The organism is Acinetobacter sp. MYb191 (genome assembly GCF_037572605.1).
Classification (GTDB): domain Bacteria; phylum Pseudomonadota; class Gammaproteobacteria; order Pseudomonadales; family Moraxellaceae; genus Acinetobacter; species Acinetobacter johnsonii.
This window is the reverse complement of sequence record NZ_JBBGZP010000008.1, coordinates 346,030-403,700: the sequence shown is the minus strand read 5'-3', so window position 1 is coordinate 403,700 and position 57,671 is coordinate 346,030. Positions and strand designations below refer to the sequence as shown.

At 40.9% G+C, this 57,671-nt stretch carries 49 protein-coding genes, 1 tRNA gene and 1 pseudogene (2 of these 51 only partly in view); 37 read left to right on the top strand and 14 right to left on the bottom strand.

The features are described from left to right. From WH214_RS05095 to WH214_RS05075, 5 genes are all read left to right on the top strand, one after another. Positions 1-1,805 carry part of the coding region annotated (locus WH214_RS05095; RefSeq protein WP_339992957.1) for a beta strand repeat-containing protein on the top strand (this coding region is incomplete at its 5' end). Its footprint begins 3,771 nt before the window's first position, so 1,805 of the 5,576 annotated nt are shown. Positions 1,806-1,896: 91 nt separating this feature from the next. Beyond that, entirely contained in the window at positions 1,897-2,982 is a 1,086-nt protein-coding gene (locus tag WH214_RS05090) for a tetratricopeptide repeat-containing glycosyltransferase (protein ID WP_339400739.1), read from the top strand. Further along, on the top strand, positions 2,979-4,583 hold the full coding sequence (locus WH214_RS05085; RefSeq protein WP_339400738.1) for a TolC family protein: 1,605 nt from the start codon (positions 2,979-2,981) through the stop codon (positions 4,581-4,583). The genes WH214_RS05090 and WH214_RS05085 overlap by 4 nt, the downstream gene beginning before the upstream one ends. Continuing rightward, a complete protein-coding gene (locus WH214_RS05080; protein ID WP_339400737.1) occupies positions 4,580-6,715 on the top strand; it encodes a type I secretion system permease/ATPase in 2,136 nt (711 codons plus the stop codon). Before WH214_RS05085 ends, WH214_RS05080 begins: the two co-directional genes overlap by 4 nt. Beyond that, positions 6,712-7,899, top strand: coding sequence for an HlyD family efflux transporter periplasmic adaptor subunit (locus tag WH214_RS05075; RefSeq protein ID WP_339400736.1), 1,188 nt, complete (start codon positions 6,712-6,714; stop codon positions 7,897-7,899). The genes WH214_RS05080 and WH214_RS05075 overlap by 4 nt, the downstream gene beginning before the upstream one ends. 135 nt (positions 7,900-8,034) lie before the next feature. Here the strand turns inward: WH214_RS05075 and yddG are convergent, their stop codons facing one another. Beyond that, positions 8,035-8,919, bottom strand: coding sequence for an aromatic amino acid DMT transporter YddG (gene yddG / locus WH214_RS05070; protein WP_339422921.1), 885 nt, complete (start codon positions 8,917-8,919; stop codon positions 8,035-8,037). Between the two features lie 173 nt (positions 8,920-9,092). Then, the gene (pdxR, locus tag WH214_RS05065; protein ID WP_339422920.1) at positions 9,093-10,595 is read right to left on the bottom strand and encodes a MocR-like pyridoxine biosynthesis transcription factor PdxR; all 1,503 of its coding nucleotides are present in this window, start codon (positions 10,593-10,595) and stop codon (positions 9,093-9,095) included. A gap of 109 nt (positions 10,596-10,704) precedes the next feature. Here pdxR and WH214_RS05060 point away from each other — a divergent pair, with 109 nt between their 5' ends. Together WH214_RS05060 and WH214_RS05055 are read left to right on the top strand one after the other, a co-directional pair. Continuing rightward, a complete protein-coding gene (locus WH214_RS05060; RefSeq protein ID WP_336957432.1) occupies positions 10,705-11,349 on the top strand; it encodes an FMN-binding negative transcriptional regulator in 645 nt (214 codons plus the stop codon). A gap of 45 nt (positions 11,350-11,394) precedes the next feature. Then, positions 11,395-11,982, top strand: coding sequence for a GNAT family N-acetyltransferase (locus tag WH214_RS05055; RefSeq protein ID WP_339422919.1), 588 nt, complete (start codon positions 11,395-11,397; stop codon positions 11,980-11,982). Between the two features lie 124 nt (positions 11,983-12,106). Here WH214_RS05055 and WH214_RS05050 read toward each other — a convergent pair whose 3' ends face one another. The 3 genes from WH214_RS05050 to WH214_RS05040 form a co-directional block, all read right to left on the bottom strand. After that, on the bottom strand, positions 12,107-14,635 hold the full coding sequence (locus tag WH214_RS05050) for a TonB-dependent siderophore receptor (protein WP_339422918.1): 2,529 nt from the start codon (positions 14,633-14,635) through the stop codon (positions 12,107-12,109). A gap of 66 nt (positions 14,636-14,701) precedes the next feature. Beyond that, positions 14,702-15,658 carry a FecR family protein gene (locus tag WH214_RS05045; RefSeq protein WP_336957429.1) on the bottom strand — a complete coding sequence of 319 codons (957 nt, stop codon included), beginning with the start codon at positions 15,656-15,658 and terminating at the stop codon, positions 14,702-14,704. Between the two features lie 20 nt (positions 15,659-15,678). Then, positions 15,679-16,194, bottom strand: a complete 516-nt coding sequence (locus tag WH214_RS05040) for a sigma-70 family RNA polymerase sigma factor (protein ID WP_336957427.1) — start codon at positions 16,192-16,194, stop codon at positions 15,679-15,681. A 296-nt stretch (positions 16,195-16,490) separates the two neighbouring features. Here WH214_RS05040 and WH214_RS05035 point away from each other — a divergent pair, with 296 nt between their 5' ends. From WH214_RS05035 to WH214_RS05020, 4 genes are read left to right on the top strand one after another with little or no spacing between them, the layout of a single operon-like run. Further along, on the top strand, positions 16,491-17,699 hold the full coding sequence (locus tag WH214_RS05035; RefSeq protein ID WP_339422917.1) for an efflux RND transporter periplasmic adaptor subunit: 1,209 nt from the start codon (positions 16,491-16,493) through the stop codon (positions 17,697-17,699). Positions 17,700-17,702: 3 nt separating this feature from the next. After that, complete coding sequence (locus WH214_RS05030) at positions 17,703-20,816, top strand: multidrug efflux RND transporter permease subunit (RefSeq protein WP_339422916.1); 3,114 nt, start codon at positions 17,703-17,705, stop codon at positions 20,814-20,816. After that, positions 20,813-23,920: an efflux RND transporter permease subunit gene (locus WH214_RS05025; RefSeq protein WP_339422915.1), complete on the top strand. Its 3,108-nt coding sequence runs from the start codon at positions 20,813-20,815 to the stop codon at positions 23,918-23,920. The genes WH214_RS05030 and WH214_RS05025 overlap by 4 nt, the downstream gene beginning before the upstream one ends. 21 nt (positions 23,921-23,941) lie before the next feature. Then, a complete protein-coding gene (locus WH214_RS05020) occupies positions 23,942-25,339 on the top strand; it encodes an efflux transporter outer membrane subunit (RefSeq protein ID WP_339422914.1) in 1,398 nt (465 codons plus the stop codon). Positions 25,340-25,487: 148 nt separating this feature from the next. Here WH214_RS05020 and WH214_RS05015 read toward each other — a convergent pair whose 3' ends face one another. Together WH214_RS05015 and WH214_RS05010 are read right to left on the bottom strand one after the other, a co-directional pair. Further along, the gene (locus WH214_RS05015; RefSeq protein WP_339422913.1) at positions 25,488-26,003 is read right to left on the bottom strand and encodes a chromate transporter; all 516 of its coding nucleotides are present in this window, start codon (positions 26,001-26,003) and stop codon (positions 25,488-25,490) included. Further along, on the bottom strand, positions 26,000-26,575 hold the full coding sequence (locus WH214_RS05010) for a chromate transporter (RefSeq protein WP_339422912.1): 576 nt from the start codon (positions 26,573-26,575) through the stop codon (positions 26,000-26,002). Before WH214_RS05010 ends, WH214_RS05015 begins: the two co-directional genes overlap by 4 nt. Before the next feature lie 108 nt (positions 26,576-26,683). Here WH214_RS05010 and WH214_RS05005 point away from each other — a divergent pair, with 108 nt between their 5' ends. Both WH214_RS05005 and WH214_RS05000 read left to right on the top strand, forming a co-directional pair. Beyond that, positions 26,684-27,568 (top strand): LysR family transcriptional regulator, encoded by an 885-nt coding sequence (locus WH214_RS05005; RefSeq protein WP_087527897.1) that lies wholly within the window; start codon positions 26,684-26,686, stop codon positions 27,566-27,568. 153 nt (positions 27,569-27,721) lie between these two features. Next, the gene (locus WH214_RS05000) at positions 27,722-29,476 is read left to right on the top strand and encodes an amidohydrolase (protein ID WP_339422911.1); all 1,755 of its coding nucleotides are present in this window, start codon (positions 27,722-27,724) and stop codon (positions 29,474-29,476) included. On the opposite strand, the gene WH214_RS04995 is transcribed toward WH214_RS05000, so the two are convergent. Beyond that, a complete protein-coding gene (locus tag WH214_RS04995) occupies positions 29,467-30,102 on the bottom strand; it encodes a CerR family C-terminal domain-containing protein (protein WP_339422910.1) in 636 nt (211 codons plus the stop codon). The two genes, WH214_RS05000 and WH214_RS04995, sit on opposite strands and share 10 nt — an antisense overlap. A gap of 110 nt (positions 30,103-30,212) precedes the next feature. Here WH214_RS04995 and WH214_RS04990 point away from each other — a divergent pair, with 110 nt between their 5' ends. The 8 genes and pseudogenes from WH214_RS04990 to WH214_RS04955 all read left to right on the top strand — a co-directional run bounded on the left by WH214_RS04990 (position 30,213) and on the right by WH214_RS04955 (position 40,513). Continuing rightward, complete coding sequence (locus WH214_RS04990; RefSeq protein WP_339422909.1) at positions 30,213-31,235, top strand: HlyD family efflux transporter periplasmic adaptor subunit; 1,023 nt, start codon at positions 30,213-30,215, stop codon at positions 31,233-31,235. Between the two features lie 17 nt (positions 31,236-31,252). Next, entirely contained in the window at positions 31,253-33,064 is a 1,812-nt protein-coding gene (locus WH214_RS04985; RefSeq protein ID WP_339422908.1) for an ATP-binding cassette domain-containing protein, read from the top strand. A gap of 10 nt (positions 33,065-33,074) precedes the next feature. Next, a pseudogene (locus WH214_RS04980) lies at positions 33,075-34,205 on the top strand (ABC transporter permease). 19 nt (positions 34,206-34,224) lie between these two features. Continuing rightward, positions 34,225-35,340: an ABC transporter permease gene (locus tag WH214_RS04975; protein WP_339422906.1), complete on the top strand. Its 1,116-nt coding sequence runs from the start codon at positions 34,225-34,227 to the stop codon at positions 35,338-35,340. Between the two features lie 174 nt (positions 35,341-35,514). After that, positions 35,515-36,159: an RluA family pseudouridine synthase gene (locus WH214_RS04970; protein WP_445206350.1), complete on the top strand. Its 645-nt coding sequence runs from the start codon at positions 35,515-35,517 to the stop codon at positions 36,157-36,159. Positions 36,160-36,304: 145 nt separating this feature from the next. Beyond that, entirely contained in the window at positions 36,305-39,133 is a 2,829-nt protein-coding gene (gene rapA / locus WH214_RS04965; protein ID WP_339992952.1) for an RNA polymerase-associated protein RapA, read from the top strand. Between the two features lie 160 nt (positions 39,134-39,293). Beyond that, positions 39,294-39,560, top strand: coding sequence for a PAAR domain-containing protein (locus WH214_RS04960; protein ID WP_005399638.1), 267 nt, complete (start codon positions 39,294-39,296; stop codon positions 39,558-39,560). 137 nt (positions 39,561-39,697) lie between these two features. Continuing rightward, positions 39,698-40,513, top strand: a complete 816-nt coding sequence (locus WH214_RS04955) for an alpha/beta fold hydrolase (RefSeq protein WP_339400717.1) — start codon at positions 39,698-39,700, stop codon at positions 40,511-40,513. 38 nt (positions 40,514-40,551) lie between these two features. Here the strand turns inward: WH214_RS04955 and fabR are convergent, their stop codons facing one another. Continuing rightward, positions 40,552-41,247, bottom strand: a complete 696-nt coding sequence (gene fabR, locus WH214_RS04950; protein WP_339400716.1) for an HTH-type transcriptional repressor FabR — start codon at positions 41,245-41,247, stop codon at positions 40,552-40,554. A gap of 140 nt (positions 41,248-41,387) precedes the next feature. On the opposite strand from fabR, the gene WH214_RS04945 reads away from it, so the two are divergent. Together WH214_RS04945 and WH214_RS04940 are read left to right on the top strand one after the other, a co-directional pair. Continuing rightward, positions 41,388-42,455, top strand: coding sequence for a ferredoxin reductase (locus WH214_RS04945; protein WP_339400715.1), 1,068 nt, complete (start codon positions 41,388-41,390; stop codon positions 42,453-42,455). Positions 42,456-42,469: 14 nt separating this feature from the next. Then, positions 42,470-43,564, top strand: coding sequence for a fatty acid desaturase family protein (locus tag WH214_RS04940; protein WP_078389684.1), 1,095 nt, complete (start codon positions 42,470-42,472; stop codon positions 43,562-43,564). A gap of 37 nt (positions 43,565-43,601) precedes the next feature. Here the strand turns inward: WH214_RS04940 and WH214_RS04935 are convergent, their stop codons facing one another. The 3 genes from WH214_RS04935 to WH214_RS04925 all read right to left on the bottom strand — a co-directional run bounded on the left by WH214_RS04935 (position 43,602) and on the right by WH214_RS04925 (position 45,791). Next, positions 43,602-43,802, bottom strand: a complete 201-nt coding sequence (locus WH214_RS04935; RefSeq protein WP_004693524.1) for a hypothetical protein — start codon at positions 43,800-43,802, stop codon at positions 43,602-43,604. Between the two features lie 160 nt (positions 43,803-43,962). Beyond that, on the bottom strand, positions 43,963-44,619 hold the full coding sequence (locus WH214_RS04930) for an HAD-IB family hydrolase (RefSeq protein WP_339400714.1): 657 nt from the start codon (positions 44,617-44,619) through the stop codon (positions 43,963-43,965). Then, positions 44,586-45,791, bottom strand: a complete 1,206-nt coding sequence (locus tag WH214_RS04925) for a DUF1615 family protein (RefSeq protein WP_339400713.1) — start codon at positions 45,789-45,791, stop codon at positions 44,586-44,588. The genes WH214_RS04930 and WH214_RS04925 overlap by 34 nt, the downstream gene beginning before the upstream one ends. 409 nt (positions 45,792-46,200) lie before the next feature. Here WH214_RS04925 and WH214_RS04920 point away from each other — a divergent pair, with 409 nt between their 5' ends. The 8 genes from WH214_RS04920 to WH214_RS04885 all read left to right on the top strand — a co-directional run bounded on the left by WH214_RS04920 (position 46,201) and on the right by WH214_RS04885 (position 50,263). Further along, a complete protein-coding gene (locus WH214_RS04920) occupies positions 46,201-47,370 on the top strand; it encodes a type I restriction endonuclease (protein ID WP_339400712.1) in 1,170 nt (389 codons plus the stop codon). 270 nt (positions 47,371-47,640) lie between these two features. Then, the gene (locus WH214_RS04915) at positions 47,641-47,856 is read left to right on the top strand and encodes a hypothetical protein (protein ID WP_004693517.1); all 216 of its coding nucleotides are present in this window, start codon (positions 47,641-47,643) and stop codon (positions 47,854-47,856) included. Positions 47,857-48,134: 278 nt separating this feature from the next. Next, a complete protein-coding gene (locus WH214_RS04910; protein ID WP_004693516.1) occupies positions 48,135-48,344 on the top strand; it encodes a cold-shock protein in 210 nt (69 codons plus the stop codon). Between the two features lie 339 nt (positions 48,345-48,683). After that, positions 48,684-48,971, top strand: a complete 288-nt coding sequence (locus WH214_RS04905; RefSeq protein WP_339422904.1) for a head-tail connector protein — start codon at positions 48,684-48,686, stop codon at positions 48,969-48,971. 255 nt (positions 48,972-49,226) lie between these two features. Further along, the gene (locus WH214_RS04900; RefSeq protein WP_087014309.1) at positions 49,227-49,496 is read left to right on the top strand and encodes a hypothetical protein; all 270 of its coding nucleotides are present in this window, start codon (positions 49,227-49,229) and stop codon (positions 49,494-49,496) included. 102 nt (positions 49,497-49,598) lie between these two features. Then, the gene (locus tag WH214_RS04895; RefSeq protein ID WP_017397253.1) at positions 49,599-49,724 is read left to right on the top strand and encodes a hypothetical protein; all 126 of its coding nucleotides are present in this window, start codon (positions 49,599-49,601) and stop codon (positions 49,722-49,724) included. 77 nt (positions 49,725-49,801) lie between these two features. Continuing rightward, positions 49,802-50,089: a hypothetical protein gene (locus WH214_RS04890; RefSeq protein ID WP_078426816.1), complete on the top strand. Its 288-nt coding sequence runs from the start codon at positions 49,802-49,804 to the stop codon at positions 50,087-50,089. Positions 50,090-50,186: 97 nt separating this feature from the next. Beyond that, positions 50,187-50,263, top strand: a tRNA-Met gene (locus WH214_RS04885). 189 nt (positions 50,264-50,452) lie between these two features. Here WH214_RS04885 and WH214_RS04880 read toward each other — a convergent pair. After that, positions 50,453-50,824: a winged helix-turn-helix transcriptional regulator gene (locus tag WH214_RS04880; RefSeq protein WP_004693511.1), complete on the bottom strand. Its 372-nt coding sequence runs from the start codon at positions 50,822-50,824 to the stop codon at positions 50,453-50,455. A 99-nt stretch (positions 50,825-50,923) separates the two neighbouring features. Here WH214_RS04880 and WH214_RS04875 point away from each other — a divergent pair, with 99 nt between their 5' ends. Next, complete coding sequence (locus WH214_RS04875) at positions 50,924-51,925, top strand: zinc-binding alcohol dehydrogenase family protein (protein ID WP_339422903.1); 1,002 nt, start codon at positions 50,924-50,926, stop codon at positions 51,923-51,925. Between the two features lie 233 nt (positions 51,926-52,158). Then, positions 52,159-54,519: a TonB-dependent receptor gene (locus tag WH214_RS04870; RefSeq protein WP_339422902.1), complete on the top strand. Its 2,361-nt coding sequence runs from the start codon at positions 52,159-52,161 to the stop codon at positions 54,517-54,519. Between the two features lie 145 nt (positions 54,520-54,664). Here WH214_RS04870 and WH214_RS04865 read toward each other — a convergent pair whose 3' ends face one another. Then, complete coding sequence (locus tag WH214_RS04865) at positions 54,665-55,246, bottom strand: hypothetical protein (protein WP_339422901.1); 582 nt, start codon at positions 55,244-55,246, stop codon at positions 54,665-54,667. A gap of 433 nt (positions 55,247-55,679) precedes the next feature. Here WH214_RS04865 and WH214_RS04860 point away from each other — a divergent pair, with 433 nt between their 5' ends. The 4 genes from WH214_RS04860 to WH214_RS04845 form a co-directional block, all read left to right on the top strand. Further along, positions 55,680-55,889: a cold-shock protein gene (locus WH214_RS04860; protein ID WP_004693506.1), complete on the top strand. Its 210-nt coding sequence runs from the start codon at positions 55,680-55,682 to the stop codon at positions 55,887-55,889. A gap of 106 nt (positions 55,890-55,995) precedes the next feature. Beyond that, complete coding sequence (locus WH214_RS04855) at positions 55,996-56,223, top strand: hypothetical protein (RefSeq protein WP_004980159.1); 228 nt, start codon at positions 55,996-55,998, stop codon at positions 56,221-56,223. A gap of 55 nt (positions 56,224-56,278) precedes the next feature. Next, a complete protein-coding gene (locus WH214_RS04850) occupies positions 56,279-56,476 on the top strand; it encodes a hypothetical protein (RefSeq protein WP_339422900.1) in 198 nt (65 codons plus the stop codon). A gap of 644 nt (positions 56,477-57,120) precedes the next feature. After that, positions 57,121-57,671, top strand: the 5' portion of a protein-coding gene (locus WH214_RS04845; RefSeq protein ID WP_339422899.1) for a TonB-dependent receptor. It continues 1,639 nt past the right edge of the window; the window shows 551 of its 2,190 coding nt (coding positions 1-551); it begins with the start codon at positions 57,121-57,123; its stop codon lies off the right edge, out of view.

Here is a 57,671-nt window from a genome sequence, read left to right as displayed (position 1 = left end):
CTACTGTGATTAAAGATAACGGTTCCAATCTTAACCAAAGTGGTGCGACATCGTCTGTTCAAATCTTTGGTTTAGATGGCGATGACACTATCACTGGCAGTAACTTTGCTGACATTATCCGCGGTGGTACTGGAAATGACACAATTAATGGTGGTGCAGGTAATGACATTATTATTGGTGGCAAAGGTGATGACACGCTTACAGGCGGCCTAGGTCGTGATGTCTTTAAGTGGGAGTCTGGCGACCAAGGCACGACTGTTACTCCTGCACGAGATACAGTCATCGATTTTGATATTCGTTCAGTTGCCCAAGGTGGAGACATTATTGATTTATCTGGGTTGTTGCCAAATGCAGACCGAGTAGGGACAAGTTCAGTCAACATTGGGGACTATGTATCGTTTGTTGAAGCAGCAGGCAATACAGAAATTCACATCAGCACTGCAGGGAATGGTGGAGTAGATCAAGTTATTGTTCTCGATGGCGTAACAGGCTTTGTTGGGCAGTTCACTAGTCAAGAAGAGATCATTTCATACCTACTCAAGTCTGGAAAACTAGTTATTGGTGAGCAGACTCTTGACCAAGGCACCTATGATGCAATTAAAACTGATGATCATCTGAATATCGACATTGAAGTCAAAGATGGCGATGGCGATACTGATACGCATAACGTGGATTTAACAGTTGGTAGTTTAGAGGATGCCAATAAATATCAACCAGACTTTGATCCAAATAACGTGGCTCCAGAAATTAGCCTAGAAGTATCTACGCTCTTAGGTTTAATTGGTGTAGATGCGCTGGGCTTGCTTGATCTAAGTCGCCAAGCTTATTCGGTTGTTGATGTAAACAACAACTTGCAACGCGTTGAATTGGTTTATCAACCTGTAGTTAACGTTGGCTTAACGCGTGCTTACTTTACCGTAAGTGCAGAGTTGGCTGCTGAGTTAGGTTTGAAAGTGACCTCAGTGACAGATGGTGGTTTACTCAATCTACTCGGCTATAGCAATACACTCATCATTACGGCACTAGATGGTGGAACAATTAGCAATTTAGCTATCAATGAGCTTTTAGCAGCAGTCGAAATGCATGCGGAAGATGGTACATTGCTTACAGGTAATTTGTTAACTACAAATGTACTGAACTCAGTTTCAATGACAGCCATTGATAGTCAAGGTGCATCCTCAACGGAGAGTGGCGGTAGCCTAATTGATATCAACCTACTGGATAACTTCAGCAATGGTAGTGAGTTTATTTTTGAGGGTACGACAGGTGTAGATGCTTTAGACCAATCTACCGCAACCGATGGGGTGCGTTTATATGGTTATACAGGCAATGACACACTTACAGGTGGTTCAGGCAATGACTTGTTACGTGGTGGCGATGGCGATGACACACTGATTGGTGGTGCAGGGAATGACTTGCTGATCGGAGGGTCAGGAAATGACACACTCACTGGTGGCGCGGGTAATGACACAGCGCTATATGAACTGCTAGATAATTTAGATGCTAGAGGCGGTAATGGCACTGATACTTGGACTGACTTTACAGTCGGTGCAGGGGCGGACAAAATTGATGTTTCTGCATTGCTCGATGGACATCAGACTGCGACTAATATAGGTAACTATATCTCTGTGACAACTGATGTAAATGGGCATGCAGTGATTGCAATTGACCGAGATGGTAGTGGAACGAACTTTACTGTCAAATCAGACCTGTTAGTGCTAGATAATATTACGGCTAGTTCTTTAGGTGCAACTGCCGAAGATCAACTCAAAACACTGTTAGACAATAATCAAATCATTTTCTAAACAGAAGGAAATGAATAAAAAGGATGCTTTGTGGGCTTAAACACAAAGCATCTCTTCTCGATGTATTTGATGAATTGGATATAAGTAATAAATGAAAAAGCATATTCGCCTAAATATGATTGTAAAAAATGAGGCGCATGTCATCTTAAGATGTTTGGCGTCAGTTCGACCTTGGATAGATTCATGGTGCATTGTAGATACAGGTTCTACCGATGGTACGCAGGACATTATTCAAGACTATTTAAAAGACATTTCTGGGCAGTTATATGAACGGCCTTGGAAAAATTTTGGGTACAACCGTACAGAGGCACTACAGCTTGCAGTCTCAGAAGATCTGCCTGCTGCGGATTATCTCTTATTCATTGATGCGGATGAACAGTTACAAGCCGCTGAAGATTTTGTTTTACCTGCACTTACGGCGAAAGCTTATTATTTTCCAGTGATTTATGGCGCTTTGCGTTATCGACGCAATGCCATGATTTCTACAGCTCTAGGGTGGAGTTGGAAAGGTGTATTACATGAATATCTTCATTCTGAGCAACTCCATCGTTGGCAAACATTAGAAGGACTTAATATTTTTGTTCAGCATGACGGTGCCCGCGCGCAGAGTAAGGACACGTATTTAAAGGACATTGCACTACTTGAACAGGGTTTAAAAGATGAACCAGATAACTTGCGCTACGTTTTTTATCTCGCCCAAAGTTATCGTGATGCTGGGATGTTTGAAAAGAGTCGAGAGTTCTATTTAAAGCGGGCAGCTGCAGAGGGTTGGGAAGAAGAACGTTGGATGGCACAGCTACGTGCAGCTCAAATGGCTGATCGTTTGGGGTTGGATGAAGGAGTTGTACATCGTGAATATTTAAAGAGTTGGATTGCTAAGCAACATCGCGCAGAACCACTTTACGAGTTAGCTCGTTACCACCGATTGAAAAAAGATTTTGATCTAGCTTGTTATTTTGCAGTTCAGGCAATTGATATTCCTGTACCAGCAGATGGTTTATTTGTTGATGCTAGTGTCTATGAATGGCGGGCATTAGATGAGTTGGCTGTTTCAGCAACCTATTGTAAAACATATAAAAAGCAAGGCGGAGAAGCCATGCAAAAATTGCTAACAGAAAAAAAGTACCCAAAGATACAGCAAGTGCGCATGTTGGCAAATGAGAAATTTTATAAATGAAAAAAAAGGAAATGATTCGCTCTGAATCAATTATTTTAAAGTACAAATGGTCTATTACTGGAAAAAAAACGCATCATGTATGTAAACTTAAGAGTTCTGTTCTTTGGCACTCATCTTTATATTTAAGTCTAGCTTTATTGCTTCCTGCGACATTCGCAAGTGCCAATACAGAGCAACCATCTTCAGTTAAAAGTAAAATCAGCCAAATATGGCAGCCTAAACCTGATGATCAAGCCAATACGATTAAAATTGATGATTTTAATCGTTTATTCACCAATACATCGTCAGTCCAAGAGTTACCAAAAATAAGCGCCGCAGCGATGACTGGCATGCCAAGTCATAGTGTAAGGTCTGTCGCTGTAACAAAAAGAAGCCAACTGGATTTTTTAGATGCGATTCGGCAGGCATTGCAACGTCGTCCTGAAATTACTCAAGGCATTGCGGAAGTTGCTCAGCAGCAAGCAAATATTGATACCGTCAAATCACAGTATTTTCCTCAAATTTCAGGAGGATTTAATACTGGCGACTTTACGACAGGAGAGCGTGGCCGACAAGTTTTTAGCATTTCAGCGACACAAATGCTGTATGACTTCGGCAAAATTAAAAGCGCCGTGACGGTAGAGCAAGCGAAACTAATGCGAGATCAGGCAGAGTTATTACTTGAAATTGATGATATTTCGTATCAAGTGGCGAATGCGATTGTGAACATCAAACGCTATGAAGAGCTTGTAAAAATTGCAGATCAACAAATCAGTGGTATTGGTCGTATCGCCGAAATTGCGAGGTTACGTGCGCAAGCAGGTATCAGTAGTCAAGCAGACCCGATTCAAGCGCAGTCAAATTTAGAAGCAGCGCAATCGACCAAGGTGGTTCAGGAAGCCCAATTGCATCAGTATCAACAAAAACTAAGAACTTTATTGGGCTACGACGTTTCAAGTACCAATGTAAATATGCCAAGTTTTTTAGTTGAAAAAGCAGGGTTATACGATGAAATTGATTTTAATAACGTTTCAAAAATGATGGCAGCGCAAACGGCAGTTCAAATTGCGAAATTTCAGAAGCAACAAACTAAATTAAATGTCTATCCAACGTTAAATATTAAAGGCAGCCTGAGTCAGGCGGTAAATGGGCGCAATCCAAATAATAACGAAGATGATGGTTTTTATAATTCTATCATGCTTGAAGCTTCAAGCACCTTTTTTCAAGGTGGTGCAATTAGTGCGAGAAACCGTGCTGCTAGCTATGCAGAGGAAGCGGCTAAAGCACAAGTCAGTACTGTTTATTTAGATGTATTGGATCAAACTCGTTTGATTCAGACAGAAGTGGAAAGTAAGCAAAAGCAAATGGTGGTTCTTGCTCAACGACGTGAAACCACAAAACGAACCAAAGAACTTTATCAAGAACAATATAAATTAGGCACACGAACTGTTGTTGACTTGCTCAATGCAGAACAAGCAATACATGGCGCAGCTCAGGAAATTGAGGCTGCGCGCTATGATATTTATGCGGCACTGATTCGATACATTGAAATTACTGGACGTAGTAGAGCGGTTTATCAGTTAAATAATACGCCTATTCAGGGGTTTGAGGTGGTGTCATGAGCAGTTCATTGAATTACCAACCATGGCTAAAAGCAGTGCTTCGTATTGCAAAGCATTATCGTATCGAAACATCAGAAGAACAAATTCGTTTACAACTCAACTGGAATCAAAGTGATTCTATCACAGAGACTCTGACACTCATGACCCGTCAACTGGGGATGAGTCTACGTCAAGTACCATTCAGTCAAGATTTACTCAACCCATGGTTGTTACCTGTCGTTGTCGAGTTATCAGATGGACAAGTCGCTGTAATTGAAAAAGCCGATTCAGATGGCAATATCAGCATCCAGTTCAGTGCTGACGAAGGGCTTACACAAACCTATACCATTACGAAACTACAAGAACATATTCGCTTTGTTTATATCATTCGACCTGAAAAATCGGTGAGTGATGTCCGGGTTGATGAATACATCAAGCCTTATGAAGCCAGTTGGTTTTGGGGCATCGTATTACAAGACTGGAAACGTTATATAGACATTATGTTTGCCTCTTTAATGGCGAATATCCTTGCATTAGCAACCGTCGTATTTTCTATGAATGTCTATGACCGTGTCATTCCAGCACAGTCAATCCCAACGTTGTGGGTGCTGGCAGGTGGAGTATTAATTGCGGCAATTTTTGAGTTTTCGATACGCGTTGCACGGGTTTTTTTATCGGACATTATTGGTAAAAGAGCAGATTTAAAAATATCGGATCGGGTATTTGGTCATGCTTTACGCATTAAAAATAAAGAACGCTCAAAATCCACGGGGACATTTATTTCTCAAATTAGAGAATTAGAAGGGGTTCGTGAACTAGTCACTTCAACCACCATTTCAGCAATTGCCGACTTACCTTTTTTCTTAATGTTCTTAGTTATTTTTTGGCTCATTGGCGGCAATCTGTTTTGGGTCATGCTCGTGGTTGTCCCCCTGATGATTTTACCAGGTCTACTGATTCAAAAGCCTTTAGCAAAACTGGCTAAAGAAGGTATGCGTGAGGGTGCGATTCGTAATGCCATGCTCGTTGAAGTGGTACAGGGTATTGAAGATATAAAACTGCTTAGAGCTGAGTCTCGGTTTCAAAATCAATGGAACCGAATGAATGAAATTTCTGCGGATATTTCTATGCGTCAGAGAAAGTTGGTGGGTGTTTTGAATGCATGGACGCAGAAGATTCAAGGGTTGACCTTTGCTGTTGTCGTGTTAGTGGGTTGTTTTGCGGTCATGAAAGGTGAAATGACAACGGGGGCATTGGTGGCATGTTCAATGCTGTCTTCTCGCATGCTTGGACCTATAGCACAAATCACAGGTGTACTTGGCCGTTTCCAACAGGCAAAAGTTGCAAAAACAGGTCTAGATGAATTGATGAAACGAACGGTTGATCAACCCGATCGGGCGCATTTAATTCATCGTCCTGTGATCAATGGTGATTATGATTTAACAGATGTTAGCTTTAAATACAGCGATGGAGATGAAAAACCCAACTTACACATTGCTAAATTAGTCATAAGACCTAGTGAGAAGATAGCAATTCTTGGACGAAATGGTGCAGGTAAATCGACCCTTTTGCAGTTGTTATCGGGGATGCAAGAACCCACACAAGGCAAGATTAAACTCGATGGGCTTGAATTAAGACTGATTGATCCTGCAGATGTAAGAAGGGATATGGGGTTGCTCAATCAAAATGCACATCTCTTTTTTGGTACAGTTCGAGAGAATTTGACGCTGGGTGCACCTTTGGCCAGTGATCAAGAAATTTTAAATGTCTTAAAAATTACAGGCGCACTCGATTTTATCCAAGCTAAAAAGGAAGGACTCGATTTTCAAATTTTAGAAGGCGGTACTGGGTTTTCAGGTGGACAACGTCAGGCCTTGTTAATGGCACGCTTATTGATTTGTCAGCCGAATATTTTACTGCTCGATGAACCGACGTCATTTTTAGATGAAGTCACAGAAAAACAATTAATTGGTCATTTGAAACAATGGTTAAGACCAAAAACCATGATTATTGCAACTCATCGTCGTGCGGTCTTAGAACTTGTTGATCGGATTATTGTGGTGAATGATGGAAAGATCGTGATGGATGGACCACGAGATCAGATTCTAAATCAATCAAAACAACAAAAAACTACTGAGGTGCTGAAGTCATGAGTCAAACGGAGTCTGGTCAAAAAAGCGTTTCTGCTCTTAATTTCCAACCGCCTTTACCCAGTGTTAGCAAGTTCATCTGGATGATTTGTATTGGATTACTTGTTCTGTTGGCTTGGGCATGGTTTTTTGAATTAGAAGAAGTCTCTACGGGTACAGGCAAAGTGATTCCATCTTCTAAAGAACAGTCGATTCAATCTTTAGAAGGTGGCATATTAACCAAGCTGTATGTCAGTGAAGGGGAAATTGTAAAGCAAGGACAAGTTCTAGCACAGCTTGATCCAACGCGTTTTGCTTCAAATGTAGGTGAGTCCGAGTCACTCTTAATTGCGTCAAAAGCGACTGCTGCACGACTTCGTGCGGAGGTCAACGCTACTCCCTTGGTGTTTCCAGAAGATGTGCTAAAAATTCCGAAGCTAGTTAGTGAAGAAACTGCATTATATCAATCTCGCCGTTCAAATTTAAATGATTCGATATCTGGCTTAAGTCAGGCTTTGGTTTTGGTGGAACAGGAACTTGCGATGACAGAACCTCTTGTCGCAAAAGGGGCAGCCAGTGAAGTAGAGGTACTTCGTTTGAAACGAGAGGCCAATGACCTTCGAAATCAGATGAACGATATCCGCAATCAATATTATGTTAAAGCACGGGAAGAATTGGCCAAAGCAAATATTGATATTGAAACTCAAGCACAGGTAATTAAAGGCAAAACGGATACCTTACAGCGCACTGTTTTTAAGTCACCTGTACGGGGCATTGTCAAAGAAATTGATGTCATGACCATTGGTGGGGTTATTCCACAGAATGGAAAATTGATGACCATCGTTCCTTTAGATGAACAGCTTTTAATTGAGGCCCGCATATCGCCACGCGATATTGCTTTTATCCGGCCAGATCAAGATGCTTTGGTGAAAGTGACCGCCTATGATTATTCAATTTATGGCGGTTTGCATGGAAAAGTGACGGTCATTTCACCAGATACAATACGAGATGAAGTCAAACAAGATCAGTTCTATTACCGTGCTTATATCCGTACAGACTCTGACAAACTCATCAATAAGCAGGGTAAACAATTTAATATTACACCGGGTATGGTGGCAGTCGTGGATATTAAAACAGGGCATAAGACAGTGTTGGACTATTTAATTAAACCGTTTAACAAAGCCAAAGAAGCACTGCGTGAACGCTAATATCCATCTACTTTGTTTAAAACAATAAAAAAGCCAATGATGACATCACATGCATTGGCTTTTTTATTAAGTTGCTGGTTTTAAATAAGAATAAGAGCTGAAAATTTGCCTGAAATAGACTCTGTTTTGAATCATTTAAGCTTTGGTTTTGGTCGAAACCCAACAGAGTAGAGCACCAAGACAGACCATCAATGCGCCTTGCCAAAAACTGAAAGTTAAATGCGTACTTAAAATGACGGCAGAAACCACAGCAGAAAGCACAGGAATAAAATATGATGCGGCAGCCAATAGCGTGACATTGCCATGCAATATACCAATATTCCATGCGCCATAGCCCATACCCATTGCAAAGGCTGCGAGGACTAAATAAATGGTGGGTTGCAGTTCAAAACTCAAAGTGCTTTCACCTAACAACAACCATTTAACCCACAGCACAATTGAAACTAAAATGAAAAAGAGTGTCACCCCATTTTTACCATTCGCCATTTTTGCGGTGAGGGTGCAATAAGACGCCCAAAGTACAGTGCCGAGCAATGCTAAGCCATAGCTTAAAGGGTTATTTTGCACATTGCTGAGAATGCCTTTAAAGCTTAATCCTTGATCACTGCCCAGCACCCAACAAATTCCCACCAGCGAGATAAAAAAGCCGGGTATGATCAGAAAATTGGCTTTTTGTTTATTAAATACAATCGCAAAAATGATGGTAAAGGTCGGCCACAGGTAGTTCACCATACCAACTTCGATGGCTTGTCGACTACTGGTTGAGTAACCAATGGACAGAGCAAGGCAAATTTCATAAGAGACAAATAGCAAGCTACCCCAAGCCAGATAGGGAAGAGGAAAGTCTTTTAACCGAGGCCAACCAAATAAGAGCAACAAAAAAACAGAGGCCAATGAGTAAATGAGGGCGGCTCCCCCAATCGCTCCAAAGCTGTTGCTCACCTCTTTAATCAGAGCAATAATTAAACTCCATAATACAATGGCAGCCAGACCAATCCATGTTGCTTTCGTCGCGTTCATTTTGTTTGTAGTCTTTAACATATTAATTTAATTTGTAAATTATGTTTAGCATTTCCATTGTTGGGTTTTAAAACAGATTTACAGTGCAATTTTTCAGGCTACTGAGTGCCGCCGACATTATACGGACAAATGGTGGCCAGTCGCTTATAAACCTGATAATGAATCACGTGAATTTACTCCACCTCAAGAGGCTGCTCATGCTGCTTGAGAATTCTTGCCAAGCTTTGTATAGCACACTCCATTTGTATCAACTCAAAATCTCCTAAACCAAGCACTAAACCAGAGCGTTTACGTTCCAAGGAAAAGGTCGAGGAAACTGCTTTAATCGCAATACCAGCATCGAGTACAGCTTGAGCGATTTTCCGATCATCCATGTAATCTGCAAGCCATAGCACCATATGCATGCCTTGATCTCCACCTTGTAAATAGCCTAAGTGTTTTGGAATATAACGTTCAATCATGTCAATTAAATATCGACGGTTCTCTGCATAGACATTACGAATCCGTCGAATATGACGTTCTAAATAACCTTCTTGAATAAAGGCAGCCAAAACATGCTGATCAGCAGAGGGAGGATGACGGTCGATCAAAACACGCAATCCACAAAAAGGGGCGACCAACGCTTTGGGCAGTACAGCATAGCCGAGTCGCAGTGATGGGAACAGCACTTTGCTAAATGTCCCCAGATAGATGACTTGTTCAGGTGCTAACCCTTGCAAGGCAGGAAAAGGCTGGCCACTGTAGCGCAGTTCACTGTCATAATCGTCTTCAATAATCCAAGCGCTTTGCTGTTTGGCCCACGTGAGCAATGCTGTGCGTCTAGATAAACTCATCGGCATGCCAATTGGGTATTGATGAGAAGGAGTTACAAAGGCAGCACGGGCATTTGGCGCGAGGTTTATACCTGTATCGACTTGAATTCCTTCTTCATCCACGGGAACACGAACAATGTGTAAGGGTTGTATTGAGTTTTCTAGTAGTGCGGTTGTACCTCGGTAGGCAGGGTCTTCGACCCAAACTTGGTCTTGTGCTTTAAACAGAATTTGACTACAGATATATAGAGCTTGTTGGATGCCACTAGTTATCACAATTTGCTCAGGTTCACAGTGTACAGAGCGAGAGCGTCGTACATAGTCAGCAATCGCAACTCGTAAGGAAAATACACCTTGTGGGTCATCATAGCCAGAGGGTGCTCCTACTCCTCGAGCACGATAGCGGTTGCCAAATTTTCTCCAAATATCATTCGGTTGGGTGCGCCCAACAGGTACAGAGACTGCAAAAGGAAGATGGGGAAGCGGTTTAAATTCTTGCAATACTTCAGCATAGGCCTGAGCTGCGGGTGTTAGCTGAACGTGAGTAGGCTGAGTATTTCTCCGCTCCTGAGTTTGCTGATGCTTTGAATGCAATAAGGCATCTGAAACGAAAGTACCTTGACGCGCACGTGCCTCTAAAACCCCTTCAGCTAAGAGTTGATCATACGCTTCAATGATGGTGCCACGCGAAACACTTAATGTCATCGCCAATTCTCGCGATGAAGGTAAGGGATCGCCTGCTTGTAAATCACCATTTTGTACTGCTTGTCGCAAGGCTTGAATCAGTTGGGCGGCTATTTGTCCCTGCATTTTATTGAGTTTTGCGATAGAGGGGAGCTCTACAACTTTTGCCATTCTTGCCATAATTCTGGTCTACTCAAAGTAATACAAACTGGTACTTTTGAATAATCCAATTAAACCTGAAAATTTACAACAACAAATATAGCAACAGTGAGTTTAAGGAGGTTGTCTCGTGTATATTCCAGCAGATTTTGAAGTGACTCAAATAGATGAGCTACATCAGCTCATACAGAATTATCCATTGGGTATTTTATTTACACATGGGATCAGTGGTTTAGATGCAAATCACTTACCCTTTGAGTTACAAGCCGATAATACTGAATTTGGCATATTGCATGCCCATGTCACTCGAAATAATCCTGTTTGGCAAGACCTGAAGAATGGCGATGAAGTGTTGGTGGTCTTTCGAGCTGGGGACGCGTATATATCACCGCAGTGGTATCCCAGTAAACAAGAGCATCATCAGCAAGTACCGACATGGAATTATCGAGTGGTACATGCTTATGGTCGTGTGGCTATTCGGGATGATGTACGTTATGTGCGTGGTGTGGTGGCACGTTTGACACGAACCCATGAAGCGGCGCAGCCAGAGCCATGGAAAATGTCGGATGCCCCGAAGGACTATCTTGAACCCATGCTAAAAGCAATTGTGGGGATTGAGATTGAAATTACTGAATTGCAAGGCAAATCGAAACTCGGCCAAAACAAAGAGCATCGAGATGTTCTCGGTGTGGCGAATGTACTGACAAAAACGGGACAGCTTGAGATAGCCGATGCAATGCATTTGATTGCCGGATCAAAAATCAACTCGATCTAGCCACAGATGATCCAACTTAACGAATTGAAATATAAGGAGTGAGCCATGCAGTGCTTAAAACCTATGGTTTTACAGGGTGAGAGAATTATATTAAAACCGCTTGAGTTTGAACATGCATCAGCACTGTGTGATGCAGTGCGTGATGGCGAGTTATGGAAATTGTGGTATACCCGCATTCCTTCACCTGAGCAGATGACGGCGGAAATTCAACGCCGCCTAGATTTACAGCAGATGGGGAGTATGTTGCCATTTACGGTGGAAGAACGAGACAGTGGTAGGCTGTTAGGGATGACGACTTTTATGAATATCGAAGCCGAGCACCGCCGTGTTGAAATTGGCTCAACATGGTATAGCCAGTCCGCGCAGCGTAGTTATGTCAATACGGAGTGTAAAAATCTTCTACTTTCGCATGCATTTGATACTTTGAATTGTATTGCGGTTGAGTTCCGTACGTCTTCTTTTAATTTTAAAAGTCGGGCTGCGATTGAACGTTTGGGAGCCAAATTAGATGGGGTACTTAGAAGCCATCAAATTGTGCAGAACGATATTTTAAGAGATACATATGTGTACAGTATCTTGAAAAGTGAATGGCCTGCGGTGCAGCAGCATTTGAGAGCACTCTTGAGCAAGTAATCATGTTCTGCCGATCTGATTCCTTTTAGCTGAGAAAAGTAATGTATAAAAAAGTGGCATTATTTTAATATGAAAATAATGCCACAGATGTACAACTAAATGATCACTGATATTAGACTCAAATTCACCAGTCGTACTTCAGACCCACTCTAAAGTTGGTCGGTGCTCCATAATAACTGTTGGTGGTCGATAGATGATATTTCTCATTAAACAGGTTATTTAAATTGAAATTCACTAACAGATTTTCATTGATCTTATAACGCGCCATCAAGTCAACCAATGCATAGCTGTCTTGTGTGAATCGAGCACCATTCGGTCCGCCATCTTGATAAATTTCACTTTGCCAGCGTAGCCCACCGCCTACTGTTAAAGCTTCATTGAGATAAGGTAGGGTATAAGTGGTAAATAATTTGGCTGTATTGTTTGGGATACTTGTATTTAAGTTTTTACCATCTTTGTCCTGAGAGAGATTTCGAGAAAAACTGGCGGAGAGCTGCCAAGTGTCCGTCAGTTTACCTGTAGTTTCTAACTCAAAACCTCGGCTTTTTGTCCCAGATTCTGTACGGTATGCTTGAGAGCCATTTGGTGCAGTTTTCCCTTCTATTGCAATGCTTTTATTGTCTTCTTGGGTTTGATAAATGGCAGCACCGAAGTTTAGTTGGTTATCAAAGAATTCACCTTTAATCCCCAGCTCTGTGCTATTTCCTACCAGTGGGTCGATATAGCTACCTGTGATGGTTTGCTTGTCTTGTGGTAAGAAAATATTGGTATAACTTGCATAACTTGTCCATTGCTCTGTTAAGTCATAAGTAATGCCCACATAAGGAATGAATTTATTTTTTTCTTCACGTTTTGAGGTCACGAGTTCTTGATTTGAGTTAGTGTAGTCTTTATCTGTACGTTGCCAATTTTCTACGCGTGTCCCTAAAATCATCGCTAGTGGATCTGCGAGTTTCAGACGTACTGCACCAAATACAGATTGGCTTTTCTCATCATTACTGTACCATCCACCAATCATTGTTTCAGGGCGAGTGGGGTTACGCCCATCCCATGCAAAGATGTTATCTAGTTCCCCATCCCATGCGTAGTTATTATTCCAGCTTGAATAGGTTGGACGTTTATTTTTACTTGTGGTGTAGGTGGTGCCTAAAACCATTTCATGGGTTTGGTTAAATAAGTCAAACGAGCCATTTAAAGTTAAGTTAAACAGGTCTTGAGTGGGTTCATAATCCCAGCGAGTTGCATAAATCATAGCTCCTGCGCCTGTTTGCTTATCAATACCACCTGAATAGACATAACCAACCACTTCATCAGAAGCGGTAATGGTTCTTGAGGCAACACCTTTAAGTTTCCAACGTTGGTTAAATTGGTGTTCAATATCAGCAAAATATGCAGTTGTTGTACGATTTGAGTAGGTCCAATCAGCAGCATTTGAGTCCGAGCGTGACCAATCAATTGAAGTACCATCGGTATAAAATGAAGGTAAACCACCACGGGCAATACCTGAAATATCCATCTGTTGGTAGCTGACACCTAAACTGGCTTTGGTTTTTTCTGTGAGGTCTGCCTCAACAACACCATAGGCAATTTTACGTTCTTCACTATAGCGGTCGATATAAGAGTCACCCGTTTGATAGGCTAAAACGGTACGTCCACGAATCGTGCCTGCTTGGTTTAATGGAGATGAGGCATCGACATCGGTACGATAGGTGTCCCATGAACCTGCGCTAGCGCTGACAGAGGCTTTAAAGTCTTGTAAGGGTTTCTTACGTACCATATTAATACTTGCACTGGCAGAGCCTGCACCTGTCATTAAACCATTGGCACCACGTACCACCTCAACACGGTCAAATAAAGCAGTGTCCTGACTTTGGAAAATACTACTATATGAACTCATCAGCTTTACGCCATCGAGCAAATAGTTATCAACCGTTTGACCACGTGCATAAATAGGCGAATTATCACTGCCGATGTTGCCGCTTTGGTTAATGGTTAAACCTGCGGCCTGTGAAACAACATCGGTCAATTGCGTCAGGTTTTGATCTTCCATTTGTTGGCGGGTAATAACACTCACCAATTGTGGCGTCTCTTTGAGTGAAAGTGCCAAACCCGTCGAGGCAGTGGTGGCTTTGGCTGCATAAGAACCGGAGCCTTCAGTTGTTAAGTTATTGCCTGAGTTTGCTTTTAAAGAAATAGTTTCCAGTTGAGCAGTTCCATCTGCACTGGTCACTTGACTACTGTTTGCACCTGAAGCGTTATTGGCTTGACTATGAATGGCTTCAAGTTGAACTTCTCTTGTTTGAACTTGAGCTCGTTGTCTTGATTGAATACTATAGCCGCCATTGTTGACTTTTACTGCAAGCAAAGCATGAGGTTGTAATAATGCAGCCAACGCTTGATCGACTGCATAATTACCTTTCAGCGACTTCGCTTGCAAATTTGAAAGAGCCTTTGAGTCATAGCTGATGGTTGTCCCTGTTTGGATTGCGAGTTGTTTTAGCGCCTCATCTAAAGGGAGTTGAGTAATATTCACAGGATACGTTGTGGCAGCATAAACAACAGTAGTAGCGAAGCTTCCTGCCATCAGTGGCATGCCCCATAAAACTGCGCGAATAGCCATCGCTAATCTACTTTTTGCCTGATAATCCTTCATGCGGTGTTCTCGACTGGGAGTGTATTTCTGTATAAGTCGAGTCAGCTCAAAAAAAGGGTCAAATTTTTATCTTTTTTTTATTTTTAATAAATAAGCACTGTAATAATCCAATTCAAGCTGATGGGTATAGGCCAAGTTCTCTAGACTTTGCTTTGGGTTTTTTAATGAAAATACCCCTGAAACACGAACTTTTTCTAACTCAGGATCGATAAAATAAGTTCCATTTTGATAACGATACAATTCATCCAATACTTTTTTAAGTGGCCATTGTTCTACAACCAGTAAATGTTGTGTCCAATAGGGTTGGTCATTTTGAAGCGGGTTGATGACTGAAATTGAGCTGGCATCAAAACTGGTACGTTGGCCTTGCTGTAAAAGTTTTCGTGTAGTTGTTTCAGCAGGGTATAAAGCTACTGAGTGTTCATAAACTTTAACTTTAGTGCGATGTCGGTCTTCTTGGCGAACGGTAAATTGCGTACCCAGTGCTTCAATTTTGCCATCTTGAGTAGTGACCATAAATGGACGATGCTGCGGATCTTTTGCCGTCTGAATATAAATTTCGCCTTCCACTAATTCAATTTGCCGAGTTTGTTTTGAAAAGTCGACATTCACATAACTGTTACTGGCTAAAATCAGCTTCGTACCATCTGCTAAAGGCACTGTTTTAATTTCACCCACTTGGGTATGGTAGTCGGCTTGCCACTTTGCCCAAGGCATACTATATGCACTTAAACCAAGGACTAAAAAGCCTGATAGCCCAAACAGCATATTGTGTTTTAAAGAAGTATTAAATTTTTGCTTAGACTCTACTAATGCATCAGGTTGGAAAGAGGAAGGTAAACCAGATAAACCTTGAGTAAAACGTTCGATTTGTGAAATAGCTAAAGCATGTTCCTTACTTTCAGACTTCCATTGCTCAAATTGCTGTAGTTGTATTTCGGTGATTTCCCCAGAATGAATCAGCACTAGCCAATCAGCGGCTGCATCTAAGATACTTTCAGGAAGGGGGGAAGGCTGTGACATAGCAGTTGTAAGGAAATCGATTAGTCGGTTGGATTATAAAGACTTATACAGGCTAAAAAAGCCTGCTTCATATCTCTTTTTACTGTTGCTTCAGAAATATTCAGCTTTTCGCTAATCACTCGATAGGTCAGACCATCTAACTGAGACAACAAAAAGACTTGAGATGTACGTGTCGGTAGTTTCTCAAGCATACGATGAACCTGATATAAGGTTTCTCGAATGCACACCTCATGTTCTGCCGAAGGGTAGTAGTTTTCTGGTAGCTGTGCCAACGCATCTAAATACAACCTTTCAACATGCTGATGCCGCCAGTGATCAATGATCACATGTTTAGCAATACCTATGAGCCATGCTTGAGGCTCTTTAATTTTTTCAAAACAATATTCACTTTTCAGAGCACGATAAAACACTTCCTGACTCAGGTCTTCAGACTGATGGTGGTGTTGCAGTTTGTGTTTGAACCATGACAACAAGGTTGTTTGATGGGTGTTGTAGAGATGACTAAACCACAATTTTTTTTGGACATTTAAGTTCATATTTTTAACTCATGACCCTAGAACAATATCCTGAATCTCAGCAGTAAAAGTGGGATAAAGAAATGAAAGGTTGAATATTAATGATAATCATTATTAAATGCAATTACAAATAGCAACATTTAGCGTGAGCTGTTTTTTGTTTTCATCCGTCTTATTAATAGATATGCGTGATTTGGGATAGGAAGTTTCAATTTTTTAAATACTTAATTTGATCAAATTTTAAAAAATTGTATGGATCTTCCGATTTTGAACAGTATGTGTTGGGCGAGAATTTTTTGTAATGAATAGGAAATGTAATGAGTGAGCCATTGAACAATAACAACCCAACAAAACATTTTCTTTATCGTCGAACACTTTGGATTGGATTCATCATTGTCATTTTATTGTTAGGCATGGGAGGGCTGTATTGGAAAAAAGCTATGTCTCAACCTAGCGAAGAATATAGTCAATGGGATAAACCTGTGCCTGTACGTATCGTTCCTGTACATCGACAAGACTTACAGGTGGAAATTAAAGCCATCGGTACAGTTGTTCCGACCCATACAGTGAATGTGCAAACTCAGGTCTCAGGCGTTCTCAAGCAGATTTATTTTAAAGAAGGTCAGACTGTCCAGAAAGGGCAACTTCTTGCTCAAGTTGACCCTGCACCATTTCAGGTAGCTCTGGCACAAGCAGAGGGGACACAACAGCAAAACTTAGCTCAATTAAGAAATGCAGAAACGGAGTTAGCACGTTATCAACTGCTGTTTAAGCAAGACTCAATTGCTAAACAACAAGTTGAGCAACAGCACGCTTTAGTCAATCAGTTGAAAGGGCAAATACAGGCCAATCGTGCACAGGTAGATGCAGCCAAATTACAATTGTCTTATACCAAAATTTATTCACCGATTAATGGTCGAGTTGGTTTTCAGCAGAAAGATGCAGGTAATTTAATTCAGGCCAATGACACGACAGGTTTGGTCAGCATCACCCAAGTTCACCCCATTTATGTACAGTTTTCAGTTGCGGAACATGATCTAGCTCATTTGCGTAACAACATGAAACAGGGACATCAAATACCAGTTAAGGCATGGGATAAAGCAGAACAAAAGCAACTTGCGGTTGGGCATGTACAAGCTTTGGATAACCAGATTGACGCCAATACAGGCACATTAAAGATCAAGGCCATTTTTGATAATCGTGATGATGTTTTATTTCCCAATCAGTTTGTTAATGTTCGTTTAAATGCGCATACCGTTCAAGATGCCATCAGTATTCCGAGTGATGCCGTGCAACATGGGGCCAAAGGCACCTATGTGTATATCGTCAATTCGCAGAAAAAAGCAGAAATTCGGATGCTCACTCTGGGTTTAAGTTCTAATGGGCAGATTCAAGTTTTAACAGGCTTAAACGGTACGGAGCAGGTGGTTTTAGAAGGGATTGATCGCCTTGCAGAAGGCAAAGAAGTTCAAATTGTCTCGGATCAACCTCAAGCCATGGCCACATCAAAACCTGCTGTTGGATAAGACATGAATATTTCAAAGTTCTTTATTATCCGTCCAGTCGCAACCACGCTGTTGATGCTGGCATTGCTGTTTAGTGGGTTATTGGTTTGGCGGCTTTTGCCAGTGTCAGCCTTACCACAGGTCGACTATCCCATTATTCAGGTTTATACCTTTCAGCCTGGGGCAAACCCTGACACGGTACAACGGACTATCACCGCACCGCTTGAACGGGAAATGGGCAAAATTGCGGGCTTAAAGCAAATGTCTTCGCAAAGTTCTGTCGGGGCGTCTGTCATTACCTTACAGTTTGAGTTAAGTGCTGAACTAGGTGTAGTGGAGCAAGAAGTACAATCTGCACTAAGTACTGCCAGCAGTAAATTACCAAGTGATTTGCCAACGCCACCTGTATATAGAAAGGTCAATCCAGCCGATGTGCCTGTCATTACCTTAGCAATTAGTTCAGAAACTTTACCTCTCACCACGGTTTATGACATGGTGGATACTCGGGTGGCTCAAAAGCTTTCTCAACTCACGGGTGTAGGTATGGTGAGCCTTGCTGGTGGGCAACGACCAGCGATACGGGTGCAAATGAATCCTGCTGCGCTTGCCGCTTATAAAATGAGTGCCGAAAATGTCCGCACCGCCATCAATGCCGCCAATGCCAGTCAACCCAAAGGCAGTTTTGATGGGCCCTATCGCAGTACTATGCTGGATGCCAATGATCAAATTCGTTCAATTGGTGACTATGAAAACCTCATATTACGCTGGAATAACGGTGCGCCGATTCGATTAAAAGATGTGGCACAGGTGATTGAAGGCAGTGAAGACCGCTATATGGCGGCATGGGCAGACAGTCAAGCCGCTATTTTGGTGAATGTACAGCGTCAACCGAATGCCAACGTGATTCAAGTGGCCGATCAGATTAAACAGCTGTTGCCTGAGCTGCAAAAGAACCTACCCGACAATGTCAAAATTCGAGTACTGACCGACCGTACTGAGAGTATTCGTAGTTCGATCCACGATGTGCAAAAGGAATTGGTTTTTGCAGTTTGTTTAGTGGTGATGGTGACTTTTCTCTTTCTAAGAAACTTATCAGCCACCATTATTCCGAGTATTGCTGTTCCACTGTCGATCATTGGTACGTTTGTACTGATGTATTTTTTAGGTTTTTCAGTCAATAACCTGACCTTGATGGCGCTGACCATTGCCACAGGCTTTGTGGTGGATGATGCGATTGTGATGTTGGAAAATATTGCACGACATCGTGAAGCTGGTGAAAGTCTGATGCAAGCGGCACTCAAAGGGTCGAAGGAAATTGGTTTTACGCTCATTTCTTTAACCATTTCATTGATTGCAGTTCTCATTCCACTGTTGTTTATGGGCGATGTGGTGGGGCGATTGTTCCACGAGTTTGCGGTGACTTTGGCAGCTGCAATAGCAATTTCTTTAGTTGTCTCTTTAACCTTAACGCCGATGATGTGCGCTTATTTACTCAAAGGCAAAGCATCATTAAAAGAAACAGAGCATCAAACTTCAGCCAATAGATGGAGTCTGGATAGCATCATTCAGCAGTATGGAAAAGCTTTGCAATGGGTATTTCAGCATCAGACCCTGACACTGGCCGTTATGCTGAGTACAGTGTTACTCGCAGGTTTTTTGTATTGGATGATTCCGAAAGGCTTCTTCCCTGTGCAGGACAGTGGCGTTATCCAAGTAGTGACCGAAGCGCCAGACGATATTTCATTTCAAGCCATGAGTGAGCGCCAGCAAGCATTAGCGGCTGAAATTTTAAAAGATCCCTCTGTTGAAAGTCTATCTTCGTTTATTGGAATTGATGCCAATAACCCGAAACTTAGTAATGGTCGAATTCTTATTAACTTAAAATCACATGCAGAACGAGAGGGTGCAGATCAAGTCATGTCACGTCTGCGTGGAGAGTTGGGCCATGTTCAGGGTATTCACGCTTGGATGCAACCTGTGCAGGAGTTAAGTATTGAAGATAAAGTTAGTCGTACTCAATATCAGCTCAGTTTGACGTCAGCAAAAAACACAGACTTAGCGTTATGGACACCCGTCTTGGTAGATGCTTTACGCCAACAACCTGAGTTTGCAGAAGTGAGTAGCGAAGACGGTGGGCAAGGTTTACAGGCGTATATTGATGTCAATCGAGATGCAGCAGCGAGATTCGGCTTAACGGTAGAAGACATTAGTTTGGCTTTGCAAAATCTATTTGCACAGCGGCAAATTGCGACTCTATATACCCAGTCGAATCAGTACCGCATTGTCCTAGAGCTGGCGCCAGAATTAACTCAAGGGATACAAGCTTTAGAGCAAACCTATCTCCATAATGCCAGCGGAGAGCCGATTTTACTCAGTTCTGTGGCAAGCATTGTGCAAAAACGAGTCCCGATTATTTTACAGCAACAAGCTCAATTTCCTGCCAACGGTATTTCTTTCAACCTTGCAACAGGCGTAGCTTTGGGAGATGCCATTCAAGCCATTCAACGTGTAGAGCAGCAGCTCAATTTACCTGCTGAAGTTAAACTTCAGCTACAAGGGGCTGCTACTGCATTTGAAAACTCGCAACAGCATACCTTTTGGTTGGTGATCGCCGCGATTGTGACCATGTATATCGTGCTTGGGATGTTGTATGAGAGCTTTATTCATCCCATCACTATTCTTTCAACCTTACCATCTGCGGCAATCGGGGCCTTATTGGCGCTGTTTATGGTCGGTCGACCACTCGATATGATTGCTTTAATCGGCATTATTTTATTGATCGGTTTGGTGAAGAAAAATGGCATCATGATGGTGGACTTTGCCTTGGCAGCACAGCGTCAAGAGGGTCTTTCGCCTCAGCAAGCGATTTATCAGGCGGCGTTGATGCGATTCCGCCCCATTTTAATGACGACACTGGCGGCATTGGTTGGTGCTATTCCACTGATGTTGGCATCAGGTTCAGGGGCTGAATTACGTCAGCCTCTAGGAATTGTCATGGTTGGTGGTTTGATTTTAAGTCAGGTACTGACGCTATTTACCACACCTGTGGTTTATTTATTTTTTGATCGTTTACAGCATGCTTTTCAAAAGCCGAAGTTGCCTTTCGTTGAACTTGATGAAACAAGGAGCGAGTCTTGAAACTGCTCTCTGCTTTGGTTCATCGTCCTGTTACTAGTGTGTTACTGGGCATCGCAATTGTGTTGCTTGGTGTATTGGCGTATTTCCGCTTACCCGTGGCGTCCTTACCTCAGGCAGATATTCCGACCATCGTGGTGCGAGCCAGTTTACCTGGGGCAAGTCCTGAAAGTATGTCGGCGACGGTTGCAACACCTTTAGAACGGGCCATGATGGGCGTTTCTGGGGTAAAAGCAATTAACTCTTCCAGTAGTCAAAATACAACGCAAGTGACTTTGCACTTTGACTTAGAGACCGATATTAATGAGGCGGCACGAGAAGTACAGGCGGCCATTAATGTTGCAATGTCACAGCTTCCATCAGGAATGCCTAGCCCACCTGAATATTTCAAGGTTAATCCAAGCCAAAGCCCAATTTTTTATTTGGCATTGAGTTCAGCGCATTTATCTGCGGGTAAATTATATGAAATTGCCAGCAATCAACTCCAGCCCAATCTTGCGCAGATAAGTGGAGTTGGTGAGGTTGAAATTGATGGCGCGTCTATGCCTGCGGTGCGGATCACCTTAAATCCGAATGCACTCATTGCACAGGGCGTTTCATTGGAACAAGTCCGTACTGCAATTGAAAAAAGTAATACAGTACAGGCATTGGGCGTGGTTGAAACCGATCAACTTCGTTGGCAAGTTGCACTATCGAATGATTTAAAACAAGCGCAAGATTTTGCCAACTTGGTGATTCATCGTAATGCTCAAGCCATTGTGCGTTTAAAAGATGTGGCTGAGGTGCAAGATTCTGTTGAAAACCGCTATGTCAGTGGTTTTCATAATGGTCATCCTGCGGTGATTATCAAAATTAGCCGTCAACCCAATGCCAATACCGTGGAGACCATTGATCAAATCAAAGAAAAACTGCCTGAATTAAAATCACTGATTCCCGCAGATGCGCAATTGACTACGGTGATGGATGGTTCTGAAATCATTCGCGCAGGTTTAGCGGAAGCCCGAGATACACTGTTGTTTTCCATGCTGTTGGTCATTATTGTCGTTGCCTTAATATTAGGGCGTATGCAAAGTGCTCTTGTGCCGGGTATTGCCATGCTGGTGACTTTGGTCGGGGCGTGTAGTTTGGTGTATTTGGCAGGCTTTTCGCTCAATAACCTCTCCATTATGGCGGTGATTGTCGCTATTGGCTTGGTGGTGGATGATGCGATTGTGGTGCTGGAAAACATTGAGCGTCATATTGAGCAGGGAGATTCTCCTGTACAGGCTGCCATTAAAGGGATTCAGGAGGTGGGGCTGACTTTAGTGGCCATGAATTTGGCTTTGGTGGTGATTTTCATTTCAGTGCTGTTTATGGGCGGTGTGATTGAGCGGCTGTTCCGCGAGTTTTCACTGACCTTAGTTTTTATTGTAGTGTTGTCTGTTTTTGTTTCCTTGGTCCTAACACCAAGCTTATCTGCACGTTGTTTAAAACCGTTAGAGAGCGACCAACATCAGCCTTTATATCAATTTAGCCATCGTTGCATGCAGCAGTTCAATCATGCTTATTTAACATCTTTAAAATGGATGCTAGCACATGGCTATGTCGTGATTTTATTTTGGCTAGGTGCGATTGGGGCTTCATTCTATGTTTATCAGCACCTGCCTAAACGGGTATTGCCTGAGCAAGATACAGGACGGGTTGAGGCTTTTATTCGTGGTGATGACGGGTTTTCCTTTCAAATTATGCAACCCAAAATTGCAGCCTTTAGTGAAAGCTTGTTGAGTGACCCTGCTGTAAAAGATGTGGTTGGAACCTCAGGCGGAGCAGGCGGAACCACCAATTCTTTTTTCATGGTGAGTTTAAAACCCAAAGCAGAGCGTGAGGGGCAAAGCTCACATGCCATTGTCGAGCGTATCAAACAAAATGCGCCGTGGCAGGCTGGGGCAATTTTCTCAGCGCGTGTAGAACAAGAGTTAGAACTGGATGATCCTTTTTCAAGTGGCAGTGGCCAAGATTATATGCTGCTACTACAGTCAGATGATGTTGCACAGCTGCGCCAATGGGTACCGAAAGTCGCGCAGGCCATGCAAAAACTGCCTGAACTTGAAGAAGTGGAAACCATGGGGGATGAAGGCGCGCAGCATGTTACCCTAGATGTAGACCGTGAAGCGGCACGCCGTTTGGGTGTTGATATTGAAAGCATTTCAAGTGTACTGAACAACTCATTTTCACAGCGCCAGATTTCAACCATTTATGATCAGACCCAACAGTTTCATGTGGTCATGGAGGTAAATAGGTACTTCACGGAACATCCTGAATCCTTAGCCAATGTACAAGTTCCCAACAAAGAGGGACAGGCTGTGCCGCTACGTAACTTTGCGACATGGTCTTATGGAATTACCAATGATCGAGTGTATAGACGTAATCAATATGCCGCTATGGGTATTGGTTATGTGGTGAAACAGGGCTATAGCTATGAACAGGCCGATGCCGCGATCCGATCTGTCCTCACTGAAGTGATGTTGCCAAACAACGTTTTTATGACCACGGACAAAGATGTAGAAGCAGAAAGTTTACAAGCGGGATTAAGTACGCCTTTACTGATTCTTGCAGTGATTTTGTTGATTTATATCGTGCTTGGGGTGACCTATGAAAGTGTGGTTCATCCGTTAACGATTTTATCGACCATCCCTGCTGTGGCTTTAGGCGCATTGTTGACCTTATGGATATTTAATTTTGAGTTTACCCTGATTGCATTGTTGGGCATGTTTTTACTCATTGGTATCGTGGTGAAAAATGCCATTTTATTGATTGACTTTACGTTATATGAACGGCGTGCAGGAAAGTCGGCATATCAAGCTGTATTGTCTGCGGCGGCTCTGCGTTTTCGCCCGATTTTAATGACCAATACCGCAGCATTATTGGGTGCAATTCCGCTGGCTTGTAGTTGGGGTGAGGGGGCTGAGTTACGTCAGCCTTTGGGTGTGGTCATTGTGGGCGGCTTAGCGCTTGGGCAGCTCTTAACTTTGTACACAACGCCTGTTTTGTATTTGCTCTTTGAAAAATGGGCTGAATCTTGTTCGAGATTTAAACGTAAATTTGTGCTGCAAAGCTTAGGCAAATAGATAGAGAAATAGGAAAATAGAATGTCAGGTTTGGTTTATAAAAATGTCTTCAGCCTAAGTTGTGTGTTGTTGTTGACTGCGTGTAGTTCTACGGCGGTCGTACGCCCTCCCGAATATAAAACACCGCTGATTCATGTAGATGAGCAATATAAATATGCTGCGCTCAATTGGACAGAAACAGCAGGCTTAAAAGGCGCGACAGTCGCATGGTGGGACATTTATCAAGACATTGTTTTAAGCCAACTGCTGCAACAGTTAAATGCAGAAAACTTAAATTTGAAACAGGCTGAGGCACGTTATAGACAAGCCAATGCTTTACTTGAACAGCAAAAAGCCAGTCGTTCTGTCAGTCTAAGCTTAGAAGGTGCTGCCAAGCGTAATGGCGCAAAGTATACATCTCCAAACAGTCAGTTTAGCACAGGGGTTCAGGCCAGCTGGATTCCCGATGTTTGGGGACGTGTGGCGAAAGCGATAGATGGACAACAGGCAAATTTAGAAGCAGTGCAGGCGGACTTAGCCGCAGTAAAGTTGAATCAACAGTTATTGGCGACTGAGGCTTATTGGAACATTCGTGTTTTGGATGCGCAACTTGATGTATTACAGCAAACCCAAAAAAGTTACATACGTTCAGTGCAAATTTTAAAAAACCAATATACAGCAGGGATGATTGCGCGGGCAGATGTGATACAGGCAGAAACGCAGTTGAAACAAGTGCAAATACAGCAGATTGAAATGCAGCGTGAACGTAATTTACAGGAAAATGTGCTGGCAGTCTTGCAGGGTAAAAGCGTAGCTCAGTTTCAATTGGTAAAACGTCAGCAAGGTTTGAGTATTCCTACTGTACCCACGCAGCTACCCAGTCGTTTACTCATGCAACGTCCCGACGTGATTCGTGCAGAGCGGGAACTTGCGAGTACACATGCACAGTTGGGTTTAGCGCAAACAGCTTGGTTGCCAGATATTAGTATTGGTCTTAATGCAAGTTTAAATAGCCAAGTGTTAGGTCAGCTGTTCCAAGCCCCTGCATATTTATGGTCTACGGGACTAGAAGCTGCTTCGGTTATTTTTGATGGTGGAAAACGGCAAGCTGAAATTGCCCAAGCGCGGGCAAGTTATGATGAAAAATTAGCAGCCTATAAGCAAGCTGTACTTACGGGCTGGAAGGAAGTTGATGATGCTTTAATGCAAACTTCAAGTTTGAAACAACAACAACTGGAGCAAGCTCAGTTACTGCAACTGACTAAAGAAAATGAACAAGTGGTGATGCGACGTTATAACGCAGGTTTAGTCAGTTATTTGGAAGTGGTCACGGCGCAGAATTTAAGGCTGCAAGCTGAACAGAGCACATTAGAGTTACAACAAATGCAATTAAAAAATACAGCGCAATTAATGACTGCTTTGGGTGGAAATATTTCCTAACGCCTTGGTTTTTTCACATGGTTATTGGCCCAAACGAAATTAAGCCTTACATCTTGGGCATCAGATGTAAGGCTTATGCTATTTATTTGAAAGTAACAATAAAATAGAAAGTATGTGCTATTGAACACGAACTTTTATGACACACCGTTTATAAAAACAGTGCGCCTGACATTGCTCCAAAGAGCATGACCCACAGTGGATGAATTTTTTTAACTAAACTTAAACCAGTAGCGACGATAACGATTGCAATGAGTAACCAGTTCTGAGCAGATGCTGCGGCAATAATATAGGCACTGACCAAAACCAAGCCGACAGTAATTGGTTTCAGTGCTTTTTCAAACATGCTACGTAGTGGGTGATCCTTACACTGATTCCAAAACTTGAGTGCAAATATAGTCAGTACAGAAGAGGGCCCAAACTTCGCCAATGAAGTCACGAACAGTCCAGCAGGTCCAGCCACATGCCAGCCGACCAGTGGCACAATCATCATGTTGGGGCCCGGAGCAGCTTGAGCCATGGCAAACATGGTACTGAACTCTGTGGCAGTAAGCCAACGATGCACTTCAACCACTTGATGTTGCATTTCAGGCAAAATGGCATTGCCGCCACCAAAGGCCAGTATAGAAAGCTGGGTAAAAACGATGGCTAAGGTGATTAAAATCATGCGTTTTTTCCTCTTTTTTTCAAGCTTAAGACTGCGACATTGATGCTCACTAAGATCAGTAATGTCAGTGCCAATGGAATTTTAATAATCAGCATAAAGACAATGGTCAGCGCAATGGTAAAGATCGTGAGGTAACTTTTCAGAATGGGTTTCAACATCTTTAAACCCATGGCAAACAGTAAACCTGCTGCTGCCGCTGCTAGACCCTGTATCATGTGCTGAATCATGGGGATACTTTGAAATTGGCTATAGAGCTGATACAGCAAAATCACAATCACCGTCGGTGCAAAAATTAACCCGAGAACGGCACTGATAGCACCTTTAACTCCCTGAAACTCATAGCCAATCGCAACAGCCATATTAATGATGTTTCCACCGGGGAGGATTTGACAGACACCCAATAAGTGCGTGAACTCTTCTGTGTTGAGCCATTTTTGGTCTTCTACAACCATTTGGTGCGCAAGTGGCAGTACGCCACCAAAGCCCATGAGTCCCAGCTTCATAAAGCCTGCAAAAAGTTCCCGAGAGCTCGGGTGGCTTATTTGTTCAGCAGGGAGTACTTCAGTGTTCATGTCCTTCACCTTTTGTGGAATATGCCCAGTATGAACCTGTAGACATATGTTGAAAAATGCTATTTTTGACGTTATATATACTGAAAAAGTATGTTTAATAGGGCAGACATGATCGATATTCATAAACTCAGAGCATTTGTTGCAGTGGTAGAAGAAAGTAATATTTCGCATGCTGCTGTTCGTTTGAATATGCAACAACCACCGTTGACACGGATTATCAAAAGCTTGGAAGAAGAGCTGAATGCTCAACTGTTAAAGCGTTTGCCACGTGGTGTTGAGGTAACGGAAGCGGGCAAGGTTTTGTACAAAGAAGCCCTTGCGATATTGGCGCATGCACAGTTAATTCCTAAACGTGTGCAGGATATTTCTTTGGGGGTCGAAGGTCAGATTAATATTGGCTTTACCAACTCGGTTGGCTTACATCCTTTTTTACCGGCCTTGCTGCGTAACTTTCGGGAAACTTTTCCACGTGTTTCAATTCATCTGGAAGAAGATGGCAGTAGCTCGCTGATAGACTCCATTAGTAATGAAAAAAATGACATTGTGTTCTTACGCAAACCTGCACCGATTGGCCTTGGTTTAACCAGTCTACATGTATTAGATGAACCGCTCATTGTGGCTTTACCCAACAATCATCCTTTGGCTGAACAAGCCGAACCGATTCACTTGCTGGATCTTGAACCGCATGATTTTGTGTTGTATCGACGTTTAGCAGGGCAAGATTTATTCGATAATATTTTGGCCAGTTGTTACCAAGCTGGATTTAGTCCCAAAATTGTACAAGAAGCGCCACGTTTAACCTCGAGTTTAAACTTGATTGCTGCGGGGATTGGTTTATCCATCGTGCCTGAGGCCATCCGTGACTTTTGGAATAAGCAGATTGTTTATAAAGCACTCAAGGCGAACAATCCATGTATTGCGCCGATTTATGCAGTGTATAAAGAAAATATAGACAATGTCCGTTTGCAACACATCTTAAAGTTATTGCAATAATCTGTTGAATATTGAGCACCTTATTCTGCCTGACAAGAGCCGGCTTAAAGTGCTAAGGTAGAGTGATGATGTGTTGTATTTAAAGTTTTATACCTATAACGAATGCTCGTACGGAGCAAAATATAATATTTAGCAATATGAGGTGTTTAACCCATGCTTTTTAATAAGGTTTCTTTTGCACTCACGGCTCTACTTTCTTCCACTGTGGTAATGATAAGTGGTTGTGCAACCAGTCTGTCTAGCACCGCTTCAAACACACAACAACAGGCGCAAAATGCCTTATTGGTCTATGGTGGCCCCATTTTAACCATGCAAGGCATGCAGCCCAGCTATGTCGATGCCATGTTAATTCAAGACGGAAAGATTCGTTATACAGGCACATTGTCTGAGGCTGAAAAGCTTGCGCCACAGGCGAAACGCTTAAACTTGAATAACAATACCGTCATCCCAGGCATCATTGATGCCCATAGTCATTTAAACTCTGTCGGTATGCAGCAAACTGTGGCAAATTTATATCCGCCGCCAGATGGCAAGGTGGTGAGTATTGCCACACTTATCCAAGAAATGAAGGCGTGGGCGAAGCAAAATCCAACTTTTGTCCAAGCGACTTCTGGCTGGATTATTGGCAATGGTTATGATGATGCCCAGCTACAAGAGAAAACCCATCCGACAGCCACAGATTTAGATCAGATTTCAACGACTCAACCGGTGCTGATTTTGCATCAGTCTGGACATTTGGCCTCTGTGAATCACAAAGCGCTAGAGTTGTTAGGCATTAATGAAAAAAGTAGTAACCCCAGTGGTGGTGTGATTCGACGTGTGGTGGGGACCAATATTCCGAATGGTGTACTGGAAGAAAGTGTTGTGATTGAGGCCATGTTACAGGCGTTTAAAACGGTCCCACCTGAAATGATGCAGCAGATGGCGTTGACTGCGGTACAAACCTATATGAAAAATGGTTACACCACGGTACAAGAAGGACGGGCTGATCGTGGTACTTCAGAACTTTGGCGCAGTTTGGCCAATCAAAACAAATTAGCCATCGATGTCGTTGCTTATCCTGATATCAGTTCAGAACAGGCGTATATGCTCGAAAAAGGTGTAAGCAAAAACTATGTCAATCACTTTAGAATTGGTGGCGTGAAAATTAGCTTAGATGGTTCACCCCAAGGTAAAACAGCGTGGTTAACAGAACCTTATGTGGTTCCACCTGAAGGGAAAGATAAGAACTATCGTGGCTATCCTGCATTTCCAGAGCAGAAAACAGTTCAGCACATGATTGATTTGGCTTTTCAACAACAATGGCCAATTTTGGCACATGCCAATGGTGATGCCGCGATTGATCAATACCTTAATGTGATTGCCAATGCACAAAAGAAATATGATGCCTCACAGCGACGAGATGTGATTATTCATGCGCAAACCATGCGAGAGGATCAACTGGATCGGGCGAAACAGCTTCACTTGATCCCCTCATTTTTTTCTTTGCATACCTACTACTGGGGCGACTGGCATGTAGTACAAACCTTAGGTGAAAAGCGTGCTGAACACATCTCACCAACAGGTTCGGCCTTAAGAAAAGGCATGATTTTCACCGAGCATCATGATGCACCTGTTATCCCACCGAAAAGCATGATGGTGTTGGATGCAACGGTTAATCGCATCACGCGAACAGGCAAAGTTTTGGGTGAGGCTCAAAAAGTTAGCCCGTATATCGCACTTAAAACGATGACGGACTGGGCTGCATATCAGTATTTTGAAGAAGATATCAAAGGCACATTAAGTACTGGGAAATACGGTGACTTTGTTGTTTTAAGTGACAATCCAATCACAATTGATCCGTCTAAAATCAAAGACATCAAAGTTCTTGCAACCTATAAGCAAGGACAGTTGGTTTATCAAAGATAAAGTTGTTTAGCGGCTTGTAAACCTGCGACTGAAAAGGTCATGAGATGTTTGACTAAAAGTGCAGGTTCAAGCTTGGAGACATTTTTAAGTGGGCTTGGACCATTTGCATCTGCCAAAATCAGCATCATACAAGGCGCGACGGTGCTGAGTACACAAGGCAAAAGTGCAGGATGATTTTCATCGATACCTGAAACTTGGCTAATAATTTTTTTAACCAAAAGAAACTTTCGCGCACCATCATTTTGCATAAACGTGTATAGGTGGGTGGTCGGTGAAAAAAGTTCACGAACAAACACCTTGCTATGCCAGACATCGGTTTCAACCAGCTTACCGATCAGGCTTCCAAAAAAAGCTTCCAGTTTTTCAGTGGGCGTTTTAGAGCTGTTAAGCAAGGTTAAGAGTTCTTGTTCATCAATATAATGCGTATGTGCTTCGGCAAGTACGGCACGATATAAGCCATCACGACCATCGAAGTGATAGTTAATGGCAGCTAAATCGACTTCGGCCAGCTTGGCAATGGCTTTACTCGTGGTTTTTGCAAAACCATCCTGAGCAATTAGGCGGCCAGCAGCATCCAAAATTTTCGATTTGGTTAAATCACCATCGCTACGTCCAGCTCTAGACATTATTTACTCTGCATCAAAATTTAGACTTGAAGTATATCTTTCTTAACTGAATTGTTATAGTTTAAATTAAATTTAAACTTGTATTAAAACTAAGCAAAGGTTTGGTGTACATGAACAAAAGTAAGTTCATACTGCTGGTTGGGGTATTGCTCATTGCTGTAGCGGCTGCATTTTTGTGGTTCAGTCGAGACAAAGCCGATCCCGATCATCTGGTGTTATATGGCAATGTTGATATTCGACAAGTCTCGCTAGCATTTGAAACGGCTGGGCGCATTCAAAGCTTGGCTGTTCAAGAAGGTGATCGCGTTCAAAAAGGTCAGGTTCTTGCCGAACTAAATACCGAATCGCTGATTATACAAGCACAGCAAGCCCAAGCACAGTTACACGTTCAACAGCAAACTTTAAATGAGCAAGCTGCGGGCAATCGACCTGAAGAGATTACCCAAGCGAAAGCGAAAGTACAGTCTGCCCAAGCCCAATTTGAAAATGCCGATAAACAATATCAACGTTTAAATGTCTTAAATCGGAGTACTGCGGGTCAAGCGGTGAGTAAGCAAGAAGTTGATGCTGCAAAAAGCAATATGAAAATGGCGGAAGCAGCTGTCGGTGAAACAAAAGCCAACCTAGAGCTACTTTTGAAAGGTGCACGCACAGAAGATCGTGAAGCGGCTAAAGCACAATATGAATCGACCAAGGCCAATCTTGATTTGATTGATTACCAAATTACGCAAAGTAAGCTGCTGGCACCTGTGAATGGCGTAATTCGTGCACGTTTACAAGAAGTCGGCGACATGACGACTTCAAACAAGTCCGTCTATACCATTGCCCTGATCCATCCTAAGTGGGTGCGTGTTTATGCCAGTGAAACGGATCTTGGACATATCAATATGGGCGCAGCAGCCCAAGTCCTTCGTGACTCACAGCCGAATCAGCCCATCACAGGAAAAATTGGTTATATCTCATCTGTCGCTGAATTTACCCCGAAAACGGTACAGACTGAAGATATCCGCACGACTTTGGTTTATGAAGTCCGTATTTATGTCGATGACCCGAATGACCAACTGAAAATGGGACAGCCTGTGACGGTGCACATAGCAAAATCATCTCATCTAACTGCCACGAACAATCCTTAAGGAATGGTAGTAAGTCGATGTCATTAGAGAGCGTTGTGATTGCCACAGATTTAAACAAAACCTTTCAAGCAGAACAAAAAGGTTTGGATGATGTTCAGGCTTTGCAAGGCATAAATATGCAGATCAAGGCAGGGCAACTGACGGCTTTGGTCGGGCCTGATGGTGCTGGTAAAACCACATTTTTAAGATTGATCGCAGGTTTATATGAGCCAACCACTGGAAGCTTAAAAGTCTTAGGAATGGATGTCGCCAAAGATCCACAATCTGTGCAAGATCGTATCAGCTACATGCCGCAAAAGTTTGGTTTGTATGAAGACCTCAGTATTCAAGAAAATTTAGACTTGTATGCGGATTTGCATGGCGTGCCAATGGACGTTCGCAAGGAGCGTTTTGCACGTTTGCTCAAGATTACCGACTTGGCGCGCTTTACTGAACGTCCCGCAGGAAAACTCTCTGGGGGTATGAAGCAGAAGTTAGGTTTGGCCTGCACTTTAGTGCGTTCACCTGAACTATTGCTGTTGGATGAACCAAGTGTGGGTGTTGATCCACTCTCACGCCGTGATTTGTGGATCATCATTGAACAGTTGGTGAGGGAGGAGAACTTGAGTGTCATCCTCAGTACGGCGTATATGGATGAAGCTGAGCGCTGCCATCAGGTTTATGTCATGTTGGATGGGCAAGTCTTAAAGCAAGGCACACCTGACGAACTGACGGCTCAGGCACAGGGACAAACATGGCAAGTAAAACCCAGTCCCAACATGAAGGCGCGGGTGTTACAAGCACATTTACTCGATAATCAACATTATATTGCCGATGCAGTTCCCAAAGGAGATGTAGTGCGTTTTATTACGCGAACTGAAAGCCTCATACTTCCAGCAGATCTTTTGCCCAAAGGCGTTGTTACAGAACCAAGAGCAGCAGATCTAGAAGATGCATTTATGTTGCTTTTACACGAGGCGAAACATATTCAAAAAACGGTATTGGCACAGGAAAATTTAGCTTTAGACCCTTCAAAATCATGGATAGAAAACTCTGATCCACCACAAGTTAAAACAGAGCAGAATGTAAAACAGCAGCTCGAGAAACCTGTGATTGTGGTGAAGGATTTGGTACGCACTTTTGGCGACTTTACCGCCGTAGCCAGTACCTCGTTTGATGTATCTCGAGGCGAAATTTTTGGTTTACTTGGCCCCAATGGTGCAGGCAAGACCACGACGTTTCGTATGCTCTGTGGCTTACTGCCCGCCAGCAGTGGTGTGTTGGAAGTGGCAGGCATGAATTTGCGTACAGCTCGTGCGCAGGCAAGGGCAAAAATTGGTTATGTATCGCAGAAGTTTGCCCTGTATGGCAATTTGAGCGTACTGGATAATCTAAAGTTTTTTGGTGGCGCTTATGGCTTATCGGGCAAACAGTTAAAGCAGAAAATTGATAAAGCGTTGCTTCAGTTTGAACTTAAGCCACATGCTAAAAGCGGTGATCTACCAAATGGTTTTAAACAGCGTTTGTCGATGGCAGCAGCACTGTTACATCAGCCTGAAATTGTATTTTTGGATGAACCGACCAGTGGTATTGATCCATTAGCAAGGCGCTCTTTTTGGTACACCATTGGAGAGCTAGCGAACCAAGGCATGACCATTATTGTGACTACACACTTTATGGAAGAAGCTGAATATTGTGATCGGATTGCGATTCAAGATGCAGGGAAATTGTTGGCGATTGGCACACCTCAACAGATTCGTGGGATGGCACAGTTAGAGGGTGTAAATGATATGAATGGCGCTTTTATTGCCATCGTTGAACATTCCCGTGCAGACATGCAGGCTCATTGAGGAGCGTCACATGAATCATTTCTCAGCTTTCTGGACACGACTGTTTGCTTTGACACGTAAAGAATCCAAACAGCTGCTTCGTGATAAAAGCAGTATGGCGATCGGTTTAATTTTACCGATTATTTTAATTTTACTGTTTGGTTATGGACTGTCTTTCGACTAAACCAACGGACGCGTCGGGGTGGTGGAGCAACAACCCACACCACAGAGTCAGCAACTGATGAGTGGGCTAAACGGCTCTAAATACATTACTGTAAAGCACTATCCAAGTTTTAGCCAAGCTGAAGCTGCAATGGGCAATGCGGAAATTGATGCCATCGTCAATATACCCAGCAACTTTGCGGAGCAATATGCAAAGGGAGTGGGTGCTGTTCAGGTCATTACGAATGGCCGTTCGACCAGTATTGCTTCGGCTTTGCAGGGTTATATTACCAGTGCGCTCAATACCACCAGTTTGATACAAACAGACCGAACCAATGCAGCTTCGGTGGGTGGCATTATCACGGTTGAACAACGTATGTGGTTTAACGAGTCTGCAAATAGCACATGGTTTTTAGTGCCGGGTTTAACTGTCCTAATTTTGACCTTGGTTGGCGCATTTTTAACTGGCTTGCTGATTGCACGAGAGCGCGAGCGTGGCACTTTAGAAGCATTATATGTTACGCCCGTACGTCCTCTAGAAATTGTACTTTCAAAACTGGCGCCTTATATCGTGATTGGGATGATCGATATTGTGATGTGCTTAGTTGCAGCACATGTTCTGTTTGATGTACCCATTCGCGCATCACTGCTCTCTGTCATGAGCGCTTCTTTTTTATATTTAATGGTGTCGTTACTGCTGGGTCTGATGATTTCAGGCCTATCAAAAAGTCAGTTTCAAGCCAGTCAGATGGCACTACTGGCCAGCTTCATGCCCGCTTTGATGCTTTCAGGTTTTGTGTTCGATACACGAAACTTACCGCTAATTGTGCAAATCATCAGCAATGTTTTACCGGCAACGCACTATATGACTTTGATTAAAACGCTATTACTCGGTGGTGATGATTGGTCTTTATGGTTCAAAGAATGTGGCATTTTATTGATCTATATCGTGCTATTCACGGTAATGACCGCGCGTACGCTGAAAAAGCTTTTGGGCTAGCGAAAGGAAAAATGGTGTTATGGCAACGTTAATACGCTGGTTTCGTTATCTTTGGGTGCTGATCCGAAAAGAGTTTTTAGCCATTTTAGTCGATCCTGCCAATCGGGTGACCTTAATCGCGCCTGTATTTATCCAAGCGGTCTTGTTTGGTTATGCCGCAAGTTATGATGTGAATCATGTTGATTATGCTGTGCTGGATCAAAGCCGAAGCCAAAGCTCACAACAAGTTTTAGCACATTTAGATGGTTCAGGAATTTTTAAACGAACAGCAGATTTGCAAAATAATCAACAAATCCAACAGGTGATTAATGATCGAACAGCCTTGGCGGTCATCATCATTCCTGCTGACTTTGAGGATAAGCTCAATAATCAAGAGTCTACGCCGATTCAAGTGATTCTAGATGGGAGAAACTCATCGACCGCAAGTATGGCGGGCTCCTACATCAGCAGTGTGGTGGGGCAGGTCAATCAAGAACGTTTGGGAACCAACTCCGCGATCACGGTACAAGCGCGGACATGGTATAACCCGAATGTCGAGTCGAGATGGGGCATCATGCCATCTCTTATTGCAACTTTAAGTATGATGCAGACACTGTTACTTTCGGCACTTTCAGTAGCACGCGAGCGTGAACAAGGGACTTTTGATCAGCTCTTAGTTACACCCTATACCCCGACGCAGATTATGATTGGTAAGGCGATTCCGCCGATTATTATTGGAGTTATTCAATCTTCCATTATTTTAGCGATTATTCTGTTCTGGTTTCAGATCCCGATGAATGGCTCCTTGATCTTACTGTATTTTGGATTATTTGCCTTTAATATTGCCGTTGTGGGTGTAGGACTGTCGATTTCAGCAATTGCACTCAATATGCAACAAGCCATGCTGTATACTTTCTTTTTGATTATGCCTTTGACTCTTTTATCTGGTTTACTAACTCCTGTACAAAATATGCCAGAAGTGTTGAATTGGCTGACTTTTGCCAACCCGCTACGCTTTGGCATAGACTTGGTACAACGGGTGTATTTGGAAGGTGCGAGTTTTGCGCAAGTGAAATGGGACTTTGTACCAATGTTAATATTAGCCATAATTACCTTGCCTTTGGCTGCGTGGTTATTTAGAAATCGTTTGTCATAATAGAGTGATATCTTTATGTTTCTCTTATCGATACAGACTGTGATTCGGCGTTTGACGTTAAATAATGCAATCAATATCGGTTCATGATTAAAAAAAACGATTTTTGCATTGTATTTCTAGCTTAAGCTTTTTATTATTGCCCGCTTGTTTTCGCGATCAGCTTGGAATGGAACCTTGAGTAATTTTCTAACCGAACACCTGATTCATCGAGATGAAGACTTTATGGTCATCCATAAGCCTGCAGGTATACTCACCGTTCCGGGGAAGACAGAAGACTTACAAGATTGTATGATCAATCGTTTAGTCAAACTAGAACCTAAAACACTACTGATCCACCGTCTTGATCGTGATACCTCAGGTATCTTGGTTTTTGGTCTCAGCCGTTGGGGACAAAAATCCATTTCTCGTCAGTTTCAAGAGCGCCAAACCGATAAAACCTATCAAGCGATTGTGGTTGGTCATTTAGATGGTCAGGGCACTGTTGATGTGCCTGTGATTTATGATCCATCCCGTCCACCGTTACATATTGCAGAGCCCAGTCATAACAAGCCTGCTGTGACGGAGTGGAAATCCATTGAACATTTTGAAATACAGGGTCAGCCCGTGACTCGTGTGGCGCTCACCCCCATTACAGGGCGTTCACATCAACTTCGTGTACATATGCAGTTTTTAGGTCATCCTATCGTGGGAGATACGCTCTATGCTGCGCCTGACCAGCAAGATTTGATGCCGCGTTTGTGTTTACACGCAGAGCGTTTGAGTTTTCATCATCCCCAAACCAATGAACGTATCGAATTTATTTGTCCAGTACCATTTTAAGTACGTGGAATCATCAAATTTGCTCACTTTTTTAGTGAGCTTTATGTCAAAATATATTGCTTAAAGGTGTATAATTTTGCTCAAATATCAAACAATGTTTGAGTGTTAAATTTGCAGTCCTAACTTGTAGATAAAGGTGTAAAAATTGCAGCAGTTTGCTATTGGTCAACGTTGGTTATCAGATACTGAAACGGAACTAGGTCTAGGAGTTCTTATTGATGTAGATGAGCGATCTGTCAGCATCTTATTCCCTAAAAGTGATGAAACACGTGTTTATGCACGGAATAATGCACCTTTATCGCGTATCATTTTTAACGTGAACGATGAATTGCAAGATCAAGAAGGCACCAAGTGGACGGTTGAATCACATGAAGACCGTCATGGTGTGGTGCGTTATAACGTTGTTCGTCGCTCAGAAGATGGCATGGAAGAACGTAAATCACTGAACGAGACTCGCATTGGTGCGCAAATTCAGCTGTCTAAACCGCTTGATCGCCTATTGGCAAGTCAAATTGACTATAAAGAATGGTACGACTTACGTATTGAAGCGATGCTGATGCAAGCCAATATGAAGTCGAGCCCACTGCGTGGTATGGTCGGTTCGCGTGTTGGTCTGATTCCTCATCAGTTGTATATTGCACACGAAGTGGGTCAACGTTTTGCACCCCGTGTCCTTTTAGCCGATGAAGTGGGCTTAGGTAAAACCATTGAAGCTGGATTAATTATCCATCAACAGCTTAAAACGGGACGTTCAGAACGCATCCTAATTTTAGTACCCGATTCACTGCAATATCAGTGGATGATTGAAATGCGTCGTCGTTTCAATTTGAACTTCTCATTATTTGATTTAACCCGTACGGCTTCAATTAAAGAACATGATCCTGAACTGAATCCATTCCTGACTGAACAATGCATTATTGCGTCAATCGATTTGATGATTGATCATGATGACTTGCGTGAACAAGCCCTAGAAGCTGGTTTCGATCTGTTGGTGGTCGATGAAGCGCATCACTTGATGTGGAATGAAGAAGACGGTGGTAATGACCGCTATGACTTGATCGAAGAGTTAGCAGAAAAAACACCGGGTGTTTTACTGTTAACGGCAACCCCAGAACAGCTGGGTGTGGAAAGTCACTTTGCGCGTTTACGTTTACTTGACCCACAGCGTTTTAGTTCGCTGGATCGTTTCTTGGATGAAGAAACCCAGTATCAACAAACTGCAAAAATTGCTGAAGTACTGATGTCAGATATGCCCCTTGAAGAAGGGCATTTAGCTGCATTGGAAGGTTTGTTAGGGCATCGCATTGAAGATGCACCCGAACAACGTTTCCGTGCCATTCATGAGCTTTTAGACCGTCATGGTACAGGGCGTATTTTGTTCCGTAATACTCGTGAGGCCATTCAAGGCTTTCCAGGTCGTGACTGTCAACCTGCACCTTTACCTGCCCCAGAAAACTGGTCTAAAGACGGTAAATTGCGTGAACAAATGTGGCCAGAAGAAGCGCAGCTTGACGGTGCGTGGATGGAAGCTGATCCACGTGTTATGTGGCTCATGGAAAAACTACGTACAGACTTAAAACACAAAAAAGTGTTGCTTATTGCACGTACTGGTCCCGTGGTTGAAGCACTTGAAAACGTACTCCGTTTACATGCGGGTATTCGTACTGCAATGTTCCATGAAGGCATGAGTTTGCTTGAGCGTGACCAAGCGTCGGCTTACTTTGCTGAAGAATCTTATGGTGCACAAATTTTACTGTGCTCTGAAATTGGTTCTGAAGGTCGTAACTTCCAGTTTGCATCAGATTTGATTTTATTTGATTTGCCTGCGAACCCAGATGTACTTGAACAACGTATTGGTCGTTTAGACCGTATTGGTCAAGAAAACCGGATTCAAATTCATGTGCCGTATTTGATTGGTACAGCGCAAGAACGTATGTTCCGTTGGTATAACGAAGCATTAAATATTTTCAGTAATATCTCGCCAACTGCGCAAACTTTACAAGAAAACTTTATTGTTGAATTGAAAGATTGTTTACTGACAGATCAAGGTCAGCAGTTTGATGACTTACTCGAAGCGGTCAGCGTACAACGTGAAGCCTTAGAAGCAGAGTTACAATCAGGTCGCGACCGTTTGCTTGAATACAACTCTTGTCGTCCAATTGTGGCGCAAGAAATTGTACAAGCGCTTGAGTCTTATGATGACAACACCACTTTGCCAATGTTTATGAAGCGTTTTATGGCGTCGACAAATATTGATTTTGACGAGCAAAGCAATGGTACAGTCATCATTAAACCAACCGATCAAATGCAAGTTCAAGGTTTAACCTTGGACGAAGAAGGCATGACTGCAACCTTCTACCGCGATCAAGCTCAGATACGTGAAGATGCTCAGTATTTAACCCTTGAGCATCCATTTACTGAAAGCGTAATGGAAATGATCAACACTCAAGGTTTTGGTAGTACCAACGTTGCAGTCTTGAAGTCAGCTGCTTTACCGCAAGGTTCGGTATTGTTGGAAGTGTGGTTTAAGGTCGATGTGGTTGCACCGAAAGCTTTGAATTTGCCTTCAAGCTTACCGCAGCAGCTGGTTCGCGTTTTGTTGAGTGAAAAGGGTCAAGACCTGTCGCAGAAAATTGCGCCTGAAATTTTAAAACCGTATTTGCATCATTTGGATGGTAATAGCTGTCGTCAAGTCGTGAAAGCACGCCGTGAAGTGATTGAACAGCGTTATGTACAAGCATTAGAGCTTGCACGTGCGGCTTTACCAAGCTTTGTGCAACAGGCGAAAGAAGTCTACGGCAGTAAGTGGCAATACGAAATTGACCGCCTGACTTACTTAAAGCAGTTTAATCCGAGTATTCGTGAAGACGAAATTTCGCGCCTACAAAAACTGCAAAAAGAAGGTCTTGGTTTGCTCGATGGCCTATCGGTCACACCAGAAGCAATTCAAGTGATGGTTGTGGTTAAACCATAATTGGAATCGCTGTATGAAAAGCACCTTCGGGTGCTTTTTTAATGAATTTTTAAAAAGAGATTGTTTAAGTTGTATTTGAAAAGTAATCCATTGAAATTTTAAGCGCTTGCTTATGCTAGAATTTTCGCCATTAAAACTCTAATGTATCGAACAATAAATTATGTCTAAAGCTCTAGTAACAATGGGTTCAAAAACAACACATGGTGGCATAGTCACTGAGTGTGAAAATAGTTTTGTGATCAACGGCATTGCTGTGCACTTAAATGGAATGAAGCATTTTTGTCCTAAGTGTCGAATGGTGGTTTCTGCGATTGCAGCAGATCAGAGTACAACGGTCTTGGGGCGTGCTGTGGTGATTGCAGGAGACAAAACCAACTGTGGCGCTACTTTTTTAGGTAATCAGAACTTAACTGTTTCTGCAAAGTAATGTCAGATCTATTCCGGAATATTTTTAAAATTGGCCGAAGTGATCAAAGTCTATGACTTAGCATTCATCCTGCGCCATTTCGTTTAGATTGAAAAACGATTATGGTAAATAAGCTACAAATAATAGATCTGAATGACATGAGCAAACCAGCCTTACACTTTACCCATGCAAACGGCATTCCCTCGGGCAGCTATCAAAAATTCTTTCAGTTTTTAAATAAAGATTTTGATGTCAAAGCGATTCCGATGATTGGTCTAGATCCGCACTATCCTGTGGAATACCGTTGGGAAGCCTTGGTGGATCAAGTTATTTCAGATATTGAACAGCAGTTTCCACGGCAACAAGTGATTGGTTTAGGGCATTCTTTTGGCTCTTTACTCACGCTTATGGCGGCTTATAAAAAACCACAGTTGTTTTCTCAAGTGATTATCATGGACCCACCGTTTGTGATTGGTTCTAAGGCCTTTTTATTTGAAGCGTTACAAAAGTTGGGATCGAAGTCCATTGAAAAACTCACCCCGGCTGCGATGACGGTCAAACGTCGTGATTATTGGGAGAGTATTGAACAGGCCAGTCAGGCGCTCAGACCGAATCGTATTTTTAAAGACTTTGATGAACAGTGTTTTGCGGACTTTATAGAATGTGGTTTAAAAAGTGATCCGACTCGAAATGGGGTGACGCTAACCATTCCCAAACATACTGAAGCAGAGATCTTCAGGACAGTGCCTGCATGGTGGTGGCGTACCCCACGCAAAGCACCGAGTATGCCGATTCATGTATTAACTGCAGAAGACAGCCATTTCTATAAGCAAGGTTTACCCCAAGGGATGAAAAAAACCTATGCGATTGAGTATAGCGTGTTAGAAGGCGGGCATATGTTTCCGTTGGAACAACCGAAACAGACCGCTGAATTTGTGCAACAGCTCATTAAAGAGCAACAGCGAAACAAATAAGAAGATATTTCAGCGAATCTGTTGGGTGTAATAATAGGTTAGCGAATCATCGCTTCATCCAAATGACGTGAACCTTCCAAAATCATGCGAATCATGATCATGGTTTGTTCGGCCATTTCTTTACGCTCTACACTTGGCATATCAATCACTTTGGCACCCATATTGAAAACCAATTGGGTGATTGCCATGGCCACCAATTCAGGGTGGAAGAGTTTGCTATTATTTAAGCGTTCTAAACGAATTAAATCGTCTTTGAGCTCTTGCTGGAAATAATTCAACTGTCTTTCGACCGCATTTTTATAAGATGCCGAACCCGTATATGCTTCGCGTAATAGCAGGCTTAAGTTGCCATCATCAGCATCGAGTTGTTCAATAAAAACTTCGACTGAGCTACGAATAATGCTTTCTTGGCGAATGGCCTTAATACGTGCTTCATGCAAAATTTGACGTAGCACAACACCTGCACGTTCAATTAACTCAATAGCCAGTTCATCGGTATCTTTAAAATGACGATAAAAACTATTCGGCGCAATGCCTGCTTCACGTGCGACTTCACGCAAGCTCAGGGATGCAATACTTTTTTCAGGACCAATCAAATTTAAAGCAGCTTGAAACAGTTCATCTTTTGTAATCGTTGCTTTTCGACCAACACTACGTGCAAGCACTGGTGCATGTTTTTTTGAAGCTTCATGCTCTGTGTTGGTTGTATGGGTTTGAATGGTGGTCGGTGTCATATTTATCAAGCAATTAAATCAATCGGTTCATTATAGCCCCACTGGTCGGCATTGTGAAACGAAACGAAACAATCAGAGTATATATACAAATATATATACATGTGTATAATAATTCAAAATCTATGGCGTGGTCCTTTACTATGCAGATCCTTGAAAAAACTAAATCTCCTTTAACTGAGTATGCTGAGAGTGTTATAGACCGACACACAGCTAACTTTTGGCTTCAAAAAATCAACCCACTTTGGTCGATACACCAAGCTTTGGGTAAAGTGGTAAAAAAAGAGCAAGTTGCACACGATATGGTGAGTTTGACGCTGCAAACCAACCGTCATTTTCAAATGGGGCAAGCGGGACAGCACCATCCTGTGTATGTCGTGGTTCAAGGCGTACGTTATGAACGTACCTATAGTTTGACCCAGATTGATGCGCAACATGTCTTGCTAAATGTGAAAAAAGTAGACCAAGGCAAGGCAAGCCATTGGCTATGTGAGCAGGCTCAAATTGGCGACGTTTTAGAGTTCGGCCAGCCTTATGGCGATATGCAATTAACTGTAAATGATCAACGGTTAATTTTACTTGCTGCGGGCAGTGGTATTACCCCCATGCTGAGCTTACTGAAACGTTTAGAGAAGACCGCCAAGCTTAAAAAGCAGCCTGTACATTTGATGTATTGGGTGAAAAAGCATACTGATGCAGCTTTCAAAGCATATTTTGAGCAGTTGGCAGCACAATATTCAAACTTCACATTCAGCATGTTTTATACCCAAGAGTCAGATGAAGGTGAGCGTTTAAATCAAAATCATGTGTCTCGACTGGATCAGATTGAAAATGCAACGGTATATGCATGCGGCCCTTCAGGGTTTGTAGCTACGGTTGAGCAGCTTTTCGCTCATGCCAACACCTTAAAAACTGAAGCGTTTAGCATGAGTCCATTTGCAAATGATGATGTTGGTTTTGTGAATATTACCTTAACAAAGTCGAAGAAGATTTTAAGCATTCCCAAAGGTCAATCCATTCTTGCAAGTTTGGAACAGCAAAATGTGAAGCCTCAACATGGCTGCCGTATGGGAATCTGTAACAAATGTGCCTGCAACAAAGTTGAAGGTTCGACCAAAAACTTGGTCAATGGTGCACAAAATTCTGAGCCTGGAAATTTTCTAAAAATCTGTGTCAATACGGCACAAACCGATCTTATTGTTGATTTATAAGGGGAATAAATACAATGAATATGCCTGTTAAAGTTGAATATTTTAAAAATCCTAAGAATCGTGAATTAACGACATTCGAGTTAGATGAGCTTGCACGTGAGCTAGATGCCATTAAGCAAGAGGTGCTGGATGATATTGGTGAAAAAGATGCGCAATATATTCGTCGTGTCTATGCAGCGGTGCGTTATGCGTCTATTGCAGGTCGTGCATGTTTATTTGCAGGTTGGTTCCCACCTGCATGGGTGTTGGGCACGGGCTTGCTGAGTTTTGCCAAAATCATGGAAAACATGGAGTTGGGTCACAACGTAATGCACGGTCAATATGACTGGATGAATGACCCTAAGTTTAATGGTCAAAACTATGAATGGGACATTGTAGGTACAGCAGATAACTGGCGTCAGACCCATAACTACAAGCATCATACCTATACCAATATTAAAGGGATGGATGATGACATTGGCTATGGTCTGCTTCGATTATTCCCAGAACAACGTTGGAAACCGGGCTTTTTATTGCAACCGATTTATAGCATTCCATTTTGTTTGTTGTTCCAATGGGGCGTTGCCATCCAAAACTTGGAATTAGGCAAATACTTCAAGGGGCGTAAAAGCAAAGCACAGACTTTAGCCGAATGGAAACCTATGCAGCGCAAAATTGGTAAACAATTGTTTAAAGACTATGTGTTTTTCCCACTCATTGCAGGACCTGCGGCGTTGCCTGTCTTTACAGGGAATTTGGTTGCAAATGGTATCCGTAACATGTGGACATTTAGTGTGATTTTTTGTGGACACTTCACCAAAGACGTGGAAGTTTTCCCGAAAAAAGTACTGGAAAATGAAAGCCGCGGTCACTGGTACATGCGCCAAATTCGTGGTTCGTCGAATTTAACCGGTTCAGAAGCATTCCATATTTTGACAGGGCACTTAAGTCATCAAATTGAGCATCATTTATACCCAGACGTACCCGCGCGTCGTTACCGTAAAATGGCACCGAAAGTACAAGCGGTGTGTGAAAAATATGGCATTAACTATAACAATGCCAGTTTAGTAAAACAGTATGGCAGCGTCATCAAACGTATTGTGAAATATGCATTTCCCTTTAAAAAGTAAGTAAAAAAAGCCACTTCATTTGAAGTGGCTTTTTTTGTTATTTACTAAATTGACGTAATGTCTTTACCAGATGATGGTAATCACCTTGTTTGGCGATATTGAGCACATGTTCAATCTCATGTTTTAACCATTTTTGTTTTGAAGCATTAAAAGCAAACTGCGCCAATAATACAAAGGGACTTTCACCGAATTTGATCGAAAGACCTTTGACATACTTGGGTGGAGATAACTGTTCCATATTGATGCCTTTTTATAATTTAAGTGGAATGGTTCTCAAAATATTTTTATTAGGCAAAATTTATCATAAATATATTTTTTGGTAAATAAAACATACTGAATTTTAATAATAAATATTTTTAAAAATTTAATATGGCTAATTATTAATCCATGCTTAATAATTAGCTTATTTGGCGATGATTTGATGTATTTGACAAGTCGGGAAGGCTTAAGTCTGTCCCTACCAAATAGCTAAAATCGGCTAAAGACAGCATTTGTTTATCTTCAATGCTATTTCCATAAGCATAAACGGCATGATAACTATCCAGCTCATATTTTTCTTGGATACGTTGAGCTTTGTATTCACAACTACAGTCTGCGGTCAGATAGCGCCCTGTATAGTATTGCTGGTCTTGTTCAACGCGGGTACAGATCAGATCGATTGAGAGTATTTCACACACATATTTTAAATAGATATCAATTGAAGCAGAGACTAAAACCACATCATCGCCCAAACTTTGGTGTTGCTTTAGTTGGCTATAAAGTGCTGGGTTAAGTCCTTTGATTAAGAGTTCTGCATAGCGTTTTGCATAAGCGTCAATTTCGCTCACTTCAGCTTGCTTAAACATCGCATGGAAGAGTTTAGAACGCATATGATGGGCAGGATAAAAACCCAAATAATAACTTTGAATATAAGGCAGGACTTTTAAGCCTTGTAGGGCAATATGCCGTTTTGAATGTACATAGAAGATGAACCCCGTAAAACTGTCTTTGTCATACAGGGTGCCATCAAAGTCAAATAAGGCTAGATTTTTATGCGCTTTGCACGTTGCATGCATGTTTGATAACGTCCATTGACACGAGTGGCAAACCAGTTGGTATTGTAGTCACGGCTGAGCTTTGGACCAGAAATGACGACTTCTGGCATCATGGCATAGAATGGTTCTTTTTTAGTGACTTCTTGATACAGTTTAGCCACAGCGCGATAGGTTGCTGTATCTTCAAATTTTTTCTCTTTCTCTTTTTTCAGGTCAGAGCGAATTTGACGCGGAGTAACCAAAATATTGTGCTGAGCAAAAACACTGATGAGTTCGCGCTCTGATTGACTCTTTGCAGATTTAGGTGAGCCATCTTTGCCATAAAGTAACAAGTCGCCGTCTAAATCAAGTTCTGCTTCGGTTAAGTCATTCAACATACTTTGGAAAGCGGCATTTCGACTTGAGTACATACCCGAGTTATAGTCGGCAAAACGGTAAAGCGGTTTGTCATAGTCAGCAGGGTACATCATCAGTCGGTGAATACCGTAGTACAGACCACCATATTGACTATAGAGGTCGGTACGAAGGTCAGCCATGCTGCCACCTTCACGTTTATTGTCTTTAGCATAGCCGATATGCACTTGCATTGAACCCAATGTGGTAATCGGGTTCATTTTTTCGCCCACGTCCTGACCGACAAGTTTGGCTGCACCTGTGAGTGCACTGACGTGATAGTGCTTTGACATATAGTCAAAAATTTCACGGTACAGTTCATCCAGTTCGCGTTCTGTTTTAACGCGGCGCATTTGGCTTAAATAGTTATCTTCAGGGCTTGGCTGCTCTTTTAAGACCTGTTGGAAATAACCTGCGATGGTGCCACCAATGGCATCACCGAGCTTATCTTTAAATTTTTCATCTAAACGATCTTGGACTTCTTTAACCGCTTTTTCACCCAAACCATAAACTTGTGGATCTGCAACAAAGTTAGACTCTTGATCAACCACGGCAATGATCGAACACATATTCTCTTTATTTTGAGGAATACCAAACTGCTCTGAAATATCGTAAATATCTTCAGCCCATGAACGGCGGTCATTTACGCGTCCGGGAATGATGCGTGCGATTTGTTCAGCATTGAGCTTAGGCTCATCATCTGTCCACCATGAACGATCACCGCAGGCGGTTAAGCCTATAGATATGGTCAAGACACTTAGTGTTTTTAAACCAGAAGAAAGAAACAGCTTTTTATTCATAAACAGAGAACACATGATAAAAGGTGAGCCGAAACAGCAGGTGCAGTATACTATGTCGGTCGAAAAAGTGATGAATTTATATGTATATTGGTCGGTATCAACTGTCAAATCATTTGATTGTTGTTCCGATGGTAGGTGGGTTGAGTTGTTAAGACGAATGAATAGTATTCAGTCTGTTATCGGTTTTATTGTGGTGCAAAATTCGTGCAATAGATTGAGGGGAGCTTAACTCATGACACTTCCATTTTTTTTAAATTCTTTTTTAATAAATCAAACAGAAAATAGTTCAATGAATAGACTGTAATGACATTCTAAAAACAAATTTAAATTAATATTTGAAAAATAAAGTAAAAGGGTTAAGATCTAAAATTAGATCAAAAAATATACTTTCAATAATAATGAGGGGAATATGGAAAATTTTATTAATAGACTAAGAAGCCATATTGAGCATGTGAAAAAAGTAGGGGGCCACTGTACTACAGAAGAAACAACTAAACAGGCTTTAATCCTTCCTTTATTAGATATTTTAGGTTTTAGCCCTTATGACCCGACCAAGGTACTTGCAGAATTTGCAGCTGATTTTCCAGGTGTGAAATCTACAGAAAGAGTTGATTATGCACTTTACTGTAATGGGCAACCTGTAATGTTTATTGAAGCAAAACCTTATGTTGCTAATTTAACGAATCATGCTCCGCAGCTGTCTAGATATTTTAACAGTAGTTTAGGGGTGACGATTGGCGCGATCACAAATGGTAAAGAATGGAGATTTTTTACTGATTTAATTAATCCAAATGTGATGGATGATAAGCCATTTTTAACAGTTGATTTTACGAAGAACAAAGCTGAGGATTTGACACAGCTAGCTGAGTTTAAACATGATAATTTTCATGTAGAAAAGCTACGCTTTTTTGCTGAAGAAAATCAATATATCCAGCAGTTTAAAACTGTAATAAAAAGAAGTATTAATGAAGTTGATATTGATTTTGTTCGCTATGTGGCTCAACAAGCAAGTATTCCTCGTCAATTAAACACTAAATTTTTAGAGTCAATTCAGCCTTTTGTAAAGCAAGCTGTTGAGCAGTCAATTAGTGACACCGTTGTTAAAGGACTATCTTCGCCTACAATTATTACTGCCCAGCCAGTTGAACAAAAAGTAGAGGAGACTATTGAGATTGTATCCGAAAGCTCCACGCTAGCTGACATTGTTAACTCTGAAAATGAAAGAATTGTGACTACAGTTGATGAACAGGAATTAAGTCGTATTGTGACAGAGCTATTTCCTGAAGTTGAATTGGTTGCTAAAGATACAGAAAGCTATTTTAGCGTGCTGTTTCAGAATAAAAATAATCGCTGGTTATTTAGATATGATGTAAATCGTAAGAGACCAACCATTCAGTTTGCAGTAGCAATTGATGACTATCGAAAAAAAGAGTTAGAGCGGGCAGGATTAGAAGTGCAAAATAACGGTCAAGTTTTTTTAGATAAACCTGAACACATCTATAGAGCCGTAGGCATTTTAAAAGATTGCTTGGATTACTGTAGTAATGATGACAACTTTAAAAGAGCACCTAATTCCTAATAGAAAAAGCCACTTTATAAGTGGCTTTTTCATAGCACAGTAAAACTTCATACTTGAGAGATAGGATAGTCCTTACTTTGTCATTACAAGTCATTCTTGGACGTCACTGTCGTGCAAAGATATCAAAATGATGTTTCTAATTTTCGATGAACTATGAACAAGAGTTATGGAGTACAGCCAAAGGCTCGATAACAAGCCTGAAAAGCTTATCAAAGAGTAGGCTTTTTTATTTGTGCTATAGTTTAATTGTTACTTAGCAGGCAGAACAATATGAATATCTGTATTGGTGGTGACTTGGATGGTCAAGTAGTGATTTTAAATAAGATGCGATTTAATGCAAAAGAGATAGATCAAAATAAATCATCGAGCTATATCAAGCAAAAGTACGTTAAGGGCGATCAAGTCTTTAATTTTTGGCGACATGCAGAAATGAAAATATGGGATGTTACTCATCAAGTTGAGTTGATTTTAGGAAAGAAAAATTAGCTAGAAGCGGGTAAATAAGCTTTATTCGCTTTTAGTGAAGATTTTCTTATCAATATCGATGAAAAAGCATTTCGTGTGGGGTTGAGTGTTAGCAATAAAATAATATGTTAAGGTCTATCTATTGCACGCTAAAAAGCTTATAGTGATAGTGTATTAGAATTATTTATTTTATTGTATTTACTAAAGTTATTTCGCAATTGATTCAACTCTGCGGTTTATCCGATGTATATGATTTAAAAGATTAATTCTTATATTTTTCAAAATTTAAGAGAATATTTATGTCAAACATTACAACTGGTACCGTTAAGTGGTTTAATGAAACTAAAGGCTTTGGTTTTATTTCTAGCGATACTGGAGAAGACGTTTTTGCACACTTTAGCGAAATCCAATCAAACGGTTTCAAAGTGTTGAATGAAGGTCAACGTGTTCAGTTTACGATTGTAGCTGGCAAAAAAGGCCCTCAAGCAAGCTCTATCACAGTAATCTAAGAATATTGTGAATTAAAAAACCCGCTTCAGTTAGCGGGTTTTTTAATGGCAGCTTATTTACTATTCGGTTGTTAAGGCGTTGTGCGCTCACTATCTTTAGGGGTGAATGGCTTATTTAAAAACATATGAACAAATGTTAATTGATCTATAAGAAATCTTTTGAAGGACTTATTAAGAATAGTAGAAAAATCCCTAGATAAAGGGATTTCAATGCTAAGTAATCAATATGAGAATAGGAATGAGGTGAAATTGTGATATTTGCTATGACACCGTAAAAGACTCTAGGAACGAGTTTAGTGATGAAAGTGTAAAAGCTGACTCGGAAAAATGGAGTGATCTATGAGTATTGTTGAATTACAAGAAGTGAAGCGCCACTTACACTATGCCGATGATAGCAATGATGTTTCATTAAAAAGCTTTATTGTTGCTGCTGACGCTATAATTAAAAATTACATTACAGATAGTTTTGGATCGGAATATCCATCTGCCATTAAACAAGCTGCTTTATTATTAATCGAATACTGGGAACAGCACAGAAAAGATGGGGGAGAGGTATCTGTGAATGGTAACTACCTCCCAATACCCGTACTCTCTTTGCTTAATCTATATCGTAAGCCCACTGTTTGATAGGTGATGTAGAGAATTGTATGTATCTTTAGGCATGGTATATTTGAAATCACTGCATTGTAATTGAGAATTATTTGCATTTATTGGGTTTGTGCGTTAGAATCAATTTCAAGAATAAAATAAAATTTGACAATGATGTTTCATTAACCCAGCTCTATTGATTCTCCAGAGGCTGGGTTTTTTATCTGCTTTAACAAAAAATAAAATTAGGTTAAATTATACCGATTGTTAAAATAATTATGAGAATAAAATATCATGAACAAAAAATTTGAATTACATGTACTCAGCCAAATCTATGACTTTCTAATTGAAAGAGAAGGATTCACTGCTCTGAATCTTCATTTTAAAGTTATGGAATTCTTTAGGGAGTTACATGTAGGGGATAAGAGGGATTTTGTTGTTTTGGCACCGAATAAAATCTCAGGTAATTTCGGTGAGGTTACTCATATTCATTTATTAAATATTCCACATTTCCATGAAAAGGAAAAATTCATTCATTGGGCACATAAAGCTCTAAATCGCTAAGCAACTCATTTGTAAGAAGAGAATCATGTTGTTTCATAAATTAAACATTGAAATCTTTAGATTTTGATAAGTTATCTTTTTAAATTGTGCTAGGCAAAAATGATGAAAATATTTGCAATAGTAAGTTTAGTTTTAATGCTGGGATTAACGGCATGCCAAAAAAGAGATACAGATACGAAAGAGCAGGATAAAACTACAACGCCACATTCCATGGATAAAGATCAGTAAGAAAAAGCTCGCCAAATGGTGGGCTTTTTCAAGAGTTAAAATGGTATAGTAGCGCTGTCATTTAAGTACTTTTTTCTATGTCTGAAACCTATAAATACATTTACACCCAAATTAGTACATTTGGATCATTACCTACACATAAAGTTCTTATAAGTAGTGTAGGAAGGAAGACAAAATTAGTTTTCGCTGATAATACTTTTGTTTATAGTACTGTTTCTGATTGGGCTTTAAGTCATTCGGGTCTTGATTCTAGGAAATCAATATGGTCTGAAGAGCCTAAGTCATTTTTAGACAGTGAAAAAACAAGATTAAGCGTCTATAGAGCCTCACATCCTGCTTTTATCACTGAAGCAAGCATTGGTTAAACACTAGTATTTTGTATGCTGCTTATGTAATAACTGCTTATATTACAAATAAAGTTTGCTTTGCAGATGTTAAGGGCGTATAAAGCTAACTCGTTGATGCGGGATGGAGCAGTCTGGTAGCTCGTCGGGCTCATAACCCGAAGGTCGTTGGTTCAAATCCAGCTCCCGCTACCAACGAAAAAGATTCAAAGTTTATAGCCTAGTCTTCACAGATTAGGCTTTTTTTATGGCTGGTTAATTTTATACATAGCGGTTTCTAAGAACGTGCTTTTATACAAGTTACTGGAATGGTGTGTAAGCAGTGAAAGCACAGTATTTCTAGAAAACATCAGAGTTGTAAGTGACGTAAAACAGGTTTAAGTCTTATTCTGATTCTAAAGGCATAATGGGTTTTCCAAATAAACCAATATTTTTATCCCCCCATTGTTTTAATGCAACCAAAATAGGTGCTAAAGAAGTACCTAGTGTTGATAATCGATATTCTACTTTAGGAGGAACAACGGCATAAACCTTTCGTAGAATCAGTTGATCCTCTTCAAGTTCACGTAATTGTCTAGTGAGCATTTTTTGAGTGACATTTGGAATTTTCTTCCTCAGTTCATTAAACCTTAAAACATCATCTTCTAATAAATGCCATAAGATAATACTCTTCCATTTACCATCAAGTAATCCTATGGCAGCTTCAACAGAGCATCCTGGTGTGCAATCAAAACGCGAATGTTTTAGCTTACCCATTTCAATAGTATCCTTTTGGTAACTATAAGACGAATTTGTCTGTATAACTTAAAAAAGAATATTAAGTAAACTCAAATAACAAAACAAGAGGACAAGTGAATGAAGGCTATTTCTTATATTGACGGTATGGATCATGGATTTCAAAATCCACTGGAAGATATTGAAAAAGCGATGCCGAGCTTAAAAGATCGGGATTTGTTGGTTAAAGTCAAATCGATTTCGGTTAACCCTGTCGATACTAAGGTTAGACGAAACCCTGTCGTAGCAGGCAACATGCGTATCTTAGGATGGGATGCAGTAGGTGAGGTCGTTGAGGTCAGTTCTGGCGTGCAACATTTTAAAGTCGGAGATCAGGTCTGGTATGCAGGTGATTTAACTCGGGATGGGAGTAATGCTGAATATCAGGCAGTCGATGAGCGTATTGTTAGTTTAAAACCACAAAGTCTGAGTGATGCTGAAGCTGCTGCGCTGCCATTAACCGCTATTACAGCGTGGGAAATGTTATTTGATCGTTTCAATGTTGATTTAGATCAATCTGATAATATTTTAGTGATTGGAGGCGCTGGAGGTGTAGGATCTATTGCGATTCAATTACTCAAAGCGAAGACAAATTTAAAAGTTATTGCTACAGCATCTAGGGAAGAGACTAAAGCATGGGTTAAGTCTTTAGGGGCTGACTACGTCATCGATCATACCGAAGATTTAAACATGCAAATCAAAGCATTGGGTTTAGACGCACCTCGATATATTTTTTCAACCAATCAAACAGAAACGTATCTTCCTCAAATTTCTAAGCTTATTGCTCCACAAGGTAAGTTTGGCTTAATTGATGATCCGAAATCACTAGATATCGGTGAGTTTAAGTCTAAGTCGGTTTCTGTACATTGGGAGTTCATGTTTACACGTTCAATGTTCAATACTACAGATATTGAACAACAATCTCAGCTATTACATCAGGTTGCAGAACTGGTAGATAACCATAAAATTAAAACCACGCTGAATCAGACTTTAGGCAAAATTAATGCACAAAATTTAAAACTAGCTCATGAGCTGATTGAATCTGGTCGGGCGAAAGGAAAAATCGTTTTGGAAGGCTTTTAATTCGTTTTAAGCTCAGCTTAAATAAGCGGGTTGATTCTTAAGTTAAACACTTGAAATTATACAATTAGGATCAATATTCTGAGCAAGGCCATTCTAGGGTTCAGCGCACTAGGGTGGCTTTCCTCTTTTTGAAATCAGTTTCGTTCTTACACATATAACAAAGAGCCTTTAGAATAATTTTTTCAATCCACTTAGTGTTATGTTATAACATTTCTTTTTTAATGGGGTGAAGAATGAAACAGACAACTTTAATGACTCTCATTTTGATGGTTATTCAACAGACACATGCAGAACAAAAAGTTACAGCTTTAGATCCGCTTATTTTTCAAGCGGAAAAGATAGAAGTTACTTCAGTCATTATAGAGAAAGAGAGAATCGAAACATCAAATACACTTGGAGATGCACTTAAACATGTTTCAGGAGTGCAAAGTACATCTTTTGGTCCAAATGCTGGTGCACCCGTGATACGCAGTTTATCGGGTAATAGAGTGAGTATCCTTGAGAATGGGCAAACCATTAATGGAATGAATGCGATAAGTGGCGATATTAATATTCCATTTGATCCACTCTTTACGGAAAGCGTCACCGTTCATAAAGGCACAAACTCAGTTAGATATGGGGGGAACGCCATTGGGGGGAGTGTGGATATTGATACTGGACTGATTTCAAAAAAGTTGGAGGATAAAAGTCGAAGTTTAGATATCGCTTATAAGAAAGGTTTTAATGATTTTAATGCCCACGGTATTCGTTTAAATGTAAACAATCAAAAAAACTTAAGCACAAATATTCAGTTCTCAACCCAAAGTATTTCTTCATATAACATACCTGGATCAAGCAAAGCTGCAGTATGTGATACAGCTGTTTTTCCGAGTAGTGGCGGCATAAATTCTGCTTTGGCCGATGCATGTCAAAAGGACTCTAGAATCTCAAATGTGTTTAATAAAGCGCATAATCAGTATTTAAATAAGCACGTTTTAGAAGATATCGAGAAGAACCCAGAAAATTTCTATGATTATTATGATGGTTTAGAGTCTGCTAAATACACAGATGAGGCAATCTCAAAACGGTATGTAAATGGTTCATTGAAAGAGTTTATTAATGATCCGAACCCTGATTATGTGCCGGACACGGCTAAGTATGTACAGAATAAAATTAACAATGATGTAACGCCGAATTATAAAAAGAAACTGGGTAACAGCTATGCCAGAAATGAAAACATGGCGATAGGGACAACCTATTTCTTAAACAATGGCTATATTGGCGTGAGTGCTGACTATAAAAGTAGTGAATATGGTGTTCCAGGTTTTTCTATGGAAAACAAATCTTTTCAGAGCTTTTATAGTGATGGCTTGCCAGTGGGTGTAAAAATCGAACAGAATCGTTTTGCCGTAGACTCACTGTTTAGAGAGCCATCAAGCCTGCTGAAGAGTGTGCAGCTAAAAGCATCTAAACTGTCAAACACATCTGGAGAGTACATTGGTGCAAGAAAAGCCAATGAGTATAAATTTGATACTGATACAGCTGAATTGCTGTTTGAACACATGCCTTATAAAAACCTGATTGGAGAAATAGGAACGTCTATAAATGCCAGACAGGTTAAGGGCTCAGGTTCAGAACGTTATTTACCGAATGTGAATACAGTTTCTCATGCAATATTCATTCAGGAAAAACTAGATTTCAATAAAATTTCTTTTGATGCTGGTTATCGTGTCGAGAAAGTGAAACATGAGATTCAGGATCAGAGCTTTAAGTTGGCGCGTAATGCTTCAAATAGTACGCTTGAAGATCAGTCCTTTGATCTGAATAGTTTTTATATAGGATCGGAGTTTAGAGTTACAGACTATTTGGGTTTCAGACTTCAGTACAGTGAGTCGGAACGAGCACCCGAAATCAATGAACTCTATGCCAGCAACCCTCACTACTCAGTCATGACCCAAGAAGAAGGAAATCAACAACTCAACAAAGAAGTCATGCAGGGTTTAGAGTTTACAACTACTCTGAATTGGGATTCGACCAATATTGCAGTTTCATTGTACCAAATGGATTTTGAGGACTATTTGTATTTGTCCCACTCAGGTGCCTCTATGCGGAACCGTTTACCACTGAAGTATTGGAAGCAAACAGATACAAAAGTGAATGGTTTTGAGTTGGATATGAACCATATGTTTTCCCTCGACAACTTTGGGGATTTAAAAGTAGGTGGCTTTGCAGATTTGGTCAAGAATAAAGCGACAGATCCTGATCGTTTACGTTTAGCCAATGATGGAATCTATTTGCCCAATATGCCAACCAACCGCTATGGTGCAAATATTGAGTGGACATTAGAGAATTGGTCAGCGCGGCTGTCTAGTATTTATTATGACAAACCTCGTTACCTAGGTAAAAATGTGGGTGAGGAAGTACCATTGCCTGCATACAATTTGCTCGATTTAGATATTCGTAAAAAAATGACATTGAAAAACGCCAGTTTTGATCTTTTTATCAATGGTTCTAATTTGCTGGATGAAGATGCACGGCCGCAAAACTCTCCATTAAAATATATTGCACCCTTGCCAGGCCGAGCTTTCCAATTAGGCATAACGATGCATATTTAATATATTATCCTCACTATAAGTCTAGATAGAGCGCCGTGGGGCGCTTTATCTTTATTCAAATTAAATAAAAGTAGTGCCTTGTGAGCATTAAAAATCTGAGGTACGGAGGATTTCGTATAGTTGTGATTATTTGAATACCCAAGAGTTATTTCACTGTTCCTGCTTTTTGCATTTCTTGGTAAAGCTGATCAAGATAATATTGCTGCTGGACGTTATCTTTAAAGTATCGTTGATAATTCACACTACAACTATCTACATCAGCGATATTATTTAGATTGAATGTCCAATCATCCGTATTTTTAACACGAATGCCTAAGTCATCACTACATTTCTGCCAAAGTTGAGAAAATCGTGTCTGCTTATTGCTTGGGAGTTGGTTGAAACGTGCATAAACGCTGAAGCCTTTCATTTCTGAGTTAAAATATTTGTGAATAAAACCAATGGGTACACCAGCCCAATTCATTGATTGATCTTCTGGGAAGGAAATCCTGATGAGTTTTTTTTCGTTCAGTAATGAATCTTGTTGGCCTGATTTAAAATGTTGTTCTTCATATTCTAGTTTTGTGCCTATAGGTACATTGATCTTTTTCACGATCATTGGTTGTGTCGTGATGTAATAGGGATAATCAGGCCTACCATTGCCGCCTGTAGGGTTCATATTGCCAACACATGCTACCAAGTTTGAGAGTAGTGCGATGCAAAAGATTAATCTAACTTTATTATTCATTATTGATCCTAAAAAACTTTATTTAAAGGCTATTTTATTTATCCAGAATGAACCCATAGTACACCTTATGCGAAACGTTTGAAATTTCATCTCTAGCCTCAATTTTTTGGTTCAAGCTATTCTAAGGCTCAGCACACGACTAGGGCTTTTTTTAGATGCTACTACTTCTATTTTTAAGGACGATTCAATTCATTACAGGGAACATCTAATATAATTAAAATTTATGATAGCTATAAATAACTTGAATATTTATTTGTTTCATGTATACTTGGCCTAACTAGAAAAAAGTAATGTTTAGTAAATCTTCTTTAAGTATCGCAGTTTTAGTCATAATCCTCCGTTGTTTCAGATCTTAAGCTCCACTTTTATTATTTTCAAAGTTACATCTAGTCATTTTTTTGACTAAAATTATTAAAATTCAGCAGGATATATTATGTCTACTACAGTTACCGGTACAGTTAAATGGTTTAATGAAACTAAAGGCTTTGGTTTCATTCAACAAGAATCTGGTCCAGATGTTTTTGCTCACTTTCGCGAAATCGCTAGCTCAGGTTTTAAAACATTGCATGAAGGCCAACAAGTGTCATTCAGCATAGAGCAAGGTCAAAAAGGCCCAAATGCTGTAAATATTGTTGCTTTATAAGAAGCATTAAATATAAAAAAGCACTGAATAGTGCTTTTTTAATGACCAAAAATTATTAATTAAATATTTATTCCTTGTTGGAATATATGAAAAAAACTGGTGGAAATTGAAAAAACTTAATACATTAATTGCTAAATCTTCAAATGGTACTGAAATTATAGTCTCGTTAATTCCTCTAAATAAAATGCAAAATACCCGTGATGGATTGAAATCTATTGAAGTGGGTAAGCGTGTGTTGCTTCAGTCTGGAATCGAAGTAGACTTAAATTTAGATGGTAGAACATTCTATACCGCTTTAAATCAATTATTTAAATTTAACTATAAAGTTGCCTAACTAAATATTTGATTATATTTTTTTAAAATGAATTAATATTATAGGTATAGAAAAAATGTTAAAGAAAAATGTTACTGTCAAAGATCAATTCGGTACTGAGTACTCTATTCAGGCGACTGTAGATAAAAACTCTTGCAGCACAAAGTTATATTCAAATTTAAGATATATCACTGTTGATGGCGAAGATATTCGTCCTGGTTTTGAAATGTTCTTCCAACGTCTAAATAGCGGTAAAATTTTTAAGCTAATCTGAACGTTATTTTTTATTTGGTCGTGATGACTAATACTACAATATCTTAACCACCCCAATCATTCCTCCTCAAATCTATTTGAATTATAAAACAGTTATTTTAAATAATTTGAAGAGAGCTATGTCACACAGAACACTTTTGTTAATAAGTAGTTTAATGACATAGCTAAAAAGTATTCTTAGCAAAAAATCTTCTGTGAATGTCAAGAAAAATTCATTTTATTATATAAATATTATAGGTTTAATGATTATTAGCTTGTCCACGAGAAATTCTTAATCTCCAAATTTCTTTCAATAATTAGTTTTCGAAGTAGCCCTTTGCCTATTATTTGTTATATTCCTAGCTCAATTCGCTCCTAAATGAGTTCCAAAAGCGTCTTCCGCAAATGAGTTTTTAAAAACCAAATCCATAGCTGGTTTCTGCCGTATGACAATATGACCTATATCATATTTGAGCTCATTGAAAGTAAGTATAGAAATACTAGCGTATGACGATCTGCATAATCAACACCTGTTTGAACTGAAGGCTGCTTTTTCGTATTCAAGATCAAGATAGAATTTACTGCATTAAAAATATAATAAAAAGTTTACAATAAAGATAGTAATAATTATCATTCTCGAAAATATTTTACAGAAGAGGAATAAAAATGCGCTTGTCTCACTTTAGTCTTTGTTTGCTCACTACGGCTATTTGTACCCAACTGTATGCTGAAGACACAGCAACAAATGACTCTACAACACAAAATACTGAAGCTAAACTTCCAACTATCGTGATGACAGCAACACGTACACCGAAAAGCATTTCCGAAATTGCAGGAACTGTCCAAACCATTTCTGCTGATCAAATTACGCAACAGGCTGGTCCAGGTCGTAAAGTTGCAGATATTTTGGCGCAACTGGTTCCATCTTTAGCACCAAGCAGTGGAACGAGTAGTAATTATGGTCAAACTATGCGTGGACGTAATGTACTTGTAATGATTGATGGTGTATCACAAACTGGTTCACGTGATGTAGCGCGTCAGTTAAATAGTATTAGCCCAAATATGATTGATCATATTGAGGTGGTTTCAGGTGCGACCAGTATCTATGGTTCAGGTGCGACTGGCGGAATTATTAATATTATTACCAAACGTGCTGACAAGTCTGAGCCTGTAAGCTTTCAAACAAAATTAGGTGTGACATCGGCCGATAATTTTCG

Bases quoted from the DNA above. Each gene is read 5' to 3' on its own strand.
- WH214_RS05090 (WP_339400739.1), top strand. From the start codon at position 1,897: ATGAAAAAGCATATTCGCCTAAATATGATTGTAAAAAATGAGGCGCAT.
- WH214_RS05085 (WP_339400738.1), top strand. From the start codon at position 2,979: ATGAAAAAAAAGGAAATGATTCGCTCTGAATCAATTATTTTAAAGTAC.
- WH214_RS05080 (WP_339400737.1), top strand. From the start codon at position 4,580: ATGAGCAGTTCATTGAATTACCAACCATGGCTAAAAGCAGTGCTTCGT.
- WH214_RS05075 (WP_339400736.1), top strand. From the start codon at position 6,712: ATGAGTCAAACGGAGTCTGGTCAAAAAAGCGTTTCTGCTCTTAATTTC.
- yddG (WP_339422921.1), bottom strand. From the start codon at position 8,919: ATGAACGCGACGAAAGCAACATGGATTGGTCTGGCTGCCATTGTATTA.
- pdxR (WP_339422920.1), bottom strand. From the start codon at position 10,595: ATGGCAAGAATGGCAAAAGTTGTAGAGCTCCCCTCTATCGCAAAACTC.
- WH214_RS05055 (WP_339422919.1), top strand. From the start codon at position 11,395: ATGCAGTGCTTAAAACCTATGGTTTTACAGGGTGAGAGAATTATATTA.
- WH214_RS05050 (WP_339422918.1), bottom strand. From the start codon at position 14,635: ATGAAGGATTATCAGGCAAAAAGTAGATTAGCGATGGCTATTCGCGCA.
- WH214_RS05045 (WP_336957429.1), bottom strand. From the start codon at position 15,658: ATGTCACAGCCTTCCCCCCTTCCTGAAAGTATCTTAGATGCAGCCGCT.
- WH214_RS05040 (WP_336957427.1), bottom strand. From the start codon at position 16,194: ATGAACTTAAATGTCCAAAAAAAATTGTGGTTTAGTCATCTCTACAAC.
- WH214_RS05035 (WP_339422917.1), top strand. From the start codon at position 16,491: ATGAGTGAGCCATTGAACAATAACAACCCAACAAAACATTTTCTTTAT.
- WH214_RS05030 (WP_339422916.1), top strand. From the start codon at position 17,703: ATGAATATTTCAAAGTTCTTTATTATCCGTCCAGTCGCAACCACGCTG.
- WH214_RS05020 (WP_339422914.1), top strand. From the start codon at position 23,942: ATGTCAGGTTTGGTTTATAAAAATGTCTTCAGCCTAAGTTGTGTGTTG.
- WH214_RS05015 (WP_339422913.1), bottom strand. From the start codon at position 26,003: ATGATTTTAATCACCTTAGCCATCGTTTTTACCCAGCTTTCTATACTG.
- WH214_RS05010 (WP_339422912.1), bottom strand. From the start codon at position 26,575: ATGAACACTGAAGTACTCCCTGCTGAACAAATAAGCCACCCGAGCTCT.
- WH214_RS05005 (WP_087527897.1), top strand. From the start codon at position 26,684: ATGATCGATATTCATAAACTCAGAGCATTTGTTGCAGTGGTAGAAGAA.
- WH214_RS05000 (WP_339422911.1), top strand. From the start codon at position 27,722: ATGCTTTTTAATAAGGTTTCTTTTGCACTCACGGCTCTACTTTCTTCC.
- WH214_RS04995 (WP_339422910.1), bottom strand. From the start codon at position 30,102: ATGTCTAGAGCTGGACGTAGCGATGGTGATTTAACCAAATCGAAAATT.
- WH214_RS04990 (WP_339422909.1), top strand. From the start codon at position 30,213: ATGAACAAAAGTAAGTTCATACTGCTGGTTGGGGTATTGCTCATTGCT.
- WH214_RS04985 (WP_339422908.1), top strand. From the start codon at position 31,253: ATGTCATTAGAGAGCGTTGTGATTGCCACAGATTTAAACAAAACCTTT.
- WH214_RS04975 (WP_339422906.1), top strand. From the start codon at position 34,225: ATGGCAACGTTAATACGCTGGTTTCGTTATCTTTGGGTGCTGATCCGA.
- WH214_RS04960 (WP_005399638.1), top strand. From the start codon at position 39,294: ATGTCTAAAGCTCTAGTAACAATGGGTTCAAAAACAACACATGGTGGC.
- WH214_RS04955 (WP_339400717.1), top strand. From the start codon at position 39,698: ATGAGCAAACCAGCCTTACACTTTACCCATGCAAACGGCATTCCCTCG.
- fabR (WP_339400716.1), bottom strand. From the start codon at position 41,247: ATGACACCGACCACCATTCAAACCCATACAACCAACACAGAGCATGAA.
- WH214_RS04945 (WP_339400715.1), top strand. From the start codon at position 41,388: ATGCAGATCCTTGAAAAAACTAAATCTCCTTTAACTGAGTATGCTGAG.
- WH214_RS04940 (WP_078389684.1), top strand. From the start codon at position 42,470: ATGAATATGCCTGTTAAAGTTGAATATTTTAAAAATCCTAAGAATCGT.
- WH214_RS04935 (WP_004693524.1), bottom strand. From the start codon at position 43,802: ATGGAACAGTTATCTCCACCCAAGTATGTCAAAGGTCTTTCGATCAAA.
- WH214_RS04930 (WP_339400714.1), bottom strand. From the start codon at position 44,619: ATGCATGCAACGTGCAAAGCGCATAAAAATCTAGCCTTATTTGACTTT.
- WH214_RS04925 (WP_339400713.1), bottom strand. From the start codon at position 45,791: ATGAATAAAAAGCTGTTTCTTTCTTCTGGTTTAAAAACACTAAGTGTC.
- WH214_RS04920 (WP_339400712.1), top strand. From the start codon at position 46,201: ATGGAAAATTTTATTAATAGACTAAGAAGCCATATTGAGCATGTGAAA.
- WH214_RS04915 (WP_004693517.1), top strand. From the start codon at position 47,641: ATGAATATCTGTATTGGTGGTGACTTGGATGGTCAAGTAGTGATTTTA.
- WH214_RS04910 (WP_004693516.1), top strand. From the start codon at position 48,135: ATGTCAAACATTACAACTGGTACCGTTAAGTGGTTTAATGAAACTAAA.
- WH214_RS04905 (WP_339422904.1), top strand. From the start codon at position 48,684: ATGAGTATTGTTGAATTACAAGAAGTGAAGCGCCACTTACACTATGCC.
- WH214_RS04900 (WP_087014309.1), top strand. From the start codon at position 49,227: ATGAACAAAAAATTTGAATTACATGTACTCAGCCAAATCTATGACTTT.
- WH214_RS04895 (WP_017397253.1), top strand. From the start codon at position 49,599: ATGAAAATATTTGCAATAGTAAGTTTAGTTTTAATGCTGGGATTAACG.
- WH214_RS04890 (WP_078426816.1), top strand. From the start codon at position 49,802: ATGTCTGAAACCTATAAATACATTTACACCCAAATTAGTACATTTGGA.
- WH214_RS04880 (WP_004693511.1), bottom strand. From the start codon at position 50,824: ATGGGTAAGCTAAAACATTCGCGTTTTGATTGCACACCAGGATGCTCT.
- WH214_RS04875 (WP_339422903.1), top strand. From the start codon at position 50,924: ATGAAGGCTATTTCTTATATTGACGGTATGGATCATGGATTTCAAAAT.
- WH214_RS04870 (WP_339422902.1), top strand. From the start codon at position 52,159: ATGAAACAGACAACTTTAATGACTCTCATTTTGATGGTTATTCAACAG.
- WH214_RS04865 (WP_339422901.1), bottom strand. From the start codon at position 55,246: ATGAATAATAAAGTTAGATTAATCTTTTGCATCGCACTACTCTCAAAC.
- WH214_RS04860 (WP_004693506.1), top strand. From the start codon at position 55,680: ATGTCTACTACAGTTACCGGTACAGTTAAATGGTTTAATGAAACTAAA.
- WH214_RS04850 (WP_339422900.1), top strand. From the start codon at position 56,279: ATGTTAAAGAAAAATGTTACTGTCAAAGATCAATTCGGTACTGAGTAC.